We start from the raw sequence: 50851 nt of genomic DNA on the forward strand, positions 1-50851 counted from the left end.
CTCGATCCCATCGGCGCGGCGGAGTTCGACGAGCTGATCCGCACATTGCGCGAGACGCTGGGACTGACCGTCTACATGGTCACGCACGACCTCGACAGCCTTTATCAAGCATGCGACAGGATCGCGGTGCTCGGGCGCAAGAAGGTTCTCATCGAGGGGCCGCTCCAGATGATGCTCGACTCCGACGACCCCTGGGTGCGTTCCTATTTCCACGGCAAGCGGGCGCGCGCCATCGTGACGGACGACACCGCCGGGGCACCCTACGAGGAGAGCCACTAGATGGAAACGAGAGCCAACTACATTCTGGTCGGCATCTTCACCCTCGTGGTGCTCGCCGTGGGATTCGGGTTCGTCTACTGGTCGGCCACCTATTCGGAGAGCGGCAAGCAGGTGCCTCTGCTCGTGCGGATCGAAGGTTCCGTAACGGGGCTCGCGCAGGGCAGCCAGGTGCTGTTCAACGGCTTGCGCGTCGGTGACGTGCGCCAGCTTCGCATCGACGGCAACAATCCCAGAGTCGTCATCGCCACCACCATGGTCGACTCGTCCATCCCGATCACGCGCTCTACCCAGGCGACGATCGGCTTTCAGGGGCTGACCGGCATCGCCTTCATCGAGCTCAAGGGCGGCGACGTCTCCGAGCAGAACATCATCACCGAGGCGCGCCAACAGGGGGCGCTGCCGATCATCCGGGCCAATCCGTCCGACGTGACCGATATTCTGGCGACGGCTCGCGACATCGCCGAGCGCGCCGATAACATTCTCAGTCAGTTCGAGAAGATCGTGGACGACGCGGGTCCCTCTGTTCGAGTGACCCTCGCCAACGTCGCCGACACTTCCGAAAACGTGAAGAAGTTCACAGCGAGCCTCGCCAACAACGCCGATCAGGTGGACGAATTCCTGGCGAGCGTGGGCAACCTTGCTCAAACGGCGAACGGGGTGGCGGAAAAGCTTCCGCCCTTGATAGATTCGGCGCAGGGCGTTCTTTCCGCCGTGGACCCCGCCGCCGTCCATTCAACCGTCGCCGACGTCGCCGCCACCATGAAGACACTGCGCGAGCAGTCGAACAACATCGCCGGGGTCGTCCAGAACGCCTCCCGTGTCGCGGACACGCTGGGCCAGGTCGCCAATTCGATCGCCGGCAATCTCGACGGCGTCAACAAACTGCTGGCCGACCTCGGTCCGTTTGCCGACTCGGCGAAGAGCGTCGCGAGTCGCGCCGATACGGCGTTGGAATCGGCCAACCGCCTGCTCGCATCGGTCGATTCGGAGAAGATTTCAGGGACAGTCGACAGCATCTCCAAGGCCGCAACGGACATTTCGGACGTGACCGCCGGGGTGCGGGCGCGCAAGGACGATATCGACGCGGCGATCAGCGCCGCCATCAACACGACGCGCAATCTCGACCAGATTTCGGGAGCGGTTGCCGCCAAGCGAGAGGCAATAGACGCCTTCATCGATCGGCTCGGCCCCATCGCCGCCAATGTCGATCAGGCAAGCACGCGGCTCAACGACGCGCTGGAATCGGCCAACAGGGTCATCGCGGCCATCGACGAGAACAAGGTCGCGGCCACGGTGGACGACGTGTCCGGCATCGCCGCCAATCTCAACGCCAAGTCGGCGGAGATCGGCGAGATCGTCGATGGCGTCAACGTCGCCGTGCGCACCTTCGACACCACGCTTACCGGCTTCAACGGTACCCGGCTGCGGGTGGACGATCTCCTCGCGGCGGTCGACCCCGACACGGTGAACAAGGCGGTGGAGAATGTCTCCTCGGCGACCGAGAACGTCAAGAACGCCGCCGATTCCATCGCGGGAGTTGCCGACACCATCGGTAGCCATCGCGAGGATATCGACACGATCATCACCAATGTGAAGAGCATCAGCGCCAAGATCGACAATGCCTCGAACCGGCTGGACGGCCTGCTCGCCTCGCTCGACGGGCTGTTGTCCGGCGGGGAGGGCGAGGGCCTGAGCGGCGACGTGCGCTCGACCCTGGCGGCCATTCGCGAGACCGCGCTCTCCCTGAAGGCGCAGATCGCGCCGATCGCGGGCAATCTCCAGACCTTCACAGGCTCGGGGCTGCGAGAGGTGCAAGGCATGGCGCGCGAGGTGACGCGGTCCGTCGGGCGGATCGAGGACGCGATCACCGGGCTCTCACAGAATCCCAGCCGCATCCTCAATGGCGGCGATCAGGTGAAGCAGTATGACGGGCGCACCCGGCGATGACAAAAGGGGCGCTCGAACCAATGGCCAGGACCATGCGCGATAGCAGGCGGACGAATGGGGGAGACCGGGGCATGAGGATGGTCAGACCGACGGTGATCGTCGCGCTCTCTCTCGCACTCGGCGCATGCGCAGTGCTGTCGCCCGCGCCGACGCCGCCCGACACTTATGAAATTTCGTCGCCCAAGGCGGTGACCGCGACGGCGCGAGCCAGCCGCACCCAGATTCTCATCGCCGAGCCCACCGCCCTGCGGACGCTGGATGGCGACAAGATCGTGGTCAAGACGTCGCCCTATACGGTGGAATATCTGGCCGACAGCCAGTGGAGCGATCGGCTGACCCACATGGTGCAGCTGAGGACGATGCAGGCGTTCGAGAACAGCGGCCGGGTCGGCGCCGTCGGCGTGCCGGGGCAGGGGCTCGCCATCGATTATCAGGTGGTGATGGAGATTCGCCGCTTCGAGATCGCTGTCTACGAAGGCAATCGCGCCGTCGTCGAAATTTCTGTCAAGGCTTTGAACGATCGCAACGGCACGGTGCGCGGCACGCGCATTTTCACGGCCAGTCAGCCCGTCGCCGGAAGCAGCAATGCCGATCGCATCGCAGCGTTGGACAAGGCGTTCGACGAAGTGTCGTCGGAGATCGTCGCCTGGACCCTTCAGCGGATCTGATAGGCGGCCCCCGGCTCGTGCCGAAACGCCGAGGCAGCACGAAAATACATCCATGAAAAAGGGCGGGCAGATCCTCGATCTGCCCGCCCTTTTCATTTTCATTGGTCGCTTCTTGAGCCGCTGAACCGAGAGACTGAAGCCTTCTGGCGGTAACGGCTGCAGGACGGCTTCCCGTTCCGGCCGAACGCCGCACCAGGACCGCCCGAAAGCGGCCCCGGAGCGTATCGATCAGTCGAAGCGGCCCGAGGCATGGGCCAGCATGGTGTAGACCTTGCCGGTATCCGAGGTCAGGTAGCCGCGCGTCACCGAATTGTCGGGGTCCTGGCGAGCGACATCCGCCAGTAGCTGCTCGAAATCGGTGATGTAGCGATCCACAGCCGAGCGGAACTCAGTGTCCCGCTGATACTTGCGGCGGATCTCGTCGAACGTTTGCTGGCCCTTGATCGTGTAGAGACGGCGCGTGAAGACGTTGCGTTCGCCGGCACGATAGCGCTCCCAAAGCTCGAGCGACGCCTCATGGTCGATCGCGCGGGCGATATCGACGGAGAGCGAGTTGAGCGAGTCGACCACATGGGCCGGCGAGCGCTCCCCGCCCGTCTGTTCGCGGCGCGCGGTGGCATTTCCGCGCTCCGGCCGCACCGGCCCCTGCCGCAGAGATGCCTCGTCCTCGTCGTCGCGCGAGGCACGACGAAGCAGGTCCGACACCCATCCGCCGCCGCGCGGTCCCGAAGAGACCGACGGACGCGGCTCGCGAGCCGGGGGCGTGCTCGATATGTCGGCCGTGCCGCGCATGTCGCGGGCGAGATTGCCCTCGGCGATGAAGGAACCCGCCTGCCGTACGTCTTCAGCACGGGGCGCGCCTTCTTCCGCCTCTCTGCGCGGCGTCTGGCGATAGTCCTGCTCCTGCCGTGCGGCGCCGCGCGCGGCAACGCGAGACTCGGTACGCGCCGGCGTCTCCGTTCCAGTTCCGGCGCGACGGCCGCCAACATCGAAGGCTCGACCAGACTGCGAAACGATATCGCTGAGGTCGCGTAGGGCCTTGATCTGGTCGGCCACGGCGCGGCGCATGGATGCGGTGCTCTCGCGCACCTCTTCCGGCATTTCGAAGACGCCTTGGCGAATGTCGCCACGGGTGGCTTCCAGCTCGTGGCGGATCTCGGCAGAGGCGCGGCGAACATCCTCGGTCGCGTCGGAGAAGCGCGTCGTCGCCTCCTCGATCGCCGTCTGGATGGCATCGCGAAGCTCGGATGCCGCGGCGTTGGAACGGTCGGTCACGTCGCCCATCTGGCCTTCGATGGCCTGGGTGGCCGCATCGAGACGCTCGCGCGCTTCGGTCACCGCCGTTTCGACGGCGGTGCGGATGGCCTCGGCCACGGCGCTCGACCGCTCGCTGACGAGGGTCATCTGCCGCTCGACGGTTTCGCCGGCAGAACCGAAGCGGCTGTCGGATTCCTCGACAGCGGCCTGGACCGTGCTCCGGATCTGCTCGGCCATCTGGCCGGCCTGGCCGGAGAGCCGCGCCATCTGGCTTTCGACCGTTTCCGTGGTCGTGCCGAACTGGCTCGTGGCCTCCTCCACGGCTTCCTGCACGGCGCGGCGAATGGCGGCCGTCAGGGTCTCGGAGCGCTGGCGCGCAAGACCGAGCTGCTCGTCCAGGGAGGCGACAGCGCCCGCGAACTGGCCCGAGGCATCCTCGACGGAGGCCTGGACGCTGCGACGGATATCCTCGGCGATGGCGCGCGAACGCTCCGCCGTCGACTGCATCTGCTTGTCGGCGGCGTCGAGGGCCGCGCCCATCTCCGCCGAAACCTGGGAGGAGATCAGACGGGAACGCTGCTCGGTCCGATCGAAGAGGCCGTTCATGACCTCCTCGAAGGAACGCATCAAGCCGCCGATCTCTTCCGACCGTCCCACCAGCACCGTCGAGAGCTCTTCCAGGCTCGAGCGGCGATCCTCCAGCGTCGTATGCAGGTTCTGCTGGGCAGCGTCGATGAGCCCGACAGCCTGACCGAGCATCGAGCCCTGCTCCTCGAAGCGGTGGGCGATGGCCGACACCTTGTCGAAGGCAGAGGACGACAGGTCGTCGAGCTGCGCGATGTTGTCGGAGAGCCGCGTCGAGGAGGCCGAGATGGCGTCGACGGCGCGGTCGGTGCTGGCGTTGAACCGGCCGCTGGCCTCGCTGAGGACGGTATCGATGGCGCCGAGATTGCTCGACGTCTCTTCCACAAGGCTGCGCAGCGAGCCGCTGGTTTCAGTCAGTCGGCCCACGAGGGCGCCGATGTCCTTGGCCAGCTGGTCGCGCATGTCCGCCATGGCGCCGACCGCCGTCGCCGCCTTTTCGTCGAGAGCGAGAAGGATCTCGGACGACGAGCGGCTGAGGCTTTCCACCGCTTCGCCGGCGCGCGCGCCGAGGGCGGCCAGAAGCGCCGCGTTCTCGGTGTGCAGCCGCTCGGCGGCTTCCTTGGTGCTGCCCTCGATCATCTCGGCCAGGCGCGCGCCGTTCTCGCCGAAGCGGTCGATGACCGGACGGGCCTGCTCCTCGATGATGCGGGCGAGGGTCGTGCTGCGGTCCTCGAGCATGACGCCGAGGTCCTGCGTGCGGGCCGCGATGCCTTCCTCGGACTGGGAAATGCGCTGTGCCAGTTCGTCGGCGAAGGCGCTGGCGCTTTCCAGCAGCTCCCGGCGCGCCTGATCGGCGGCCGCGCGGATGGCGTTCGACACCGTGGACAGCTGAGACGCCATCTGGCTGCCCTGGGAGAGCATCGCCTCGCGGGCGGCCTCGGCATCGCTGAGAAGCGACGCGGCCGTGCCGGACACGTCCTCGCGCAGGCGGGACGCGACGTTGAACATCTCGCCACGCACCGCGTCCGCCGCGGTTTCCAGCTCGCTGCGGATCGTTGCCGTGGCCGAGTCGAGCTCGCCGCGCATCGAGACCGAGGACGAGCCGAGAAGCTGGCCGAGATGGCCCGACAGCTCGGAAAGATCGTCGGCGAAGCTCGCCGCGCGCTCCTCCAGCGAGGATGCGGCGCGCTCCGTCTCCGAGCGGATGGAGAAGGACGCTCCCGAAAGGCGCTTGGCGAAGGCATCGGTATTTTCGCGCAGAGCCTCGCGAGCCAGTTCGGTGCGCTCGCGCATGGTCGCCGCCGCGGCTTCCACCTGCTCTGCGATGAGGCCGGCATCGGCGATGAAGCGCTCGCGCGTCTCCGCGCCGGCATCGCGCAGGCGGTCGACTGCCGTCGCCAGCTCGGCGGCGATGGTGTTGACCTGATGCGCCAGCTCGTGCCGCGTCTCCGCCGCGTCCTCGCGCAGCTGCCCGGTGAGGCCGGAGAGGCTCTGCACCATGTCTTCCGCCACCGTGCGAAGCTGATCGCGCGAGGCGTCCGCTTCCGAACGCATGGCGATCGCCGCGCCGCTGATCTGGGTGGCGAAGGCCGTGCTTTCGCCGGCGAGAGTCTCGCGGGCATCTTCGGCGTCGCGGCGCATGCGCTCCGAAACGTCGCTGACGCTGAGGGCAAGGCTTTCCGCCTCTTCCGCCAGACGCGCACGCGTCTCCGCCGAGAGGGTCTTCACCATCTCTGCCGCGCCGGCGATGCCCGAGGCGAGCTGGGCACCCTCGTCGGAGAGCTCGACGCGAGCCAGTTCCGCCCTTTGGGTGAGCTCCTCGGCGACCTTTGCCAGCTGATCGGCAAGGCGGTCGGACTCGGCCGCGATCTTGGCGCGCGCTGCCTCGCCCGTTCCCTCGAAGATGCCTTCGATGCCGGACATGCTCGCGGCGAAGCGCTTGCTCTCCTCTTCCAGGCCCTGACGGGCACGTTCGGCCTCCTCGGCCATCGCTGCCGTGGCGGAGCCGATCGTCTGGCGCAGGGCATCGGCGATCATCGCCGTCCGGTTGTTGAGCGTGCGCTCGACATTGCCGAGGCCGCGATCAAGGGCGCTGCTGATCGCATCCGTCCGCTCGTCCAACGCCGTCGTCATGGTGGTGGTGCCGAGGCTCAGAGCCGCGACGAGCTCGTCCTTGCGGGTGTCCATCGCGGTGCCGACGCCGGAGACGCTGTCCTCAATGACGCGGCGAACATCGTCTGCCCGGTCGCCGAGGGTGGCCGCGACGCTGCGCGAAACCTCGTCGATCGTCGCCGCGAGATTGTCGCGGCGGTTCTCCAGGGCCTGGGACAGGCGGCGATCCGCGCCGTCGAGATTGTCCACAAGAGCCCTGATCTGTGCTTCGAGGCGCTCCAGAATGGCCGAGCCGCCCCGGTCGATGCGGTCCGCCAGAAGCACGCCGCGATCGTCCAGCCCGGCGAGCAGGCTGTTCTCGGAGCCGTCGAAGAGCTGGTGGATGGCCGCCAAACGCTCGTCCAGACCGTCGAGAAGAACGGCGCGAGCCTGTTCGACCGCCGTGCGCAGCGCTTCGGCACGTGCCTCCAGCGTCCCGGAGACGCGGGCCGTGGTGTCGCGCATGGCAGCGTCCAGGCTTTGCGACCGCTGATCGAGATCGGTGAGAAGAGCCGTGCTCGACCCCTCCACAACCTCGCGCATGTGCGACAGACGGTTCTCCAGCCCATCGCCGAGGATTTCCTGGGCGGACTGGACCGTGTCGGCGAGGGCGCCTGCCTGTTCTGCCAAAGCGCGCTGAAGGGCATCGGTGCGCTCCGACAGCGTGCGGGAAAGCGACTCGGTACGCGTGTCGAGACCCTCGAGCAGACGCGTGCGATTGTCGTCGAAGATCGCCTGGATGCCGGAGATGCGATCGCCGATGAGACCGCGTGCTGCCTCGACGGAAGCAACCACGGCTTCGGACTGAGACGAAAGCGTCCTCGTGACCTCTTCGGTCCGGGTGACCAGTTCGCCGACGAGCTCGCGGGCCCGCTGTTCGAACCCGGCGAGAAGCGCGCCGCGCGCCTGCTCCACGAGGCCCTCGATGGCCTCGACCTGAGCGGCGAGGGTGGCGGCCATGTTCTCACGCGATGCGTCGGCCGTCGTCTGCAGCGTGTTGGTCTGTTCCGAAAGGCCGGCAACGAGCGAGCCGACGGCCGTCTCGACCGTCGAAAGGATCGAGGCGGCGTTGTGGTCGACGATCTTGCCGAAGCTCGCCGCTCGCGTATCCAGAGCCCGCGCGAAGCCCTCGACGCGCTGGTCGAGGGTGCTGGCGATGGCTTGCGTGTTCCTGTCGGAAATCTCGGTGAACGCGGCCGCGCGCTCGTCCATGGCGGTGCGAACGCGGTTGTGGTGTTCCTCCAGCTCGCTGAAGAGGCCCGAACGGGTCTCCTCCAGGAGCGTCTGGAGCGAGGAAAGACGCTCGGACAGATTGGCGCTGAAGTCGCCCGTGTATCCGTCCAGCGCTTCCATGAGGCCGTTCGAGCCGTCGGCAAGGACGCTGCTCATCGTGCCGGTGCGCTCGTTGAGGAAGTCGGACAGGGTGGCGATGCGCTGGTCCAGGCGGTCGACCATCTCGGCCTGGGTCGCCTCGACGGTGTTTTGCAGAGCGACCGAACGCTCGTCGAGGAGCGTGGCCAGCGTCTGGCTGCGCTGGTCGAGTCCGGCGACGAGAGAGCCCTCGGCCCCCTGGAACATGTCCTGAATGGCGCGAACGCGATCATCGACCGCCGAGGTTAGCGCAGAGCCCCTCTCGTCGAGATTGCTGATCATGTTCTGATGGGTGAAGGCGAGGGCGGCCTCGAGCTCCTCCGAGCGACCGGAAAGTGTCTCGATCGCCGTCGAGAGCCTGCTGTCGAAGGCGCGCGCGAACTCGTCGACCGCCTGGGAGACGAGGCGCTCCACCTCCTCCATGCGGCCGCGCATGACGTCGTCGATCCGGCCGACGGCGCGGTTGAGCGAGCCGTCCAGGCGCTCCGTCTGTTCGCGAACGATGCCGAGGCGGTCGTCAAACGCCGTTTCGATGGTGGTCAGGCGCTGATCCAGCGCGCCGGTCAGGGCGCTCGACTGGCTGTCGAGAACCGTGCCAAGGGCGCCGATGCGCTGATCCAGCGCGGCGCGGACTTCCCTTGTCTTGGCATCAGCCGTAGCCGAAGTCTGGGCCAGTGCCTCGTCCAGTGCGACTGAGAAGCCGCTCTGGCCGGCGATGAAGGCGTCGCCGATCTCGCTGGCGCGCTCGGAAACCAGACGGCTGAACTCGCCGGCCCGGAGGTCCAGCGTCTCCGCAACGCGGCTGGCCGCCGAATCGATCGCGGCGGCCCGAATCTCGATGGCGCCCACCAGAGCGCCGCCGCGCTCCGAGAAGGCCGTTTCGACTGCCTCGAGCCGCTGATCGAAATCGGTGACGATCTGGCCGCTGGTGTCCGACAGCAGACGCGCCGCGCGGTTGACCCGCTCGTCGATGTTGGAGGTCAGTCCTTCCAGAATCCGTGTGCTCTCGGCGGCGGTTTCGCTCAGACGGCTGGTGAGCTGTTCGGAATTGGCCGTGATGTGTTCGAGGGTGTTGCGGCCGGTCTCATCAAACCGCGAGACGATCTCGCGGCTCCGCTCGTCATAGGTGATGGAAAGCCGGTTGGCATGCTCGTCGAGCACGCCGGCGAGCCTGTTCGAAGCTTCCTCGGCGCGCTCGAGCACCTGCCGGGAAATGCTTTCGACATCCTCGGTAAGGCGCTGGTGGGAGCCGACGATCGAGGAGCGCAGGCGCTCCGCGTGCGAGAGCATCGCCTCCCGTTCTCCGGCGAGATCCTGAACCAGAGTGTGGATGCGCGCCTCGTTGTCGGCATAGGCACGTTCCAGGGCAACGACTTCCGAGTGAACCATGGAGTCCAGTTCGGAGGTGCGGGCCAGGGCGCGCTCGATGCTTTCGCCGAGGGCGGAAACCTCGTGGCGTATAGCCTGACCCACCGTCATCACCCGCTCGGTGGCGACGGTCTCCGGCTCGGTCAGCCGCAGCGCGATCTCGGCCATGGCGCGGCTCATCAGCCGCAGCTCCTGAGTCCTGCGCACCATCGAGGCGAATGCAAAGAAGAGCAGAACCGGCAAGAACACTGCGAGCGCCACCAACGCCTGCGCCTGCAGGTCGGCTACGCCATTAACGTCACCGGGCAACGTGAAAAGCGAGGGGCCGACGAGCTGGCGGGCGGCGAGAAGCGTCAGACCGGTCCAGGCCAAGGAGACGAGGGCGGCAACGACCAGCGGGGTGCGTGACGCGCGCCGTGTGAGCAGCGCCTCCGCCATCACGGAAGCGCGGCGGGCCTCGTCGTTCGCCGGCGGCGCCATGTGCGCCCGGCCACCGGCTGGCGCTCGGTCTGCCTCGCTCCGTCGAGCCTGGCTCTCGCGGGCAGCTTCGGCCGCGCGCCGTTCCTCCGCCTCGCGGCGGTCACGTAAGATTCCGGCCGCACGCTCTCCGGCGTCGGCGGCGCGCGCGGCGGCGGCGGCCCCGTCATCGGCAATCGGCTCGTCGTCACTCAGCCTCAGGGCTGTCGCGGCTTCTTCGATCTTGCGGTCGAACGCGTCGAGCGAGAAGTCGATGTCGATCTCGCCGGTGGGCAGGGTGTCCGGCTCGACTCGACCGGCGGCTGTGCCGCTGGTCGTTCCGATCGGCGCCTGCTCATCGTCGCTGAAGAAGTCGGCCTTCAGGGCCTCCTCCAGTTCGTTGACTGCGTCGTCCGAAAGCGGTTCGGATGTCTTGGGTGTCGCCATCGCCGTCGTGCCTCAAACTCTCGGCCGGCAACCATTCCAGATAGGCTTTGGTTGCCGCCTCACTGCCGAAACGCACCGGTCCGCCGGCCGGGCGCCGGGCAAGTTGCTACTCCCGAGCGAAACTCTCAACGCTCCGTACAAGCACATTGCCGTTCGTCATAGCCTAGAGGGGTGCGTATGGGAAAGAAACCGTGAATCAGCACGATGTCTACAAGTTTAAACATAAGGTTAACGCCGGATGGCGTTTTCGCTCAGCAAGGCGAACCATCTTGTCGCGGTTCGGCACGCAAAAGCCATGGAGAGGCTTAAATTCGGCATGGCTGCGGGTTGCCGTCCACCGCTGGTTGACTTGCCGGGGCCCGCGCTCTTAACCAATCCGCCGTAGACCGTCATGATTTGTCGAGCAAGAACCCATGAGCACACTGATCTTCGTCGCTCCCGACGGCACGCAATTCAAGGTGGAGGCGGCGGCAGGCTCGACGGCCATGGAGAACGCGGTGCGCAACTCCGTGCCCGGCATCGAGGCTGAATGCGGCGGCGCTTGTGCCTGCGCCACCTGCCATGTCTATGTCGACGAGGCGTGGGCGGAGCGTCTTGGAACGCCAGCTCCCATGGAAGAGGATATGCTCGACTTTGCCTATGACGTCCGGCCTAATTCGCGGCTTTCCTGCCAGATTCGGCTGAGCGACGCCCTCGACGGTCTGGTGCTGCACCTGCCCGAGCGACAGGGATGACTGCATGACGTGATGGCGAGGCAGGGCCTTGATCAGCTCTCGTCGCCATCGGCGTCCGCGATGGCCTTGCGCAATGCGCGCTTCAGGCGCCAGCCGATCTCGCGCCCCTCGCGCAGGTCGAATTCCATCTGCGCCTTCTGGTGAGCGGCGAGATAGTCGTCCGTCACCGACTTTACCTTCGCCTCCATCGCCTCGCAGTTCGGCTCATGCCGAAGGTTGCGAATCGCCATCTCGGTGCGGTCCAGCCACTCCTTGGCGATCGCCGCGTGCTCGCGCTCGTGACGCAGGATGTCGCTGGATACCGTTTTCCAGATCAGCGTGGTCGCGGCATCAGCGGGCTTGCGTGGCTTCCACTTCGGCAGCGTCAGCTTGAGCGATAATCTGAGATTGGCGCGGTCGACGCTGCATCCGTCCGCCGTCGCGCGGTAGGTGACGCGGCCGTCGAACTTCACTTCCGTCGAGGCGGGGTGGTGGATTCCTGTGTCCTCCATCTTCGGACCGGCCGCCGCCAGCTCGCGGTCGAGCTCCTCAAGGGTGTTGCCGCGCACCATGAAGTATTTGGTGCTCTCCTTGACCTGGCCGGCTGTAGCCGAGCCCGAGAGCGACAGGGCCGCGGCAGCGAGCGTCAGAGATAGAATGAAGAAGGTTCTCAAGTCGCTCTCCCGCCGGTTAAGGAAAATAAGGCTAACTCATTGGTCGGGCAAAACAAGTGAATTCGCAGGCGCCTTCCCGTCGCAATGAAGGAAGGGTGAAGGTCAGACACTTGCGGGCAGCTTGCCCGACCATGGCGTCAACCCTTTCGCGTGGAAAGCGGTTGGCGCTCTTGCGGGCTCGCGTCCCCCGGTTAATCTGCCACGATGTTCAATCGGTTGCTTCCTGTGCTCGCCTGGTTCTCGTTCTTGGCGATCGTTTTCGTCACCGTCGCCCCAATCGGGCTGCGGCCGGCCGATCCGCTCTCCGTCGGCCTCGACCGTGCCCTGGCGTTCGCGGCGATGGCCGCTCTCTTCGTTTGCGCCTATCCACGTCATGCATGGATCGCCGCGTTCTTCGTGATCGCCTCGGCCGGCGGTATCGAATTGCTTCAGCTCCTTTCCCCGACCCGCCACGCCCATCTCGATGATGCGCTGGTCAAGGCGGTGGGCGCCTTTTGCGGCGTGCTGCTGGGCGGCGCCATCAATTTGGTGCGCGGTGTGAGGTGCCGGGCAGCCGATTCCTGACGGGGTTGTCGATCAAAGGGGCCGTTTCACCTTATTGAGCGAGACGCTGTCGATCAGAATCGACATGTCGCGCCAATGCTTTGGTTCGGAACGGTGATTTTCCAGACCTCATGCGATACTTCACCGTCGTGATAAGGATCGCTTGGCCGCGCGTCGGCTTTGCCGCCGGCCCGGTTGATCGATTTCGTTGGAGATCCGTCATGTCCCTTGATCCGTTCGCGGCCCGCTCCTGGCGGGTCGGCCACAACAGGACGCTCGAGCTTGGCCCGAGGAGCCATTTGATGGGCATCCTGAACGTGACGCCGGACAGCTTTTCCGACGGCGGGCGATATTCCTCGGTCGAGGCTGCCGTGGATGCGGCGCTGGCCATGGTGGAGGAGGGGGCGACGATCATCGATGTCGGCGGCGAATCCACCCGACCTGGCGCTTCGCCGGTCGACGAGGGCGAGGAGCAGCGGCGCGTCCTGCCGGTCGTCGAACGCTTGGCGCAACGATCCGATTGCCTGATCTCGGTGGATACCTACCGCGCCTCAACCGCGCGTCGCGCGCTCGAAGTGGGGGCGCATATCGTCAACGATGTGTGGGGTGCCCAACGGGAGCCGGATATCGCGGCGGTCGCGGCCGAGTTCGGTGCCGGCCTCTGCCTCATGCACACCAGCCGCGAGCGCGAGGTTCTCGACGACGTTATCGAGGACCAGCGCCTTTTCCTTGGCCGTTCCATCGAGATCGCCAGGCGCGCCGGGGTCGAGGACGCGGCGATTGTTCTCGATCCGGGGTTCGGCTTCGGCAAGGACGCGACAACCAATTTCCGCCTTCTCTCGCGGTCCGGCGAACTCGCCTCCCTTGGTTTCCCGCTTCTCGCCGGCACCTCGCGCAAGCGCTTCGTGCGGGCGGGGTTGAGGAACGAGCTGGCGGAACAGGACGTGGCCACGGCGGCGACCAGCGTCATTCTGCGCGAGAGGGGCGCGGCGATCTTCCGGGTTCACGATGTCGCGGCCAATCGCGCGGCACTCTCCATCTGCGATGCCATGCTGGCGGCGGGCAGGGGGCGGTGATGCAGCGCGTTCACATCGGTCTTGGCGGCAATCTCGGCGATCCGCGCGCCGCGATGGCCATGGCGCTGGCCATGCTCGACGGGAGAGGCGATACGACGCTGGTTGCGGTGTCGGCGCTCTATGAGACGCCACCCTGGGGAAAGACAGACCAGCCGCCGTTCCTCAATGCCTGCGCCTCTCTGGATACGGCGCTGGAGCCCGAGGCACTGCTCGATGCCTGCTTGGAAACGGAGCGGGCATTGAAGAGGGAACGGACGGAGCGTTGGGGACCGCGCACCCTCGATGTCGATCTTCTTGACTGGTCGGGCCGGGAGATCGCCACGGAGCGGCTGCATCTGCCTCATCCAAGGGCAAGCGAGCGGGCCTTCGTACTGGTACCGCTCGCCGACATCGCGCCAAAGCTCGTTCTGGCTGGCAGGACCGTCGAGGACTGGCTCGCCGCGACCGACACCGCCGGCATCAGGCGCATCGCGCCTGAAGGTTGGTGCAGCGGCGAGTCGCGGATGCCAGGTTAAGATGTAGCCGGATCAGTTCAGGGAGGATTGCTGAACCGACCCTTCGGAGCGCGTCAGGCTGAGGCCGATCACCGGCACGAGCTGATTGGCCACGTGGACCGAGATGGTGATGTTCATCTTGTCGTGACCGTCGAGCCGCGCGATCATGGCGCCGGAAAGCTGTTTGCGGTCGAGGCCGACCACGATCTTGTCGCCATCGACATTGCCCGAGATGATATCGAGCCCCTTGCCCTCGGCGCCGTCCAGGAATGAACCCTTGTAGCTCTTGCCGGTGCGGATGACCTTGGCGGACATGGGCTGTCCGAAAAGTCCGACGCGGCAGGTTCCCTCGAGTTCCATGCCGGCGGCGTTGGCCGGCGTCTTGCCGGCGAGGTCGCAGACGAACTTCGTGCCCTCGTATTTTCCGGCGACGATCTGGCCCGGACCCGTCCAACGGCCGGAGACGTTGCGGAAAAACGTCTCGTCCTGGTCTGCCTGCGCCGGGGCGGCGGCGAGAAGCGCGCCAAAGGCTAGGGCAACACCGGCAGCAAGGATGCGGGGCATGGGCGAACCTCAAGGTCGGCAACGAAGTGGGCCTGACGTTTATCGCCTGTAAGGGTTAATGCATCCTTGCTGCTGCGACCGCCTGCCGCGCTCAGCGCTCCTCCGGAACCCGATTTCCGCGTTCGGATTTTTTCTGCAAAGCCGCGAGATCGCTCATGAAATCGCCGATCCGGGGGCGCGGCGCGCGCAGAAACGGCATCGGCCGACAGAGGTCGACTGCGGCAATTCCGACACGCGCGGTCAGAAGGCCATTGACCACACCTTCGCCAAGTCGGGCCGAAAGCCGCGCCGCCAGCCCGTGGCCCACCAGCTGCTGAACAAGGCTGTCGCCGACGGCGATGGACCCCGTGACGGCGAGGTGGGCGAGAACGTCGCGCGTCAGGCGCACGAGCCCGATCGCGCCGGGACGCGCGCCATAAAGCTCCGACACCTGACGGATCAGCCGCAGCGTCTCGATGAAGACGAAGGAAACATCCACCAGGGCGCGCGGGCTGACGGCTGTGACGACGGAGACCCGCTTGGCCGACCCCAGCACGAGTGCGCGGGCCCGGATGTCGAGCGGCACCAGCAGTTCGCGCTCGGCAACGATGATCAGATCGCGCCCGTCCATGACATCGCCGCGCCAGGAGGAGAGGCGGGCGCGGCCTTCGGTCGTCTCCGGCCGATCGGACAGCAAAGAGACCAGGCCGTCGACCACGACCTCGGCGTCCGGCAGGAGATCTGCCTCGTAGGCGGCGCGGGCGGCGCGGCGTTCCCGGTCGACAGCCGAAAGGCGCATCAGGCCGACCGTCTCCCTGATGAGAACCCCCAGCGCCCCCACGACGAGAAGCACCGCAAGGGCGGCAGCCACCCAGCCGAGCCATTCCGCGCGGGCGAAGAGATCGCGGATCAGACTGTCTATGGCGAGACCGACTGCGAGCGAGAACAACGCGCCAAGCGCCCCGAGAAATATCTTGCCGAAGCCGATGCGCCGCTTGCGCGAGACGGCCGGCGGCGCATCGAGCGCCGAAAGCTCCTCGTCCGCCGCCTCCTCGGGATCGAGCGTCACGGCGGCGAGATCGGCGATGGCGCGCGGGCTGCGAGGAGGCGCAGGGATTTCCGAAGTCGCGCGCGGCACGAAATCCTGTTCTTCCGAGGAGGGGCCGATATGGAAGGCGCCGGGGCGGCGAGGCGGATGGGTCATGCGAGGTAATCCCCCAACAGGAACTCCAGAGCGCGGTCGAGGCGGATGTGGGGCAAGGAGAGGGTCAGCCCCTCCGCCGTGCGCTCCAGGCGAGGGGGGCGAAAGCGCACGAAGTTGACGGGCGCTTCGGCATCGACCGGGCGCTCGGCAAAGACCAAGCCCGGATCGGCAGGAAGATCGCCGGGGAACACGGCGGTTTCGATCCGCCCGTCGAACGTTTCTCCGGCGATCGTCTCGCCGGCCATGGGCACGCCGACGATGACCGGCAGCTTATCGCCATGGTCCTCGATCGTCGCTTCCCGTGTGGCGCGGACGGCGGCCATCGCCAGCACATGAACCTCGGCTCGGGAGAATCGCGCCCGCTGTATGGCGCTGTTGACCAGACGCTGGACGATCGCCTCCAGACGCGGGTGGCTCTCGCGGTGCAGATGATCCGCCTTGGTCGCTGCCACCAGGATACGGTCGATCCGACGCGTGAGCAGGGAGCCGAGCCAGCTGGCCCGTCCAGGGCGGAAGCAGGCGAGGATATCGGTGAGAGCCGTCTCCAGATCACGCACCGCCTCGGGACCGGCATTGATCGCCTGGAGAGCGTCGATGAGGAGAATCTGGCGGTCGAGCCGGGCGAAGTGCTCGCGGAAGAACGGCTTCACCACGACCGATTTGTAGGCCTCGTAGCGCCGCTCGAGAACGCCGGCGAGGGAGCTTCTGGAATAGGCTTTGCCGGGATCGAGAACGAGAGGGGCGAAGGTGAGGGCGGGAGAGCCCTCGAGATCGCCCGGCATGAGAAAGCGGCCGGGCGGCAAGGTCGATAGCGCCGTGCGGTCGCCCCGGCAGGCGGTGAGATAGGCGGCGAAGGCGGCATGGAGGGCCTGCGCGCGTTCCGGGTCCGCCGGCGCCGCCGGGTCGGTCGCGTCGAGAAGCGCCAGGAAGGGACCAGCCATGTCGCGGCGCGAAGGGGTGCGCGCCCGCTCGATCGCCTCGCGCGAGAAGGTCGCGAAATCCTTGTCGATGAGAGGCAGGTCCAGAAGCCATTCGCCCGGATAGTCGACGATGTCGATGGCGAGGCGCCCCCGGGAAAAGAAGCGCGACCAGCCCGACGCCGACTCGTAGTCGATGGTCAGCCGGAGCTCCGAGATCGCGCGGGTCGATGCCGGCCACTCGCGCCCTTCGAGCATGGTGCGGATATGATCTTCATACTGGAAGCGCGGAACGGCGGCGTCCGGCTGCTCCTGAAGGTAGCTCCCGGCGATGCGACCCTCGGCCTGGGCCGAGAAAAGCGGCAAGCGTCCATCGTGCAGCAGGTTGTGGACGAGCGCGCTGATGAAGACCGTTTTTCCGGCGCGGGAAAGGCCGGTGACACCAAGTCTGATCGTGGGACTGAAAAAGCCGCTGGTTCGATCGGTGATATTGTCGAGGGCGATCCGCGCCTCGTCGGCAAGAGAGGGCATGGCCGGCTGGGAGACTCCTCGAACTCAACGATCCGGCATGGGATATAGGTGCGGCCGGCTGTGCCCGAAAGAGCGGTGGAGACTTTGCCTAGAAAGCGCCCGAGTTCTTTTTCGGCCGGAAGAGCCGCGTCAGCCACCCACCTCCGGTGGCGATTTCGGCAAGTGGCACGTCGAATTCGATGACGGCGAGAGCCGCGGTCGGAAAGCCCTTCGCCAGCTTGGCCATGGCCTTTTCATCGCCACCGCTCGCAAGGGATCGGGCAAAGGCGTGGGTCATAGGGTTGTGGCCGACCACCAGCACCGCCTCGCTGCCATGGCTACGCACTGCCTGAAAATAAGCCTCCATCCCCTGAGAGTAGAGCGTCGCGATCTCGTGCTCGTCCGGCATGCCCTGCAGGGCCGGGCGAATCAGTTCCAGGGTCTGGCGCGTGCGCTTTGCTGGCGAACAGAGAATGCGATCGAATCGATACCCAGCCGCGGAAATCGCGCCCGCAAGTTCCGCGCAAGCCAGACGCCCCTGCTCGTCCAACGGCCGCTCGATGTCGGAAATGCCCGCGCCGGGCGAGGCGTGGGCATGGCGCAGCAGGAAGACTCGGGGCTTTTTCTGGTCGCTCATAGGCTTGATTTAGGCCCTATCGGCAGAGGATTTCGAAAACTGCCGCGATCGCGGCCCGTGGCGTCATCCTATATGCAAGTTTCGCACCATGTTAAACGCGCTTTAACGCGCAGCAACGCACTGTCATTTCCGCGTCACTCTGCCCGATTAATTGGCACCCGCGAAAGCTCAAGGATAACGCGGGCTTACTTGATGTCCTCCTGGAGGCGGCGCCCCGTCGAACGCGCTTGTTCCAGCTGAAATCCATCGCTATAAGCTCGACCTTGCCGGGTAATGGAGATTGCGACATGAGCAACATTCTTGAGAAGGAAGCGCTCTTCGCCGAGGACGACAGCTTCATGAACGAGCGGCAGCGCGAGTATTTCCGACGCAAACTCCTGGATTGGAAAAACGAGATTCTGCGCGAATCACGCGAGACGCTGGAAGCGCTCGCCAACGACAATTCCAATCTTGCAGACATTGCCGATCGCGCGTCGTCGGAGACGGACAGGGCGATCGAGCTCCGCGCCCGCGACCGCCAGCGCAAGCTGATCTCCAAGATTGATGCCGCGCTCGAACGCATCGAAGACGGGACCTACGGCTATTGCGAGGAGACGGGCGAACCCATCAGCCTCAAGCGGCTCGATGCGCGTCCCATCGCGACCCTTTCGCTGGAGGCCCAGGAGAGGCATGAGCGGCGGGAGAAGGTCTATCGCGACGAGCAGTAGGCCTCCTCAGTCAATTACTTTCATCACGCAATTCTCCACCGGGCGCCCATGGCGCCCGGTTTGCGTTTGATCTTGGTGTGTGGAGGAAACTCAGCGCCGCTCGGGAGGCTGATCGAGGGTGAAGTCCCCGAGAAGAGCCTCCATCTCCTCTTCCAGCGACATGCGGTGCGGCGCCGACGCCTCTTTCTTGGAAGGAGCGGATTCACGCGGAGCGGGATCGTCCAACGCCGGGGATTGCGCGCGCTCAGCCTCGATCTGCGGATGCGGCTCGATCGATGCGGGTCGCGGCCCGGTGGAGCTTGGGGACGTCTGTCGGGAACCGGCGGTGTCTTCTCCGAAGAGGTTCGCCAAGTCGGAGCGAAGAGTGCTGGCGAAGTCCACCCGCCGCGGCGCCTGTCCTCGGGGCGGCTCAACGGAAGGCACGGGCGCGGCCGTGGAGGAGGAAAGACGGGCTTGGCGTACTGCTTCAGAAGTCGCTTCCGCGGGCTCCTGCCGAGTGGCGCGAACGGCGGGGGCGGCTGGCGATGGTGCTTGCGGCCGGGCGGGAGGCGTTACTGCCGAAACCTGCGGAGCAGGGGAAGGCGCGGGGGCGGCCGGCTCGGTCCTGGTCTGCTTCTCCTGAACGTTCGTCACGAAGCTCCGGACCGAAAGCGGCCCACGGCCTCTGACGTCGGGCTGTGGCGCGCCTGCGCCTTCTACCGCCGGGAGGGAGATATCGCGCCCCGACACCTCGGGCGCCCACGCGGGCTCGACGCGGCCGCGCAGCATGCCGTAGGGCAGGTCGAGGTCCTCCGAAGGCGACGAAGCGGGCTTGGCCGGCTCGTCTGCCGAGGATGTTTGGCTGTCCGGCGAGACTTCCGAGGAGGTCTGGGACGAGCTGGAGGACGGCGCGGCTACCCGGGTGGCCGCGCGCTGCGGCCAGGTCGGTGTCGCGAGTGGTCTTGGCGGGGCGGCCGGTCGGGGTGGCGAAGCAGCCTCCTGGGCGTGCAGGGGCTCGGGAGCTGCGACGGCAGGAGCCTCCGGCGCCCAGTCGCGCCGCGCCTGATCGCCGCGCTGCTGCACGGGGGAAGGCCGTCTCCGTTCAGGCTCGACCGAAGGGCTCTGGCTCATCGGCTCGCGGGCGGCTTCCCGTTCTGGCGCGGCCTCTTCGGGCTGTTTGGGTGCTGCCTCCTCCGGCGAGGCGAACACGGGCCATTCCACGGCGACGGTAGGGGTTTCCGCCGGAAGGATCGTTGGCGTCGGGGCCTGTTCGGCCGGCTCTGGCTTTCTCGCGCGGCGGCCTTCGCCGGTGGCCGCCGGCTGACCTTTCAGCCGCGCAGGCCTCGGCACTCCCTGGGGCGCTGCGGATGTGGCGGCAATCGGTTCGAAGACCGAGCCATCTGACTGCTCATCGAAGGGCGATGGGGCGGAGGAGGTGCGTGCCGCGCGCACGGCTTTCCCGATCCCGCCTTCCACGACGATATCCGTCTGGCCCCCGACGAGAATGAGGTGCTCGACATCGTCGCGTCGGACCAGCACGAGCTTGCGCTTCGGGTCGACGCTGGTGACACCGACGACGGCAAGGCGCGGCAGATGGCCTTTGCGCCCCGGTCTGAGGCTGCCGGAAGAAACCTTGCGAGCAGCCCATAAGGACACGAGAACAAGCGCGATGACGATGACCGCGGCCATCAGCACCGAGACGAACGGCGCGAGACTTTCGGGAACCAGTCCTTGAACCCAGGCGCTCATCGTCTCAATTCCCTATTGTCGTTCCACAAGGCATGGAGCACACCGGCCATGGTTTCTGTTCGTCGGCACGCTTCCTGGATCGGACGGTGAGCCCGACTCGTTGAGCATTTGGGGCATTTGCCACGATCCGCAATCGGTGTAGCGAGGACTGAGAGCCGAATACAGGGGTGGGACATAGTTTCTCTGGCGCTGCGAAAGACCTTGGGTTTGGTTCACGGCAGATTGCCCCGCAAATGAGCCGGTGCAGACGCTTGCGCGGCGAGCCATCGCGCGTCGCGGTGGTGGCGAGCGCATGTCCGAGATCATGGCACCAATGTGCCGCGTTTGCTCAGACTTGGTGATGGACGGTCGGGGGCACTCGCTTTGCACCAGCTTTTTGGTCCAGAATGGCGGTCGGCGCGGCGGCCTCGAATCGGAGTTTCATGAACGTGGTGGCGGATGACATGAGCGACAGGCCTCTGGTGGACCGGAGCGCAAGTGCGAGCGGCATCCGCCGGCTTCTCATCCTCGGCGGATTCGTGCTCGTGCTTGGCGCGGGGCTGGCGCTCGCGGGCAACGCGTTCGGCGGGCTCGCGCTGCTGGCCGTGTTCGCGCTTCTCGCCATGGTGGGCCTGGTGGCGATCTTCGCCCTGGCTCTCGGCCTTGTCCAGCTTGGCAGCCGGTCGGCCGATGCCGGCATCTCGCGCGATTATCTTGATAGCCTCGCCATCGGCACGCTGATCGTGGACCGCCGCGGCCGCATCATCTACGCCAACCGCGCCTATGGCCAGACGACCGGCGCGACCGGCGCGGGCGACGTAAAGGGCATCGAGCGCCTGTTCGCCCGCGAGCCTGATGCATCGGAGCAGATCTATCGCCTCGCCAGCCTTGCCCGCGACGGCCGGGCAGGGCAGGAAGAATTCCGTCTTCCGCGCCCGCTCGCCGGAAGCGACGGCGATCCGCGCTGGTACCGCGTCTCCGTTCGTCCGCTCCTGCGCCGAGGCGGGGCCCTGGTCGCGTGGCAGATCGCCGACATCACGGCGGAGCGCGAGAAGGAAGAGACCTTCTTCAAGGATCTTCAGCACGCCATCGACTACCTCGATCACGCACCCGCCGGCTTTTTCTCCGACGATCGCCGCGGGCGTCTCGTCTACATCAATGCCACGCTCGCCGATTGGCTGAAGATCGACCTTGCCTCCTTCCTGCCGAAGACGCGTTCGCTGCGCGATTTCGTGGCCGAGGATTCGCTTCCGCTCCTCGGATCGGATCTTGAAACGAGCGAGGATGCCGGCCCCAAGGTGGTCGACCTCGACCTCATCACCGCGGACGGCCACCGTCTCCCGGTTCGCCTTCTGCGCTCCATGGGGCGGGCCGAGGACGGCGCGGCAGGGCTTAGCCGCACACTGGTGCTGAACCGAAGCGTCGATTCGGGCGGTGCCGATGCGTTGCAACTGGCCGAAGTCCGCTTCACTCGCTTCTTCAACTCCTCACCCATGGCGATTGCCGCCCTGGATGGGGCCGGCAAGGTGCTGCGCGCCAATGCCGCCTTCGCGAAGCTCTTCGGCCTCACCGACGGCGGCGACCTTCTGTCGAGCCTGCGCGAGGAATACCAGAGTGCGCTGCGCCAGGCCCTCGCCTCCGCCTCGCGCGGGGAGGCGGACATCACACCCATCGATGCGGAGCTCGCCGGCGACCAGACGCGCATGTTGAAGCTCTACATGAGTGCCGTTTCCGACGTCACCGGGGAAACGGGCGAGGTCTCCATCCTCTATGCCGTCGATATCACCGAGCAGCGGGCGCTGGAGGAGCAGTTCGCCAAGAGCCAGAAGATGCAGGCGATCGGCAATCTCGCCGGCGGCATCGCGCATGACTTCAACAACGTCCTCACCATCATCACCGCATCCGTCGACTTCCTGCTGCTGAACCACCGCACCGGCGATCCGTCCTTTCAGGACCTGCTGCTGATCAAGCAGAGCGCAAACCGCGCGGCGGCCCTGGTGCGCCAGCTTCTGGCCTATTCGCGCCGCCAGACCATGCGGCCGAAGATGCTGAATCTGACGGACGTTCTCGCCGACAACCACCTGCTGCTGCAGCGCATATCCGGCGACCTGGTGAAGCTCGAGCGTCACCATGCTCGCGATCTATGGCCGGTGATGGCCGATATCGGTCAGTTCGAGCAGGTGATCACCAATCTCGTGAAGAATGCGCACGACGCCATGCCGGAAGGCGGTACGATTACCATCTCGACGCGCAACGTTCCTGCCACGGAGGTGAAGTCCTTCGGCTATGCCGAGATGGAGGACGAAGATTTCGTCCTGGTCGAGGTGGCCGACTCCGGTACGGGCATGCCGGCCGACGTTGCCGAGCGCATCTTCGAGCCGTTCTTCACGACCAAGGAAATCGGCAAGGGCACCGGCCTCGGCCTGTCGATGGTCTACGGCATCATCAAGCAGTCGGGCGGCTTCATCTTCGTCGATTCGCGCATGGGCGAGGGCACGACCTTCCGCATTTTCCTTCCGCGCCACATTCCGAGCGCCATCGAGGCGCCGCGCGCCGAGGGGGCGGCTGCCAACGGCACGAAGGTCGATCTGTCGGGCACGGCCTCGATCCTGCTGGTCGAGGACGAGGACCAGGTGCGGGCCGGCAACGTGCGCGCCCTCAAGATGCGCGGCTACGACGTTCACGAGGCGGCTTCGGGTTCCGAAGCGCTGGAGGTGATGGAGGAACTCGGCGGCAAGATCGATCTCGTCGTGTCAGACGTGGTCATGCCAGAGATGGATGGGCCGACGCTGCTACGCGAACTGCGCAAAGCGCGCCCCGATCTCAAGTTCATCTTCGTGTCGGGCTATGCCGAGGACGCCTTCGCCAAGAATCTGCCGGAGGGCGAGAAGTTCGGCTTCCTCGCCAAGCCGTTCAGCCTCCGCGATCTCGCCATCGCGGTGAAAAGCGCGCTCGAAGAAGACGGCTGACCGCCGTTGCGCGATCAATACCTCACGGGCGTTCCGGCTGGCGCGTGCGACCGTGCGCTCGCGCCGCCTGTCTATGAACGGCCTACTGACCCGGAGCCGTCACCGGCACCGCAAGGCTGAGCGCGTCCAGCGCTTTTTTCCGGTCTTCAGGCGGCAGCGCCGAAACGCCCTCCCGCACGTCGTCCAGCACGGCGGCCAGATCGCTTCCGTGCCGACTGGTCGCAGCCAGAAACAGCGAGTTCAGGATGGCGACGCCGGGGCTCTCCCCATCGGTTCGGCTGGAGTTCAACATTTTCGTTCAATCGCTCTCACATCTTCGCTGTTTGCGATGCCCCGCAGAGTGCCTAGCCTTCCATCCACGCAAGTATTCAGGAGAGCGGCGATGGAGTCGAGACCTAAGGCCCACGGAATCAACGACCTACGTGTCGAGATCGTGACCACTCAGGAGCAAATGCTCCATACTTTGGCCGTGCGCGCCATCTGCTTCATGGAAGAGCACGGATACTCAGCCTACCAGACTTTCGACGGCAACGACTTCCAGGCCACGCACATCAACGTCTATGCCAATGGCGAGCCCGTCGGCTCCGCGCGGCTGCGCTGGTTTCGCGACTTCGCCAAGATGGAACGCACGTCGTTCCGCAAGGCGTGGCGGGGCGGCGAGATCCTGAGGCGTTGCTCTGACTTCGTGTTCGATCATGTCGCGCGCAAGGGCTACGATCGCCTGATCACCCATGCCCAGCCAGGCTATGCCCGTGTCTGGCGCCGCTATCTCGGGTTCGAGCTGGTGGATGGCAAGGAGCCGCTCCTCTTCGACGGCCATGGCGAGCCTTATGTCGAATTGGTGAAACATCTCGACGTGCCGTCCAACGCGATCACAACCGACGCCCCCATGTCCACGCTGTTCCGCATCGAAGGCCAGTGGGACGAACCCTCCCAGTTTGAGGCAAGATCATGAAGTCATTGGCCCTCATTGTCGAAGATGAGCCGGCTTCCGTCGATTGTCTTATGGAAAACATCCGTAACGTCGTTCTCATTCACGAAGAGATGATGAAGAAGCTCTTCGCGGATGGCGCGCCTCTGCCGCTGATGATGGGAGAGCTTTTGGAGGACGTCGGAAACACCTATCTTCGCTACGCCGACGAGATCAGCCAGCGCTATCGCGAAGAGACGGACTACACGTTGAAGAGCTGCCGGAAGCCCGCGTCGGCGTTCTCGCACTGACTACGCAGGACCATCTTCTCCCCAAACCACGGATTATCGCGCCCGAAGACCTCGGCCAGCCACTCGAACACGAGTCTGACAGGCTTTGACTGTAGCCGCTCGGTCATCGCGGCGATGCTCATCGGAATTCTGATGCGCACGTCGAGATCGAGCGGTACAGCCGCCGGTTCGATGGCATTGTAATTTGCCAGAAGCGCAATTCCGACGCCTGCCTTGGCCACTGCGCCATAGGTGAACATGTTGTCGCAGTAATGGGCGATGCGACCGTTGGCGATAAGGTCGAGCCAGGAATCCCACACGCCGGTTCGCGCAGCATAGAACTCGCTTTGAACGAAGGCGTGTTCATGCGCGTTTTGGCGCGTCGGCACGCCATAAAGATCAATGTAGCCGCGCGACGCGAACGGCAGGAAATGCAGAAATCCCGCCGTGCGCAACGTCACGTCGGACGGTGCGACGTGCGCGAACCCCACCATCATGTCCGTGGCGTTCTCCCGCAGCGAGATCAGGTTCTCAGGCGACTTGATGTGAACCTGGATGCGAGGGTGACGCGCGTTGAACTCCAGCAGCGCCGGCGCCAGAAAGATCGCGGCCAACCCGTCGGTGACGCTGACGCGCACGATGGCCGCTTCCTGTGACTGTTCGGACTGTAGGTCGTTGCGCAGCGAATAGAGGAACTGGTCGAGGCGCGCGCATGCCTCGGCGACCTCCTTGCCGCGCGCAGTGAGCTGAACGCCGCGTTGGGTACTGATGAAGAGTTGCGCGCCCATCATGTCCTGAAGGCGCTTTACACGTCGGCTCACCCTAGGTTGCGACATGTTTAGAATTTCGCTGGCCTTGTTAAATGACTTGGCCTTTGCCACCGCGAGGAAGATACGCAGCTCTTCCCAGAAAGCATTACTTAGGAGTGTGTCGTTTTCCAGGAAGGACCTGTTTAACGATCTTTGTGCAGCTTCAAAGGGAGTGATGGTGTCCGACATGCTTCCTGTTGTATCATCCGCATCGTGAAAGTGGTAAACGGTTTTGCAACCGGCCGTGGGCTGCGGCGATTCGCTCCGCGGTAATGTATGCGTCCTCAGGTTTATTCAGATGTCCATCGAACTGGAAATCGATCGTCATGTCGGCCGGCAGCTTCAGCAGGTTCGCCGCCGCAAGAAGGTCTCTCAGACTGAACTCGGTAATGCCATTGGCGTTACCTTCCAACAAGTACAAAAGTATGAGAAGGGTATCAACCGAATTTCTGCATCGAAATTGGTGTTGATTTCCAATTTTTTGCAAATTCCCATCGCTTACTTCTTCGAAAATTGTCCTGGTCTCGATGACGAGGAAAGCGCGAGGCCGGTTGTGGTCTTCCGTGAGCCGCAACAGATCGCCAATCTCGCGCCTGACGTGCGATCGGCGTTTCTGACGTTGGCCGAGGCGGTGCATCGCGCCCGTCGCTGATGAAGCACGGATGTCGATTCGCGCGCCAATCGGGGGCTTTTGCCGCTCGTGGCGCCGAAACAAGTTCGTGATCGCCTTCGGCACGGCTTGGGAAGGTTGAAGCAAAGTGCGGACGATTTTCTCGGCCTTTGTTGTAAGTCCAAGTTAAGCCAAAGCGTTGGCGGTGTCTGTCGATCCTGTCGGACTGTTCGGGGCGGACCCGCGTTCCTCTTGGGGTTCGTAGGCTCCGTCAGGCAGCCCGCAGGAACCGGTGACTTCGCCATTGTCGTGTGTGCGGGAAACGAGCTGAACCTCGGCCTGCCGCGCGTCTTTCATGTCTGGTGAGATGTTAGGTCCTCGAATGGTGAGCCAGAGCCATTCGGGGCGCTTTCGCTCGCGCTCTTTTTCGCGAGGGCGCGACGTCACCTTCGTGAGCATCGGTTAGCCGCCGTGGCGATCGCAACCATCGGATTGGGGGGGGCGGCATGAGCCGCCGCGAGGCTGCGGCGGCTCTGTGCGGCAAAGGGGATCAGCCGAGCTTCAGCAGGACCACGCCACCGAAAATGACGACGATGATCCCAAGAAAGAGAAGCCAGCTCATCCAAACCGAGCGGATATGAGTGTGTTCCTTGAAGTTCTGATCCATTGGAAAGGTCTTCCAAGCGGTGCCATGGCGGCCCATTTCTCTGGGGCGCTTCACGGCGAGCCAAACGCGCGGCATGGACGCGCCCCATCAGAAGGGGCGGCGCTCAGCAGCGGAAGTGGGATTGTGATGGTGGAAGAACGCGTCGTTGACGCTGCTATGCCCGTTGCGGCGGAGCGCGCGCCCAGCAATGGGCCACGGTTTCGTGGGGCAGCGCCACACGTCCCGCCCGTTCCACTGAACGGCTAATCGCAACCGGCTGCGGCAGGGCGATGGCCGGGCGAAATACTGCCTTGGAGCCCGCCGAGGGAGATGAGCCGGCTGGCCCGTCGCGGCGGTCCACGCGGCCGAGCACGAACTGCGCGCTCAAGGAGCGCAATTGATCGCCGGAGCGGGGATCGAAATTGTGGGTGAGGCTCGTTAGAGCCCAAACGGTCTCAGGCGTATCCGGCAGCGCTTGCCGGGAGGACGTCTGGACGAGCGCGACAGCGAGCGCGACAAGGGCGAAGGCCCAGGCCATTGGCGCGAGCTTCCGACGGATGTCAGCAGACGCGGCCATGCGGAGGCTCTTTCGCGTGCGAGGTTTCGGACTTCAGGAAAGCGACAATATCATCCCGCGGTTGGCGGCGACAGTGCGCCAACGGCTCATTCTGATAGGGCGAAGATCGATGTCAGGCAGGTGCCGTCGGTTCGAAAGGGTGGGCCCGAACCGCCGACGCGCCTTATGCGCCAAAGCCTGTCAGCAGCCGAGAATGCCCGCCTCCGGCCTCGACTGCGCTTGACCGTTGTCAACTTATTGGCGGCACGGCTGCCGGGGTGCGCTTGGCTGAAAGCGCGGAGGAAGATGGCAAAGCTTGCTCCCGTCGATGCAAAAGTGTGCGCCTGGACCACCGCTTGACACGCGGAGCCGCCCGCAGCATGGTTGCCGGATCATGACCGAGCTCTTCGTTTCCACTATCGTGCGGATCTGTCCCATCGCGGACCTTTAGCCACGGCTCGGTCGCGTCGCGTCCTAGCCGTGGGACGTCGACGCGCTTCCCCAATATGCGAAGCGCTGTCGTGGAAGCGACACTCACCTCCACTGAATGAAATTGGCCGCGACGATGCCAAAGATGCATCCGTGCTCGTCGGCCCGACAGAGAGGAACCAGCCATGGCTCCGGCTCCCGCTAGAAAGCGCCAACGCTCCCCCTCGATCACCATCGGCCAGTCGGATCACGACAGGCTGTCGCGGCTGGCTGACACCTATGTTTCGCCCAATCCCGAGGTCATCGATCGCCTTCTCGTGGAGCTCGATCGCGCGCGCGTCGTGAAGGATGAACGGGTCGCTGCCGACGTTGTTCGCATGGGCTCAACGCTGCGCTTCACCACCGACCTCGGAGAAGACCGGCGCGTGACGCTGGTCTTCCCTGGACAGGCGGACATCGCGGAGGGAAAGGTATCGATCCTGACGCCGATCGGTGCCGCCCTTATCGGCCTCTCGACCGGCCAGTCGATCGACTGGACCGCGCGCGACGGACGCGTTCACCGCCTCACCGTTCATGGGGTCGAGGCTCCCACCGCGATCTAGCGGTGCTGGGCGAGACGTCGTCGCTCAGTTTCGATGCTGATCGTGCCGAATTTGGAACCGCGCCAGTGGCCGGTTCCGAGGCGCAGCAACAGGCTATGGGCGATAGGGCGCGGCGGCGGCATCACCAGAAGTTTGAGAATTCACCCAGAGGTTCATGATGTCCAGAAGCATTCCTTCCGCCAAAGCGGAAGGATGGTCCGAGTTTGGCCAAGGACTGGTTTGGATGACGCTGAGCATGGCGTCATTCATCGGCATGTCGATCGGGTCGCGAGAACTCGCGGCCACTTTGTCGATCCGCCAGGTGCTGTTCTTCCGCGCCTTGATCGGTCTCTTGGTGATTCTGGCGCTCGGCCGGTCTCTATGGCCTGAAGTCAGGCAGATGAAACGGCTCCGGCTGCATGTCCTGCGCAACGTCGTCCACTTTACCGGTCAGTATTTCTGGACGATCGGCGTCGTGATGCTGCCTTTGGCCTCGGTGTTCGCACTCGAGTTCACCATGCCGATCTGGGTGGCGTTCTTCGCCTTGCTGTTCCTCAATGAGCGTCTGACCAAGCCCCGCATTCTCGCAACTATTGGCGGATTTCTTGGCGTTCTCGTGATCGTCCGCCCGGGCGTCGGCATGGTCGATCCTGCTGCGGGCTTGGTGCTGGTCGCGGCCGCCGCGTACGGGCTTTCGTTGATTTTTGTCAAGCAGCTGACAGGCTACTGCTCGCCGGGCGCTATCGTCGCATGGATGATCGTCATCCAGCTGCCGCTCGGCCTCGTCGCGGCCCTCACCGACTGGCGGGAGGTCCATGTTACGGACATCCCATGGATGCTCCTGGCCGGCGTCGGCGCGCTGAGCGCGCATTTCTGTCAGGCGCAGGCGCTGAAGCGGCTGGATGCTTCGGTCGTAATGCCGATCGACTTTCTGAGGGTGCCTCTTGCCGCAATCGTGGGATATCTTGCCTATAAGGAAGGGATCGACCTGTGGGTCATTCTCGGCGGCGCCGTCATTCTCTTCTCGAATTATCGGGCGGTGATGGCGGAGCGAAGGCAGGTCTGCTGATGCGCCAATGGCAAAAGCCCGCGCCGTCGGAACGTCTTCGTGCCAGCACGCCCCTTCAGGCGGCGGTGCTGTCGACGATCAGCACGGGCCGCCCGCGCGAGCATTGCTCGACCCTTGCCTCCACCCGGTAAACGTCGCGCAGCATCGCGGGCGTGATGACGTCGGCGGTCGGCCCGCCGGCCCGCATTCGGCCGTTCGCGATGACGATCGTCTGGTCGCAGTAGCGCAGCGCGTGGTTCAGGTCGTGCAGCGCAATCAGGACGGCCATGCCAGAGGTCGCCGCGCGCCTCTGCATAAAGGCCAGCACCTCGATCTGGCGATAGAGATCGAGCGCCGAGGTCGGCTCGTCCATGAGCAAAACCTCGGGCTTGCGCACCAGCGCCTGGGCGATGGCGACGAGCTGGCGCTGCCCGCCGGACAGCTCGCCGAGCTCGCGGAAGGAGAGGGACTGGATATCGAGCGCGCGAAGGATCTCGTCGATCCCGATCAGCTCCTCGTCTCTCACTCGCCAACCCGAGCCTTGCTTGGCGGCGAGGAGGATCGATTCGTAGACCGTCAGGACCGCGTTTCCGCCGGTGTCCTGCGGCATGTAGCGAATCGCGTCCTTGCCGCTGGTCGCGCCTGTCAGATGAACGGTGCCAGGGCCCGCCAACAGCCCGGCGATCCGCTTGAACAGCGTCGACTTGCCGGCAGCGTTCGGCCCGATCACGGCCGTCAGTGAGCCGCCCTGCAGGAAGTCCGTCGCGATGCCCGAGAGAATCGTGTGCTTGCCGTAGGACGCGCCGATATCTTCGAGTGCCACCGCTACCATGCGCGCCTCCGGCTGCCGAAGATCAGGACGAAGAAGAAGGGAACACCGACGAGGGCGGTGATGACGCCGATCGGCAGGATCGCCCCCGGCAGGATCGTCTTCGAAACGACCGACGTCACGGAAAGGAGCAGCGCGCCGCAGAGGATGGAGGCGGGCAGGAAGAATCTCTGATCCTCCCCGACCAGCATGCGTGCCATGTGCGGGCCGACCAGCCCGACGAAGCCGATGGTTCCCACGAAGGACACCGGGATCGCCGCGAGCAGGCTGATCGTCAGCATGGTCTGAAGCCGCAACCGCCGGACGTTGACGCCGAAGCTGGCCGCCTTGTCCTCGCCGAGGCGAAGCGCCGTCAGCGCCCAGGCCTGCCGCGCGAAGAGCGGCACGGTGAGGACGAGCACCGCCGCCGTGATCCACACCTTCGGCCAGGTCGCCTTGGTGAGACTGCCCATCGTCCAGAAAACGACCGCCGCGAGCGCCTGCTCGGAGGCAAGATATTCGAGAAGCGACAAAAGAGCGTTGAAGGTGAAGACGAGGGCGATGCCGAGAAGCACGATCGTCTCGACCGTGACGCCGCGCATGGTCGAGGCGAAATGGATGAACAGGGCCGCCGCCATCGCCATCACAAAGGCGTTGATCGGAACCATATAGCCAACGGCGAGAGGAACCAGCGCCGTGCCGGCGACGAGAGCCAGCGCCGCACCGAAGGAGGCGGCGGCGGAAATGCCGAGCGTGAAAGGGCTGGCCAGCGGATTGGCGAGGATCGTTTGCATCTGGGCACCCGCCACGGACAGCGAGGCGCCGACCGTCACTGCCATCAGGGCAATGGGCATGCGGATGTCCCACACGATCACCCGAAGCTGGTCGCTCACCTGATCCGAACGAAAGAGCGAATCGAGGACCTCGGAGATCGTATAGTTCGCGGGGCCGAGCGCCATGTCGACGCAGACGCTGGCGAAAAGGGCGGCGCAGAGGGCGGACAGGAGCGCGATGCGCCGAAAGGCCAGGGCGCGATAACGCTCCCGGCCCTCTCGCATTCCTGCGTGTGCGGCAGCGATGGTCATTCGCCGTCCGTCAGCGAAACGAAGTAGCCCGGCTTGTAGTCGAGGGGCAGAAAGCGGGCGTGCAGTTCCTTGAAGGTCGCCTCGGGGTCAAGATCGCGGAAGAGATCGGGGTGCAGCCACTTGGCCATCTCCTGGATCGCCACAAACTGGTAGGGATTGTTGTAGAACTGGTGCCAGATCGCGTGGACTTGGCCGTTCTTGACGGCCTTGATTCCGGTGAAGGCGGGACGCTTCGTCAACGCCTCGAGCTTCTTGCGGGCAAGCGCCACGTCGGCGCCGTAGCCAACGCCGACCCAGTCGCCGCCGGGAACATAGCCCTCCCAGTTGCCGCCGGTGATGATGACCTGATCGGGGTTGGAAGCGATGATCTGCTCGGGGTTCACGGTGCCGAAGGTGCCGGGGATGATGTCCTTGGCCATGTTGATGCCACCGGCGATCTCGACCATCTTGCCGAAGTTCTCGTCGCCGAAGGACATGCAGCAATCATCGGAATAGCCGCCGGCGCGCTCCATGAAGACCAGCGGGCGCTTTGGCTTCTCCCGGTCGAGCACGTCGGTCACGGCCGCGATGCTCTGCTTGCGGAACTTGATGAAGTCCTCGGCGACCTCTTCCTTGCCGAACAGCTTGCCGATCAGGCGCATGGAGGGCTCGGTGTTGACCATCGGCTTCTCGCGGAAGTCGACATAGACCAGCGGTATGCCGACCTTTTCCAGCGTTTGGATGTAGCCGGCCTCCTCGGTCGCCGTCTTGGCGTCCACGTTCATCAGGATGACGTCGGGCTTCAGCGAGACCGCCTGCTCGACGTCGAAGGTGCCGTCCTTCATGCCGCCGAAGGTCGGCAGCTTGGCGATCTCGGGGTATTTCTCGAGGTAGGCCGCGTAGGTCTCGGGATCGGCCTTGGCGAGATCGTCGCGCCAGCCGACGACGCGCTTAAAGGGAGCTTCGCGATCCAGCGCGGCGACAAAATAGATCTGCCGGCCCTCGCCGAGGATGACACGTTCCACCGGCGTTTCCACTTTCACCGTGCGGCCGGTCACATCCGTGACCGTGACGGTCTCCGCCAAGCCAGGACTGGCGACGAGAGTGATGGCGGTGGCGGCGATGGCGGCAAGAAGCCGAGTAACGCGCATGGTCCATTTCCCCATGATGTTTGACGCCGCGTTATTCGATTTTATGACTTGGCCGGTCAACAATTATCTTTTAGAGCAATTCGAGAGTGGGAAGCGGGAAACGGACGTGGACGGGATGACAGCTGGCAGCAACTACGGTCTGCGCGATGAAATCCGGGATTTCTGGTCTGATCGCGCGTCGAACTTCGACGAGTTTCCCGGACACGAAATCTTTACCGAGCAGGAGCGCCAAGCATGGCACGCGCTCTTCTCGCGCCATCTCGGCGAGGCTCAGGGCCGCAGCGCGTTGGATCTGGCGAGCGGCACAGGCGTCGTGTCGCATCTTCTCGACGATCTGGGCTTTCGCGTCACCGGGCTCGACTGGTCGGAAGCGATGCTGGAACGGGCGACCTCCAAGGCTGCCTCGCGCGGCCGGCGCATCACCTTTCGTCTGGGCGATGCCGAACGCATCATCGATGCCGACGAGAGCTATGATGTGGTGGTCACGCGCCACCTTGTTTGGACGCTGGTCGACCCGGCGGCGGCATTCACCGAATGGCTGCGAGTGCTGAAGCCCGGCGGAACGTTGCTGGTAATCGACGGTGACTTCGTCAGCCGCAGCCCGCTTGAGCGGCTGATCGCGAAGCTGGAACGCTTCACCTTCAATCGTGGCGCTCCTGCTGGTCCTGGTCTTTCAGGCGAGCTTGCCGAACGCCATCGCAGCATCCTCTCGCGCGTGCATTTCAAGGACGGCGCCCGCGCCAGCGATGTCGCGCGGATGCTCGCCGAGGCGGGCTTCGCCGACGTGGTGATCGACCAGCGGCTCGGCCCCATCCACCGGGCGCAGGCGCGCGTGATGCCGCTGGCGAAGGGGCTCGCCCGTCAGGTGCAGCATCGCTATGCGATTCGGGCGCTAAAGCCTGCCGGGTGAGGGGGGCACGCGTTGGAGGAGGCGGCGCGGCAATGGTCGCGCCGCAGCGCAATGCGATGAATTGGGATCGCAGTTTCGCTCAGATACTTTTGCTGAGAAGGCGGCGTTCCAGAAATCGTGCAGCGTTCCGGCGTCATGATCCAGCCCGGCGGGCGAGAATCGGTCGCCTCGCGCGTCTCACGGGCGGCACCCTTCGCCCCTTCCGCTCTAGGGGCATGAGTTCCTCAGGGGCGCGGTGGAGAAAGGTACGTCAACAGCCAAAAACGACGAAAGCCCCGCGTTGGCGAGGCTTTCGAGGAGGCGTGACGCCTGAATGTGGCTCCCCGGGCCGGATTCGAACCAGCGACCAACCGGTTAACAGCCGGTTGCTCTACCACTGAGCTACCGGGGAACGCCGTGTAGCGCGAGCGAGCCTATAGCAAAGGGAAATTCGTCTGCCAAGGCTTGATTGCCGGAAATTGGCACCTGTTTCGCGCAATCGTCACAACTCTGTCTTTGGCTCCTGAAAAGGCTGCGGTTTGAGGGTTGCGGGATGTTGCGAGGCGATGATCGCTCAATCGCCGCGAAGGCAGGAGGCGAGCGAGGAGGCGAGATGGCCGATCAGCTCGAAATAGAGGTCAGGGCCGGGGGGAAGGTCGGCCCCGATGGGATCGAGAATGCCCGTTCGCGCGCCCGTTCCCTCGGCGATTGTCGCAACCAGTGCCGGGGGGAATTGCGGCTCGGAGAAGATGCAGACGGCGCCGAGACTGCCCACCTTGTCGCGAATCTCCGCAATGCGCCTGGCCCCGGGAGGCGTTTCCGGGTTGACCGTGATGGACCCGGAGGCGCGGACGCCGAAACGGTTCTCGAAGCTCTGGTAAGCGTCGTGGAAGACGATGAAGGGTTTGCCCGCCAGCGGCGTCAGTTCCGCCTCCGTTTCGCTCGTCAGTGAATCGAGGCGCGCGGCAAGTGCCTCGGCGTTCTTTTCGTAGCTCGCGGCGTTTTGAGGATCGGCGGTCGCCAGCGTATCCGCTGCCGCTTCCGCCATCAATTTCGCGTTGACGGGATCGAGCCAAATGTGTGGATCGAAGCCTTCGTGGTCGTGGTCGTGGTCGTGGTCGTGGTCCTCATGCTCCTCGCCATCATCATGATGATGCGGCTCGAACATCCCGCCTTCGCGCAGGGGAAGCTTGACGAGGCCGGGCACGTCGGAGAGCGCGACGACGCTCGCCTTACCGCTCAGCGTCTCCAGCGGTTGCTCCAGAAAGGTCTCGAGCTGCGGCCCGGCCCAGAAGATCACGTTGGCCGATTCGATTGCCCTCGCATCCGACGGCTTCAGGGAATAGCCGTGCGGCGAGCCGGCGCCCTGGATGATGAGGTCGGGCTCGCCGACGCCCTGCATGACCGTTGCGACCAGCGAGTGAAGCGGCTTGATGGAAACAACCACGTGCGGCGCGGCCTCTGCGACACCCGCGGCCGCCAAGAGCCCCGACGCGGCCAAAAGTAGGGCTTTCACTCTCACTGCGCGACTCCTAGCGTGGGATTACCGCCGGCACTCTGTTGTGTTACTCTATAACATCTGTCATGGGAGGATCAAGTTTGGTCCGGCGTCATGATCGATCGACCGGGAGCTCTTGCCGAAGGCGGCAGGTTTGGGCAGGTGGCGATGGCAAGTTCGGAAATTCTTGTCGAACTGACCGGCGTCGGCGTCGAGCGCGACGGCCGGTGGCTGGTGCGCGGGATCGATCTCCAGCTTCGGCGCGGCGAGATCGTCACGCTGATCGGCCCCAACGGTTCGGGCAAGAGCACCACGGCCAAGACTGCCATCGGAATTATCGAGCCGAGCGTCGGGCGCGTTGTGCGCACCGCGGGCCTTCGCGTCGGCTATGTTCCGCAAAAGCTTGCCATCGACTGGACCATGCCTCTCAGCGTCGAGCGCCTGATGACACTGACGAGCCGCCATTCGCGGCAGGAGATCGAGGCGGCGCTTGCCTCCGTTGGTGTCTCCCATCTGGCGCAGGCGGAGGTGCAGCGGCTGTCGGGGGGCGAATTCCAGCGCGCGCTGCTCGCGCGGGCGCTGATCCGGCGGCCCGATCTCCTCGTCCTCGATGAGCCGGTGCAGGGCGTCGACGTGGCGGGCGAGGCGGCACTCTACGATCTCATCCGCTCGATCCGCGATCGCACCGGCTGCGGCATCCTGCTCATTTCCCACGATCTTCACGTGGTCATGGCGGCGACCGATACGGTCATTTGTCTCAATGGCCATGTCTGCTGCCGCGGAACACCGGAGAGCGTGGCGTCGAGCGAGCGCTACTGGCAGCTCTTCGGGCACCGCTCGTCGCCGGCTTTGGCGCTCTACCGCCACCACCACGACCATACCCATGGAGACGACGGCAGCGTGACGGCGCTGCCCGACGCTGCCTCGGACGCGCCCTGCGGCTGTGATGCCGTGCATCATCGTGAGCATGAGCACCGTGATGCGCATGGCGACCATGAGGAACGGGCGCGCGGCCATGCTTGACGACTTTTTCGTTCGAGCGCTGCTCGCCGGTATTGGCGTCGCCTTGACCGCCGGTCCGCTCGGCTGCTTCGTGGTCTGGCGCAAGATGGCCTATCTCGGCGATACGATGGCTCATTCCGCTCTGCTGGGCGTTGCGCTCGCTCTCCTCTTCAATATCCAGACAACCATTGGCGTTTTCGCCATCGCCCTGGTGATGTCCGCCATCCTGATCCTGCTCCAGCGGCGCGCGACGCTAGCCACCGACGCTCTCCTCGGCATCCTCGCCCATTCGAGTCTCGCGCTCGGCCTCGTGGTCGTCGCCTTCATGACGTGGGTCCGCGTTGACCTGATGGGCTATCTTTTTGGCGACATCCTCGCGGTCTCACGCCTCGACGTCGGCATTATCTATGGCGGCGGCCTTCTGGTCATCGCCGCGCTCGTTTGGCTGTGGCGCCCGCTGCTCGCCGCGACGGTCGATGCCGAGCTCGCCGCCGCCGAGGGGCTGAAGCCCGAGCGCGCCCGTATCGTCTTCATGTTGCTGATGGCGCTGGTCATCGCGATCGCCATGAAGATCGTCGGCATCGTGCTGATCACCGCCCTGCTGATCATCCCGGCCGCGACAGCTCGCCGTCTTGCCGCGACACCGGAGGCGATGGCGGGGATGGCGGCGTTGCTCGGGGCCTTCGCCGCGGCGGGTGGCCTTTTCGCCTCGCTGCAATTCGACACGCCGTCCGGCCCGTCGATCGTGGTCGCCGCTCTCGTCCTCTTTCTCGCGAGCCTGACCCCCGCCGCTTCGTTTGCCGCGCGATCTCTCCGTTCCATGAGGCCGTCATGACATCGTCTTCATCGCTGACGAAGAACCAGAAGCTCGTTCTCGACGCGCTCGAAAAGGAGAAAGGGCCGCTCAGCGCCTATTCCATCCTCGACCGGCTCCGGGACGACGGGCTGCGCGCGCCGCTGCAGGTCTATCGGGCGCTCGACAAGCTGCTCGATCTCCAGCTCGTTCATCGGCTGGAGAGCCTGAATGCGTTCGTCGCCTGCGCCCATCCCCACTGCCATGCCTCGCACATGATCGCTTTCGGCATCTGCGAGACCTGCGGGCAGGTGTGGGAATTTTCCGACGATGTGGTGCGCGACCGCTTGATGGGCTGGGCGGAGAGCCACGACTTCAAGCCGTCCAAGACCACCATCGAGATGAAGGGCGTCTGCGCCGACTGCCGCGCGGCCGGCTGAACCTCGCCGGATCAGAGCTTCAGCTTGTAGCCCAGGTGGCTGGCCTCGAAGCCGAGGCGCTCATAGAAGCGGTGGGCATCCGGGCGTTGTCTGTCGGTCGTGAGCTGGACGAGGGAGCAGCCTCGCCGCCGGCATTCCTCGATCGCCCAAACGAACATGCGGCCCCCCAGCCCCGAACCCCGCAGCTCCGCCGCGATCCGCACGCCCTCGATCTGCCCGCGCCATGATCCCATGCGCGAAAGGCCGGGAATGAAGGTCAGCTGAAGCGTGCCGACCACGCGCTCTCCGAGGCGGGCCACCGCCAGCAGCTGGTTCGGGTCGGCATCCATCGCCTGGAAGGCCTGAACATAGGCGTCGTTCAGGGGAAGCGACGGGTCCTCACGCGCCCGGCCGACCTCGTCATCGGCCAGAAGCGCGACAATTTCCGTGACATCGCTGGACTTCGCGCGCTGGAAAACGATTTCATCGACGGAAAATGACATGATCGGCGCCTTTGGGCTGACGATGGCGTTTGGTTCGTTCTATGGTGCGGCGACAAGGCCGATCCGAGAGGGGCGGCGGGAAGAAAGCACGCCGTTCGCCGGATGACAAACCGGCTGGCGGTGGCAGGCGGAGGGAAAAAGCATGAAGACGATGAAGGGACCGGGCCTTTTTCTGGCGCAGTTCGTGGGGGATGAGGCGCCATTCAATTCCCTGCCGGAGATCGCGCGATGGGCCGCGGGTCTCGGCTACAAGGGCATCCAGATTCCGACTTGGGCCGGCCAGCTCTTCGACCTCGAGAAGGCCGCTGCTTCCAGGGACTATTGCGACGAGGTCGCCGGCGTCTGCCGCGAGGCGGGCGTCGAGATCACCGATCTTTCGACCCATCTTCAGGGACAGCTCGTCGCCGTTCACCCAGCGTTCGATGAAGCGTTCGACGGTTTTGCCGTGCCCGAGGTAAGAGGCAATCCCAAGGCTCGGCAGGAATGGGCGACCCGTCAAGTGATGCTCGCCGCCAAGGCGAGCGCCAATCTCGGCCTCAAAACCCACGTCACCTTTCCCGGCGCTCTCGCGTGGCCCTACCTCTATCCCTGGCCGCAACGACCGGCGGGGCTGATCGAGACGGCGTTCGAGGAGCTGGCGCGCCGTTGGGTGCCTATCCTCGACGCCTTCGACGAGGTGGGCTGCGACGTCGGCTATGAAATTCATCCGGGCGAGGACATTTTCGACGGCGCGACCTACGAGATGTTCCTCGAAGCCACCGGGAACCACCCGCGCGCCAGGATCAACTACGACCCCTCGCATTTCGTGCTGCAACAGCTCGACTATGTCGAGTTCATCGACATCTATCACGAGCGCATCTGCGCCTTTCACGTGAAGGACGCGGAGTTCAACCCGACGGGGCGGCAGGGCGTCTATTCGGGCTATCAGCCTTGGATCAAAAGGGCCGGGCGCTTCCGCTCGCTGGGCGATGGGCAGGTCGACTTCGCCGCGATCTTCTCAAAGCTCGCCGAATATGACTACGATTCCTGGGCGGTGCTCGAATGGGAGTGCTGCCTCAAGCATCCGCACGACGGCGCTGCCGAGGGCGCGCCCTTCATCGCCGACCATATTATCCGGGTGACGGACAAGGCGTTCGACGATTTCGCCAGCGGCGGAACCGATGCGGCGGCAAACAAGCGGATGCTGGGCATCGGCTGACCGGAAAGAACGGACACACAAGCACGAGGGAGGGCGTGAATGGCCATCGGGGGAACAAGCGAACATCACGGCGGCAGCATCCGCCTGGGCATGGTGGGCGGCGGGGAAGGGGCCTTCATCGGTGCCGTTCATCGCATCGCGGCACGGCTTGACGGCGATTACGAGCTGGTCGCCGGTGCCTTTTCGTCCGATGCGGAACGCTCGAAGCGCTCGGGCGCCGCGCTCGGCCTTGCCGAGGATCGCTGCTACGGCACGTTCGAGGAGATGGCGCGGCGCGAGAAGCGGCTGAAGGACGGTGTCGAGGCGGTGGCGATCGTCACGCCGAACCACATGCACTTCCCCGTCGCCAAGGCGTTTCTCGATCGCGGCATCCACGTCATCTGCGACAAGCCGCTCACCACCAATCTGAGGGACGCCAAGCGGCTGAAGGCCATCGCGGAGAAGTCCGGGGCGATCTTCGCGCTGACGCACAACTATTCCGCCTATCCGATGATCCGCGAGGCGCGGGCGCGCGTCGCCGCCGGCGAGCTCGGTGATCTGCGCCTCGTCCAGGTCGAATACGCGCAGGACTGGTTGGCGGAGGATGTCCACTCCAAGCAGGCCGATTGGCGTGTCGACCCCGCCAAGGCCGGGGCGGGCGGCTGTATCGGGGATATCGGCACTCACGCCTATCAGCTCGCGCGTTTCGTCACCGGTCTGGAGGTGGAAAGCCTTGCCGCAGACCTCACCAGCTTCGTGCCGGGGCGTCAGGTCGATGACAACGTCCAGGTGATGCTGCGCTTCGCGGGCGGGGCCAAGGGGGCGCTGTGGGCCAGCCAGGTGGCTGTCGGCAACGAGAACGCCCTGCGGCTTCGCGTCTATGGCACCAAGGCGGGCATCGAGTGGGAACAGGAGAACCCGAACGCCCTGTGGTTCATGCCGTTCGGCGAGCCGCGCCTGCTTCTGACGCGAGGCGGCGCGGGAACCGGCGAAGCAGCGGCCCGGGTGACGCGTGTCCCCGCCGGCCACCCCGAGGGCTATCTCGAGGGCTTCGCAACGATCTACCAGGAGGTTGCGCGCGCCATCCGCGCCGCGCGCGACGGTGAGCCGCTGGCGCCCGATATCATGTTCCCCGGCGTCGACGATGGCGTCGATGGCATCGCCTTCATTGAGGCGGCGGTGAAATCGAGCAAGCGAAATGGCGCCTGGACCGGGCTTTGACGGCGGCGGGCGCCGGAGCCATCGGGGAAGCGGCTGACAGATTGTCGCACCCCGGGGCTCTTCTGCCGACTTGAAGTTTTGCATTGCCGGGGACAAGCCCGTCGGGACGGGCTTGTCGTTCCTCTGCCACGAGCCGCAGGTAGAGAGCGATCGCCGGTCGGCATTCTGGCCTTGCGGCAAGACGGTGCAACGGTTGCCCTGTCCTGGTATGATTTCTACCCCATTTCCCGTGTTCGGAGGCGTCGACAGCCTCGTCCCGGAGTTTCTGAAGAGGGCATCTGATGGATAGCATCCAGAGCGAGCTTCGCCGCCCCGTTCCGCTTTCACTGGCGGTGGCCGCGGTTGTCGGATGGATTGTCGTGATCATCATGGCGTTCACGAACTCCTCGACCAAGGCGGAATACGAGGCGAGGATTTCCTCTCTGCAGCGTTCGCGGGCGGAGATGCAAGCCGAACTCGATCAGTTTCATGCCGCCTCGGCCGATCTCGGCGCGTTGCGCGCGCAGATCCAGGAGGCCCAGGCGACGCTGAACGATCTTCGCCCGCAGCGGGAGACGGCGATCGCCGACCTGAAGAACGTCCAGGCGCAGCTGGCGGCGAGGCGAAAGGACCTCGACGCGGTCCAGAAGCAGTTCGCCGCCGCGCAGCCTGAGCTCGAGCGGCTGACCGCCGATCTCACGCGCGCCCAGGCCGAATTCGATTCGACCCGCAAGAATGTCGACGCCAGCCAGAAGGAACTCGCGGACGTTTCCGCTCGCCTCACCGACGCGCGTCAGCAGGAGGCACAGACGCGCTCTGCGGTGGCGGAGCTTTCGAAGGATGCGGAAAACCTGACCGCTCAGGTCGCGGAGGCGCAGAAGAAGCAGAGCGAGGCCGAGGCCGCCAAGGCCAAGATCGACGATCAGACCGCGACGGCGCAGCGGCAGCTTCAGGCGATCCAGCAGAACCAGACGGAGGCGCGCCGCCAGATGGCCGCGCTCGACCAGCAGCGCCAGCAGGTGGAAAAGGCGCTCGCCGACCTTAAGGCCCAGCAGCAGGATCTGACGAACAGCCAGCAGGCGGCCCAGGCCAAGCTGGCGGACATGACGAAGCAGGTGGACACCCTGACACAGCGCTCCAGCGATTTGACCAACCAGCTCAACACCGCCGAGGCGAACCTTAAGGCCGCACAGCAGGCCGAGAAGGAAACCAACGAGCGTCTCGCCGCCATCCGCCCACAAGTGACCAGCCTGACGAGCCAGCAGACCGACCTCCAGGCCGCGATTTCGCAGCTCGAAGATCAGCGCTCGCAGCTGACCAGCGACATCGCGGCGGCGGAGACCCACAGAACGGAGCTTCAGACAGGCATCGCCAAGCTTGCCGATACGCTGGCCACCCGAACCGACGAACTGGCTACGGTGGAAAAGCGGCTGGCCGATGCGACGCAGAAGGCCGCGGCGGAAAGCCAGGCGCAGTCCGCGCCCCCCGCCGCGGCGCCCGCGAGTGCGGCCGCGCCTCAGCCTGCGGCGACATCTGCGGCCGAGTCCGGTGGGCAAGGCACGAGCCAGAATGGCGGAGCGAACCAGCCGGGTGCGGGCGAGCCGTCCGCGAAGCCGGCCGATGCGGCGCCCACGGACGATGCGAAGGGGCAGCCGGCGCAGATCGTCATGCAACCCGGTACCTACCGCGCCGACACCACGCAGCTTGTCGTCCGTGATGACGGCAGCTTCGCCCTGACCGATTCCGCCCAGGGCACCGCCACGGCGACCGGAACGTGGCTGGTCAAGGACGGAACTTTGACGTTGACGGACGTCAAGGGCAGCATGGACGCAGAAACCTTCCCGATGACGTGCAAGGTGGACGGCGGCGAGAACGGGGCGTTTCGTCTGTTGGCCGCAGAAGGGCAGCAATGCTCCATGCTGGCGGGCAAGACGTTCTCTGTCGCACAATGATCCTTGCAGGGCGGAGGCTGGGGCGGGCGCCTTTGCATCGCCCTCCGGAATAGCCAACACTGCCTGAACAACCAAAGGGGCGGCGATGACGCGGAATTTTCAAAGTCTCTATCGGCATGGTTTCGCGCGCGTTGCCGCCTGCACGTTTCCCGCCGCGCTGGCCGATCCGGAAGCCAATCTTGCCTCGGTACTGGCCGCAGTGGGGCGTGCCGATGCGGCCGGCGTGGCGCTGGCCATATTCCCCGAGCTGTGCCTCAGCAGCTACGCCATCGACGACCTGCTCCTTCAGGACGTTCTCTTGGACAGTGTCGAAGCCGCCATCGAGCGGCTGGTCGGCGCGTCGCGCGATCTTTCGCCGGCGATTGTCGTCGGCGCTCCGCTCCGGCACCGTGGCCGGCTCTACAACTGCGCGCTGACCATCCATCGTGGCCGCATTCTCGGTGTCACGCCGAAAACCTATCTACCGAACTATCGGGAATTCTACGAAAAGCGGCATTTTGCTTCCGGCGAGGGCACCGAGGGCGATTCCATCGCGCTTGCCGGGCAGGCCGTGCCGTTCGGCCGCGATCTCATCTTCGCGGCGACCGATGTTCCCGGCTTCGTCCTCCACACGGAGATCTGTGAGGACTTCTGGGTGCCGCAGCCGCCGAGCGGCGAGGCGGCTCTTGCCGGCGCGACGATCCTCGCCAACCTTTCGGCCAGCAACATCACCATCGGCAAGGCGGCGACGCGGGGCCTGCTTTGCCAGTCGCAATCGGCGCGCTGCATCGCCGCCTATATCTACACCGCTGGCGGCGCTGGTGAATCGACCACCGACCTTGCCTGGGACGGCCAAGCCTCGATCTATGAGAACGGCTTGCTGCTCTCCGAGACGGAGCGTTTTCCCACCGAGGAGCGGCAGGCGATCGCCGACGTCGATCTCGATCTACTGCGGCAGGAGCGCGCCCGCACCGGCAGTCTCGACGACAACCGCCGCGTTCACCGCGCGCGCGTCGAAGCCTTCCGCCGGATAGAATTCGAGCTTCAGCCAAGGGACGAGGATCTGGGGCTGGTGCGGCCTCTGGCGCGCTTCCCGTTCGTGCCGGCCGATCCGCAGCGCCTCGATCAGGACTGCTACGAGGCCTACAACATCCAGGTGGCCGGCCTGGCTCAACGGCTCAAGGCCACGGGCATCGAGAAGCTCGTCATCGGCGTGTCCGGTGGTCTCGACTCCACACAGGCGCTGATTGTCTCGGCCAAGGTCATGGATCGTCTCGGTCTGCCGCGCCAGAACATTCTCGCCTACACCCTGCCGGGCTTCGCCACGAGCTCGGGAACCAAGGGCAATGCCCACGCCCTGATGAAGGCCCTCGGCGTTTCCGCTCACGAGCTCGACATCCGCCCCGCCGCCCGCCAGATGCTGGCCGATATGGACCATCCCTTCGCCAAGGGAGAGGCGGTGCATGACGTGACGTTCGAGAACGTCCAGGCAGGGCTGCGCACCGACTATCTCTTCCGTCTGGCAAACCACCATAACGGTCTCGTCGTCGGCACCGGCGACCTTTCCGAGATCGCTCTCGGCTGGTCGACCTATGGCGTCGGCGATCACATGTCGCATTACAACGTCAATGCCGGCGTTCCGAAGACGCTGATCCAGTATCTCATCCGCTGGGTCATCAAGACGGGGCAGTTCGAGGCCGACGTTGGCGCGACCCTGCAGGCCATCCTGGAGACTGAGATTTCGCCGGAGCTGGTTCCGGTCGCCGAGGGCGAGAAGCCGCAGAGCACGCAGGAGAGGATCGGCCCCTACGAGCTCCAGGATTTCACGCTGTTTTATGTGCTGCGCTACGGCTTCCGGCCTTCCAAGATCGCCTTTCTCGCCCATCGCGCGTGGAGCGACAGCACCAAGGGCGAATGGCCGGAAGGTTTTCCGGAGGAGAGCAGGAACGCCTACGACCTCGCGACAATCCGCAAATGGATGAAGGTCTTCCTGTTTCGCTTCTTCGCCATCAGCCAGTTCAAGCGGTCGGCCATGCCGAACGGACCGAAGGTTTCCGCCGGCGGCTCTCTTTCGCCGCGTGGCGACTGGCGGGCGCCGTCCGATGGCAATGCCCGCGCCTGGATCGCGGAGCTCGAGCGCGAGGTGCCGGCGGAGTGATCCCGCCGGCGGCCGCCGGGTGATCCGGAGCGGTTATTTCCATTCGTCGAGGATCATGGGCGAGTCGACCAGCTCCACCTGATGGCTGAAGCGGCTCGCATAGACCGTGATCAGGGCGTCGTGCGTTTCGTCCGCCGAGCTGCAGACCGCGTCCTTGACCAGGACGACGCGGAAGCCATGGTCGATGGCGCTGAACACCGTCGCCAGGACGCACACGTCCGTTTCCGCGCCCGTGACGACCAGTGTGTCGATGCTTCGCTCCCGCAGCACGGAGAGCAGTGGTGAATCGTGAAACGCGGAATAGGCCGGCTTGTCGATGATCGTGGCCGGCGGCACGAATTCTGTAAGAGCCGGCACAAGATCGAGCAAACGCGGCTCCGCCTCGTTCTGCGTGAACTCGTGCCAGCGCTCGAAATACCGCCGCCACGCCCCGCTGGCCTCGCTTGGGTCCCTCGGCGTCATGAAGCGGGTGAAGATCGTCGCCTCGGGATGGCGCTGGACGATTTCCGTCACCACCGGAAGCACTCTCTTCATCCACGGGGTCTGCCACTCCGTCTCGTCGGCGAAGACATTCTGCATGTCGACGCAGAGGTGCGCGACGTGGTTGGAGAGGGGGCCATGCCTGAGGCCGATATTCGATTGGTCTGTCATGACTGCCGAGACACTGTTGAAACGTCCGGCCAAAATGCGGGGATGCGAAAAGCGTTCATTCGCTTTCGTTAGGCGTCGACAGGCCGCTTTCTCAGATTGGTTGCGGAACGGCTTCACGGAGCGACGTTTGCTGGTGCGGCGGATCGTCGCGCCGTGGCGGCTCGCGCCTTGATCCGGACCTTCCGCAACCCTGACCGATGGCGATTTTTCCTTCTCATCCAGAGGTTTCAAACGTTTAGGTTGAGGCTTGCGAAAGCTCTGGCGCCATTGTTAGGTGTCACTTAATTTCACTTAAAAAACAATGACTTCACGCCGCCTCCGTGGGATAAGGGAAACACCAAACAAGGAGGGCGGAATGACGGAAGGGATGGAAGGTTCGGTTCGCGAGGCGGTTGAGCGGGCGCATTCCAATGGCTGCATCGTGATCGTTCCGGAGCTGGCGAGCCGGATTGCCTGTCTGCATGGCGGCAACAGCGACGGCGTGGTCGATCAGGTGGTTCGCAAGATCATGGAAGAGGCCACTCGCGCCGGCGTCGCCATGGAATTTCCACGCGCGGCACGCGCCGCTTGAAGCGAGGTGGAGGCCCGCGCCTTCTTCGTTCGGCGCGGGCACCGGGTTGGAGAGGGCTCCGATCGCAGGCAGCCCTCGGGCGCAGGGTGCTTCACTTTCGATCCTGTTTATCAGTTCGGGCGCCCTCGTCGGCGGAAGCACGGACTCCTCGCGGGCGGAACCTCTCAGCACGAGCAAGAGCGTCTCTGTTCCGCGAAGGGTCCCGTGGAGTATGATCCTCCTGTCTATCCCAAACGTCCATTCACGATGGGCTTTCCAGGAGAGGTCCGGCCGATGCCACAAGACGACTCACCCACGACATCGAAGGACGGCCGCTCACAGCGCGCTATCGAGTTGGGCGTGTACAGGCGGGATTACCTGATCGACCCCTTGGACCCGGCGACTTGGCCGGAGTCGGGCAAGGAATTTTGGGAAAAGAGGCGGCAAGAATACCTAGAGAGGAAATCGCGGGAATCGGGCACGTCTGCCTAGGGCGCGCTTTGCCTTCGATCCTTCCACTGGTTCGGGCGTTTTATCGGCGGACCCACGGACCGTTCTGGGGCGGAACCTCTCAGCTATGAGCAAGAGCGTTGCTGTTCGCGAAAGGTCCTGTGGAGTATGATTCTCCTGTCTATCCCGAATGTCCGTTCACGATGGACTATCCAGGAGAGGTTCCGGCTGATGCCACAGGACGACCCACCCACGACATCGGAGGACGGCCGCTCACAGCGCGCTATCGAGTTGGGCGTGTCCAGGCGGGACATCCTGATTACGCGGCCACCGGAGATGACATTGCAAGAGTTGTCGGAGAAGCTACGCTTAAAGCCCTTGGTGTTTCCTCCGAGAGAAAGCTCGGGCACCGGACGGCCGTAGCGACGCAGACCACTTTGTCAGGTTCGAGCGCAGCTTCGCTACGCTTGTCGCCAATCTTTCGACCTTGCCGCCAATTCCCTTCGGCACAACGTTCCTATTGCCACTCGATCCTTTAAGGCCGGCGGCCGGCCGGGCCGCGATGGCACTGCGGTGCCCGAGGATTGTCCCGGCAGAAGGCGGCAAGGCGCGCGCGATCGATGTCGCGGCGGTCTTCCGAGCGGTCCCAGCCATGGCGTGGATCGCGTCCGCGTTCGCCATAACGTCTGTCATTATCTCGCCAATCGCGATGGTCGCTCCGACGATCATTCCATCTGCGGTCGCGATCGTCCCTGTGGTCGGGCCGAGGGGCGCGATCAACGATGACCGGACCCGGCGAGCGATAGCCGCCGTAGCGCGGTCCGCTGTCGACGCAGCCGGACAGAGTTGCGGTGGCGATCCCTATCGTTATCGCGACAATGACTGTTCTTGTTGACATCGGCTCACTCTCGGTTTGGGGGCCGCAGATGGTGCGCAAGTCGACCAGAACAAGATTGCAGCTGCGATAAAGCTCTGGGAAACCCGCTACGATCTCGCGAGATGCTGAATGATGTCATTGAAAAGAATGGTGGGCGCGACAGGGATTGAACCTGTGACCCCTTCGGTGTGAACGAAGTGCTCTCCCGCTGAGCTACGCGCCCGACCGTGGCGGAGCAGCGCGCCGCCGGATGGGTGTCGCGATATAAGGCGGAAGACACCCAAGCGTCAACACCAGTTTCGTCCTGTTCTTCGTCCTCGCTCTCGGGCTCGTCATATGGGCGCCGACACCCCCACCGGTTCGACAGCGCCGCGCTTTGGGGGTAGTAGACGCGACTGAACTTTCGCCGGTAGGGGAGACCTGGGATGAGCGCTGAACTGAAGGAGCGTGCCGCGCGCGCGGCGTTGGAGGTGGTCGAGAGCGGGATGCGCCTGGGGATCGGCACCGGCTCGACGGCGGAACCCTTCATTCGGGCTTTGGCCGACAAGGTCCTGGCCGGGATGCGCGTCATCGGAGTTCCGACCTCCCAGCGGTCCGCCAAACTCTGCGCCGAGCTTGGCATCCCCTTGTCAACGCTGGAAGAAACGCCCGAACTCGACCTGACGGTTGACGGCGCGGACGAGATCGATCCGCAACTGCGGCTGATCAAGGGAGGCGGTGGGTCGCTCCTGCGCGAGAAGATCGTGGCGGCAGCGTCGGCGCGCATGGTCGTGATCGCCGACATCTCCAAGAAGGTTGAAACCCTCGGGGCGTTCCCCCTGCCCATCGAGGTCGATCAGTTCGGGCTCGGGGCGACGCGCCGGGCGGTTGAAAAGGCGGCTTCCGGTCTTGGCCTGTCCGGTGAGATCGTGCTTCGGCAAAGGTCCGACAAAGTGTTCGTCACCGATGGCGGGCATTATATTCTCGATGCATCTTTTGGCCGCATTCCCGATCCAGAGGGGCTGTCATGCGCGCTTCACGAGATTCCGGGCGTGGTTGAACACGGGCTTTTTATCGGCTTGGCAAGGCAGGCATTCATCGCGTCTTCGGACGGCGTCGAGGCCATTGTCTCGCCGCGTTGAGCGTGTCGCGCCTCTTGCAGACGAGCCGGCTGATCCGTTAGGAGCCAGCGAACGGCGAAGATGAATGAATGGAGATCAATCTGATGTTGTTCAGAAATACGATGCGCCAGGGGGCCGTCGCTCTCGCCATCGCCGGCTTGGTGTGGGCCAGCCCGCTCCGGGCGGAGGACTACAGCGCGTCGCACCTGGCCGCGGCCCGGCAGGCGATCGAGGCGATCCAGGCCACCGACGGCTTCGACAACATCCTTTTGAACGCGGCGACGCAGATCAAGGCCGAGCTGATCACCAACAATCCGAATCTGCAGACGCAGATCTCCGATATGGTGGACGACAGCGCGCTGAAGATCGCGGGACGGCGAGCCGATCTCGAAAACGAGGTCGCCCGGGTCTATGCCAAGCTATTCACCGAGCAGGAGCTGGGCGAGATTGCCACGTTCTATTCGTCCGACACGGGCAAGAAGCTGCTGAAGCAGGGGCCGATGGCGGCGCGCGAGACCATGCAGGCGGCCGATGTCTGGGCAAAGGGCATCATCCGCGATCTGCGCAAGGCGGCGCAGGACGGCATGAAGAAGCTCGCGCCGCAAGGCGCCGGTGGAGCGGCGCCGGCCAAGTAGGGCCGGCCCTATCCAGCGTAATGCTTGGCGTGCTTCCCGCGCGCGGTTTCTTTTGCAGCCATGGAAGGGGCGCGGTTTGTCCAAGCACGGGTTCGATTACGATCTTCTCGTCATCGGCGGCGGGTCGGGCGGCGTCCGGGCGGCGCGGCGCACCGCCGCCCTCGGCCATAAGGTCGCGATTGCCGAGGAATATCGTTTCGGCGGCACATGCGTCATCCGAGGGTGCGTGCCGAAGAAGCTCCTGGTCTACGCCTCGCAGTTCCGCGAAGAGTTCGAGGATGCGCGCGGCTACGGCTGGACTGTCGGCGAGCGGCGCTTCGACTGGGGTGAGCTCATCGCCGCCAAGGACCGCGAGATCGATCGTCTCGAGAACGTCTATCGGTCGAACCTGGAAAAGGCCGGCGTCGTCCTCCTCAAGTCCCGCGCGGTGCTGGAAAGCACGCACGAAGTTCGGCTGACCGCAACCGACAAGGTGGTCACGGCCGAGAAGATACTCGTGGCCACGGGCAGCCGCGCCAATCCGCATCCTGGGCTTCCCGGTGCCCAGCACTGCATCACTTCGGACGAGGCGTTCCACCTCCAGCGTCTGCCGAAGGCTGTGGCGATCCTCGGTGGCGGGTACATCGCCGTGGAGTTTGCCAACATCTTTCTCGGCCTCGGCGTCGAGACCACGCTGATCTATCGAGGCAAGGAAATCCTTCAGGGGTTCGACGACGACCTGCGCCACGAGCTTCATCAGGCCATGGTGAAGAAGGGCGTCAAGGTGCGCTGCGAGGAGACGATCCGCGAGGTGGTGCAGAAGCCGGACGGACGCTTCGAGGCCCACCTCGTCGGGGGCGACATCGTTGACGCGGACGAGGTCATGCTGGCCATCGGGCGCAAGGCGAACACCGAGAATCTCGGCTGCTCCAGGGCCGGCATCGAGCTGGATGGCCGGGGCGCCATCACCGTCGATGAGTATTCGAGGACGTCGGTCGACAACATTTGGGCGATCGGCGACGTGACGCACCGGATGCAGCTGACGCCGGTGGCGATCCACGAGGCGATGTGTTTCGTCGATACGGTGTTCAAGGGCAGGCCGACCAAGCCCGACTATGACAGCGTTCCGACAGCGGTGTTCTCCCAACCCGAGATCGGCACGGTGGGGCTGACGGAGGCGCAGGCCGCCAAGGAATACCGTGATCTCGAAGTCTACCGGACAGCCTTCCGGCCGATGAAGCACACGCTTTCGGGACGCGACGAGCGGATGCTGATCAAGCTCATCGTCGATGGCGAGAGCCGACGGGTCGTCGGGGCCCATGTCTTCGGCAAGGATGCCGGTGAGATGAGTCAGCTTCTGGGGATCGCGGTCAAGGGGCGACTGACCAAGGATCAGTTCGACGCGACCATGGCGGTCCACCCGACCGCCGCCGAGGAGATCGTCACCATGTACGATCCGTCGTACCGGATACACGACGGCGAGCGCCTCGACGCCTGACGGCTGGCCATTCTCTCTGTGATTGGAAGCCGATCGGCCGGACGTTTTTCCGGCCGCTTACGAGCATTTGCCGTCTATTACGCCATTTCGACAACTGGAATGCCGAGGCGCTTGGCGAAAGCGCGCAGCACTGGGCGGTGCTCGCCGTAGACCACGGCGGTGTGGTGCTCGAGGCCCTCGGATATGATGGTTTCGAGATAGCTGGCGGCGGAGGCGTCGAGTCTGGCGACACCGGCGGTGCCGGAGAAGGCGAGGGGCCGCCGGATCATCTCGCCGCCCGCCAGCATGAGTCGCAGCTTGCCGCCGCTGCGGCTGAGGCGCGCCACGGTGATGCGCCCCGGCTTCAGCGGAAATTCCGAAAGAAGCGGCATCTTGCGGTTGGAGTGGACCGTCGCCCGCGTCTCGGCCTCGGGATCGGCCATGTCGATGGGCGCCTGGCCGCAGTGCCAGAACACCACCGTGTCGTCCTTGGTGTCGATGTCGACGAGATCGGAGTTGAACACCGCGCCATCGTCGCTCGCCCATTGAAGCAGCAGCGATGTGATGACGCCGTAGACGTCGGCCTCGCAGCCCGCCGGGATGCGATCCTCGTTGAGCAGGGCGAGGGCGCCACAGGCCGCGCAACCATAGTCGATGAAGAAATCGGGCCAGCAACGCACGGCGATGCCGGCATAGCCCTTGTCCTTGGCGCGCTGCGAGAGGCAGCCGTGGATCTTCAGCGTCTTCCGGGTGGCGACCTCGTCCATCTCGGCGAGATTGCCGAACTCGTGGCTGCGCCGCGCCCAGCCATTGTCGGCGAGGTCCTCGGGCGCGGCCTTGACCTCCTCGATGAAGGCCTTGACCGGCTGCTGATCGACGGTGATGCCGAAGCGGGAGGCAAGCTCGCCAGCATCGAAATCGCACGGATCGAAGCCGTCGGGGTGTTCGCCGACGACGAGAAGCTTGGTGCTCTTGAAACGGCGGACGAGGGCCGCAGCCTTGGCGGCGGTCGCAATCTTTCCGGCCGCGCTCGCGTCGTCGGGCTCGCCATGGACATAGTCGATGGATTTGCCGCGCCGGCTGAGGGCATGGGCGGCGAGATTGACGCCGCAGAAGGAGTTGAGCCGAAGCCGGCCGCCGGTGCGCGGCTCGGGGAAGGACCACATCATGACGGGCGCATCGACCGCCTCGGTCAGGCCGAGGGTCATGGTCGCGTCGGCAAACGTGACCTGGAGGATGAGAAGGAGGTCGAGGGGCTCGGCGGTCAGCGCGGGTACGGCAGCGGCGGCCGCATCGGCGTCGAAGAGGATCTTCGGCTCGCCGATGAAGTCGGCATCCACGAGCTTCAGCGTTTCCAGCGCCTTCTGGAGCTTCTCCTCGGCATAGGCGACATCGAAATTGACCCGGCCGACGACGGCAAGGCCGATCTTGGGTTTG

General features: G+C 64.9%; 43 protein-coding genes and 2 tRNA genes (1 of these 45 cut by a window edge). 26 read left to right on the forward strand and 19 right to left on the reverse strand.

The genetic code is table 11. The features are described from left to right. The 3 genes from B5D38_RS06025 to B5D38_RS06035 all read left to right on the forward strand — a co-directional run. Positions 1–279, forward strand: partial view of an ABC transporter ATP-binding protein gene (locus tag B5D38_RS06025; protein WP_078707471.1) — the end only. Its footprint begins 561 nt before the window's first position; the window shows 279 of its 840 coding nt (coding positions 562–840); its start codon lies off the left edge, out of view; the stop codon is at positions 277–279. Beyond that, positions 280–2226 (forward strand): MlaD family protein, encoded by a 1947-nt coding sequence (locus B5D38_RS06030; protein ID WP_078707473.1) that lies wholly within the window; start codon positions 280–282, stop codon positions 2224–2226. A gap of 71 nt (positions 2227–2297) precedes the next feature. Then, positions 2298–2894, forward strand: a complete 597-nt coding sequence (locus B5D38_RS06035) for an ABC-type transport auxiliary lipoprotein family protein (RefSeq protein ID WP_078707474.1) — start codon at positions 2298–2300, stop codon at positions 2892–2894. A 228-nt stretch (positions 2895–3122) separates the two neighbouring features. Here the strand turns inward: B5D38_RS06035 and B5D38_RS06040 are convergent, their stop codons facing one another. Then, positions 3123–10529 carry an apolipoprotein A-IV repeat region-like domain-containing protein gene (locus B5D38_RS06040; protein WP_078707475.1) on the reverse strand — a complete coding sequence of 2469 codons (7407 nt, stop codon included), beginning with the start codon at positions 10527–10529 and terminating at the stop codon, positions 3123–3125. Between the two features lie 413 nt (positions 10530–10942). Here B5D38_RS06040 and B5D38_RS06045 point away from each other — a divergent pair, with 413 nt between their 5' ends. Continuing rightward, positions 10943–11263 carry a 2Fe-2S iron-sulfur cluster-binding protein gene (locus tag B5D38_RS06045; protein ID WP_078707476.1) on the forward strand — a complete coding sequence of 107 codons (321 nt, stop codon included), beginning with the start codon at positions 10943–10945 and terminating at the stop codon, positions 11261–11263. 32 nt (positions 11264–11295) lie between these two features. Here the strand turns inward: B5D38_RS06045 and B5D38_RS06050 are convergent, their stop codons facing one another. After that, positions 11296–11916, reverse strand: a complete 621-nt coding sequence (locus B5D38_RS06050; RefSeq protein ID WP_078707477.1) for a DUF922 domain-containing protein — start codon at positions 11914–11916, stop codon at positions 11296–11298. Between the two features lie 246 nt (positions 11917–12162). Here B5D38_RS06050 and B5D38_RS06055 point away from each other — a divergent pair, with 246 nt between their 5' ends. The 3 genes from B5D38_RS06055 (at position 12163) to folK (ending at position 14050) form a co-directional block, all read left to right on the forward strand. Further along, positions 12163–12480, forward strand: a complete 318-nt coding sequence (locus tag B5D38_RS06055) for a VanZ family protein (protein ID WP_245318848.1) — start codon at positions 12163–12165, stop codon at positions 12478–12480. A 200-nt stretch (positions 12481–12680) separates the two neighbouring features. Beyond that, positions 12681–13535 carry a dihydropteroate synthase gene (gene folP / locus B5D38_RS06060; RefSeq protein ID WP_078707481.1) on the forward strand — a complete coding sequence of 285 codons (855 nt, stop codon included), beginning with the start codon at positions 12681–12683 and terminating at the stop codon, positions 13533–13535. Then, positions 13535–14050, forward strand: a complete 516-nt coding sequence (gene folK, locus B5D38_RS06065; protein WP_078707482.1) for a 2-amino-4-hydroxy-6-hydroxymethyldihydropteridine diphosphokinase — start codon at positions 13535–13537, stop codon at positions 14048–14050. Before folP ends, folK begins: the two co-directional genes overlap by 1 nt. Positions 14051–14062: 12 nt before the next feature. Here the strand turns inward: folK and B5D38_RS06070 are convergent, their stop codons facing one another. From B5D38_RS06070 to B5D38_RS06085, 4 genes are all read right to left on the reverse strand, one after another. Next, positions 14063–14593 carry a hypothetical protein gene (locus B5D38_RS06070; RefSeq protein ID WP_078707483.1) on the reverse strand — a complete coding sequence of 177 codons (531 nt, stop codon included), beginning with the start codon at positions 14591–14593 and terminating at the stop codon, positions 14063–14065. Between the two features lie 91 nt (positions 14594–14684). Next, positions 14685–15776 carry a YcjF family protein gene (locus tag B5D38_RS06075; RefSeq protein ID WP_078707484.1) on the reverse strand — a complete coding sequence of 364 codons (1092 nt, stop codon included), beginning with the start codon at positions 15774–15776 and terminating at the stop codon, positions 14685–14687. Next, on the reverse strand, positions 15773–17224 hold the full coding sequence (locus B5D38_RS06080) for a YcjX family GTP-binding protein (protein WP_078707485.1): 1452 nt from the start codon (positions 17222–17224) through the stop codon (positions 15773–15775). The genes B5D38_RS06075 and B5D38_RS06080 overlap by 4 nt, the downstream gene beginning before the upstream one ends. An 88-nt stretch (positions 17225–17312) precedes the next feature. After that, positions 17313–17840 carry a SixA phosphatase family protein gene (locus B5D38_RS06085; RefSeq protein WP_078707486.1) on the reverse strand — a complete coding sequence of 176 codons (528 nt, stop codon included), beginning with the start codon at positions 17838–17840 and terminating at the stop codon, positions 17313–17315. A gap of 287 nt (positions 17841–18127) precedes the next feature. On the opposite strand from B5D38_RS06085, the gene dksA reads away from it, so the two are divergent. Next, the gene (gene dksA, locus B5D38_RS06090) at positions 18128–18547 is read left to right on the forward strand and encodes an RNA polymerase-binding protein DksA (RefSeq protein ID WP_078707487.1); all 420 of its coding nucleotides are present in this window, start codon (positions 18128–18130) and stop codon (positions 18545–18547) included. Positions 18548–18637: 90 nt separating this feature from the next. On the opposite strand, the gene B5D38_RS06095 is transcribed toward dksA, so the two are convergent. Beyond that, on the reverse strand, positions 18638–20275 hold the full coding sequence (locus B5D38_RS06095) for a FliO/MopB family protein (protein WP_116002590.1): 1638 nt from the start codon (positions 20273–20275) through the stop codon (positions 18638–18640). A gap of 443 nt (positions 20276–20718) precedes the next feature. Here B5D38_RS06095 and cckA point away from each other — a divergent pair, with 443 nt between their 5' ends. Next, positions 20719–23223 carry a cell cycle histidine kinase CckA gene (gene cckA / locus B5D38_RS06100; RefSeq protein WP_078707556.1) on the forward strand — a complete coding sequence of 835 codons (2505 nt, stop codon included), beginning with the start codon at positions 20719–20721 and terminating at the stop codon, positions 23221–23223. A gap of 82 nt (positions 23224–23305) precedes the next feature. Here the strand turns inward: cckA and B5D38_RS06105 are convergent, their stop codons facing one another. After that, entirely contained in the window at positions 23306–23515 is a 210-nt protein-coding gene (locus tag B5D38_RS06105) for a hypothetical protein (protein ID WP_078707488.1), read from the reverse strand. A 90-nt stretch (positions 23516–23605) separates the two neighbouring features. Between B5D38_RS06105 and B5D38_RS06110 the strand changes: the two genes are divergently transcribed. Together B5D38_RS06110 and B5D38_RS06115 are read left to right on the forward strand one after the other, a co-directional pair. After that, positions 23606–24178: a GNAT family N-acetyltransferase gene (locus tag B5D38_RS06110; RefSeq protein WP_131829872.1), complete on the forward strand. Its 573-nt coding sequence runs from the start codon at positions 23606–23608 to the stop codon at positions 24176–24178. Beyond that, positions 24175–24444: a hypothetical protein gene (locus B5D38_RS06115; protein ID WP_078707490.1), complete on the forward strand. Its 270-nt coding sequence runs from the start codon at positions 24175–24177 to the stop codon at positions 24442–24444. The genes B5D38_RS06110 and B5D38_RS06115 overlap by 4 nt, the downstream gene beginning before the upstream one ends. Here the strand turns inward: B5D38_RS06115 and B5D38_RS06120 are convergent. Continuing rightward, positions 24396–25421, reverse strand: coding sequence for a LysR family transcriptional regulator (locus tag B5D38_RS06120; protein WP_078707491.1), 1026 nt, complete (start codon positions 25419–25421; stop codon positions 24396–24398). The genes B5D38_RS06115 and B5D38_RS06120 overlap by 49 nt on opposite strands. Positions 25422–25530: 109 nt before the next feature. On the opposite strand from B5D38_RS06120, the gene B5D38_RS06125 reads away from it, so the two are divergent. Beyond that, on the forward strand, positions 25531–25884 hold the full coding sequence (locus B5D38_RS06125; RefSeq protein WP_131829873.1) for a helix-turn-helix domain-containing protein: 354 nt from the start codon (positions 25531–25533) through the stop codon (positions 25882–25884). A 779-nt stretch (positions 25885–26663) separates the two neighbouring features. Here B5D38_RS06125 and B5D38_RS06135 read toward each other — a convergent pair. Further along, the gene (locus B5D38_RS06135) at positions 26664–27065 is read right to left on the reverse strand and encodes a hypothetical protein (protein ID WP_078707494.1); all 402 of its coding nucleotides are present in this window, start codon (positions 27063–27065) and stop codon (positions 26664–26666) included. A gap of 593 nt (positions 27066–27658) precedes the next feature. Between B5D38_RS06135 and rnk the strand changes: the two genes are divergently transcribed. Then, positions 27659–28075 carry a nucleoside diphosphate kinase regulator gene (rnk, locus tag B5D38_RS06140; protein ID WP_078707495.1) on the forward strand — a complete coding sequence of 139 codons (417 nt, stop codon included), beginning with the start codon at positions 27659–27661 and terminating at the stop codon, positions 28073–28075. A 223-nt stretch (positions 28076–28298) separates the two neighbouring features. Next, positions 28299–29123, forward strand: coding sequence for a DMT family transporter (locus tag B5D38_RS06145; protein WP_078707496.1), 825 nt, complete (start codon positions 28299–28301; stop codon positions 29121–29123). A gap of 55 nt (positions 29124–29178) precedes the next feature. Here the strand turns inward: B5D38_RS06145 and B5D38_RS06150 are convergent, their stop codons facing one another. The 3 genes from B5D38_RS06150 to B5D38_RS06160 are packed head-to-tail and all read right to left on the reverse strand — an operon-like array spanning position 29179 to position 32125. Next, positions 29179–29934 (reverse strand): ABC transporter ATP-binding protein, encoded by a 756-nt coding sequence (locus tag B5D38_RS06150; protein WP_078707497.1) that lies wholly within the window; start codon positions 29932–29934, stop codon positions 29179–29181. Beyond that, entirely contained in the window at positions 29928–30995 is a 1068-nt protein-coding gene (locus tag B5D38_RS06155) for a FecCD family ABC transporter permease (RefSeq protein WP_078707498.1), read from the reverse strand. Before B5D38_RS06155 ends, B5D38_RS06150 begins: the two co-directional genes overlap by 7 nt. Then, the gene (locus B5D38_RS06160; RefSeq protein WP_078707499.1) at positions 30992–32125 is read right to left on the reverse strand and encodes an ABC transporter substrate-binding protein; all 1134 of its coding nucleotides are present in this window, start codon (positions 32123–32125) and stop codon (positions 30992–30994) included. Before B5D38_RS06160 ends, B5D38_RS06155 begins: the two co-directional genes overlap by 4 nt. 115 nt (positions 32126–32240) lie before the next feature. Between B5D38_RS06160 and B5D38_RS06165 the strand changes: the two genes are divergently transcribed. After that, positions 32241–33035: a class I SAM-dependent methyltransferase gene (locus B5D38_RS06165; protein ID WP_078707557.1), complete on the forward strand. Its 795-nt coding sequence runs from the start codon at positions 32241–32243 to the stop codon at positions 33033–33035. Between the two features lie 316 nt (positions 33036–33351). On the opposite strand, the gene B5D38_RS06170 is transcribed toward B5D38_RS06165, so the two are convergent. Next, a tRNA-Asn gene (locus tag B5D38_RS06170) sits at positions 33352–33426 on the reverse strand. 162 nt (positions 33427–33588) lie between these two features. Continuing rightward, entirely contained in the window at positions 33589–34536 is a 948-nt protein-coding gene (locus tag B5D38_RS06175; RefSeq protein ID WP_078707500.1) for a zinc ABC transporter substrate-binding protein, read from the reverse strand. 144 nt (positions 34537–34680) lie between these two features. Here B5D38_RS06175 and B5D38_RS06180 point away from each other — a divergent pair, with 144 nt between their 5' ends. From B5D38_RS06180 to B5D38_RS06190, 3 genes are read left to right on the forward strand one after another with little or no spacing between them, the layout of a single operon-like run. Continuing rightward, the gene (locus B5D38_RS06180; protein WP_078707559.1) at positions 34681–35535 is read left to right on the forward strand and encodes an ATP-binding cassette domain-containing protein; all 855 of its coding nucleotides are present in this window, start codon (positions 34681–34683) and stop codon (positions 35533–35535) included. Further along, positions 35528–36349, forward strand: coding sequence for a zinc ABC transporter permease subunit ZnuB (gene znuB, locus B5D38_RS06185; RefSeq protein WP_116002597.1), 822 nt, complete (start codon positions 35528–35530; stop codon positions 36347–36349). Before B5D38_RS06180 ends, znuB begins: the two co-directional genes overlap by 8 nt. Continuing rightward, the gene (locus B5D38_RS06190; RefSeq protein WP_078707501.1) at positions 36346–36747 is read left to right on the forward strand and encodes a Fur family transcriptional regulator; all 402 of its coding nucleotides are present in this window, start codon (positions 36346–36348) and stop codon (positions 36745–36747) included. The genes znuB and B5D38_RS06190 overlap by 4 nt, the downstream gene beginning before the upstream one ends. 11 nt (positions 36748–36758) lie before the next feature. On the opposite strand, the gene B5D38_RS06195 is transcribed toward B5D38_RS06190, so the two are convergent. Then, positions 36759–37229, reverse strand: coding sequence for a GNAT family N-acetyltransferase (locus B5D38_RS06195; protein ID WP_078707502.1), 471 nt, complete (start codon positions 37227–37229; stop codon positions 36759–36761). A gap of 142 nt (positions 37230–37371) precedes the next feature. On the opposite strand from B5D38_RS06195, the gene B5D38_RS06200 reads away from it, so the two are divergent. From B5D38_RS06200 to B5D38_RS06215, 4 genes are all read left to right on the forward strand, one after another. Beyond that, on the forward strand, positions 37372–38427 hold the full coding sequence (locus tag B5D38_RS06200; protein ID WP_078707503.1) for a sugar phosphate isomerase/epimerase family protein: 1056 nt from the start codon (positions 37372–37374) through the stop codon (positions 38425–38427). Between the two features lie 39 nt (positions 38428–38466). Continuing rightward, a complete protein-coding gene (locus B5D38_RS06205) occupies positions 38467–39627 on the forward strand; it encodes a Gfo/Idh/MocA family protein (RefSeq protein WP_078707504.1) in 1161 nt (386 codons plus the stop codon). Positions 39628–39908: 281 nt separating this feature from the next. Next, the gene (locus B5D38_RS06210) at positions 39909–41558 is read left to right on the forward strand and encodes a coiled-coil domain-containing protein (protein ID WP_078707505.1); all 1650 of its coding nucleotides are present in this window, start codon (positions 39909–39911) and stop codon (positions 41556–41558) included. 85 nt (positions 41559–41643) lie between these two features. Continuing rightward, complete coding sequence (locus B5D38_RS06215) at positions 41644–43695, forward strand: NAD(+) synthase (RefSeq protein ID WP_078707506.1); 2052 nt, start codon at positions 41644–41646, stop codon at positions 43693–43695. A gap of 33 nt (positions 43696–43728) precedes the next feature. Here the strand turns inward: B5D38_RS06215 and B5D38_RS06220 are convergent, their stop codons facing one another. Beyond that, complete coding sequence (locus B5D38_RS06220; protein WP_078707560.1) at positions 43729–44346, reverse strand: cysteine hydrolase family protein; 618 nt, start codon at positions 44344–44346, stop codon at positions 43729–43731. Positions 44347–44701: 355 nt separating this feature from the next. Here B5D38_RS06220 and B5D38_RS06225 point away from each other — a divergent pair, with 355 nt between their 5' ends. After that, positions 44702–44917 carry a hypothetical protein gene (locus B5D38_RS06225; protein ID WP_078707507.1) on the forward strand — a complete coding sequence of 72 codons (216 nt, stop codon included), beginning with the start codon at positions 44702–44704 and terminating at the stop codon, positions 44915–44917. Between the two features lie 1454 nt (positions 44918–46371). On the opposite strand, the gene B5D38_RS06240 is transcribed toward B5D38_RS06225, so the two are convergent. Then, positions 46372–46446: transfer RNA gene (locus B5D38_RS06240), tRNA-Val, on the reverse strand. A gap of 202 nt (positions 46447–46648) precedes the next feature. Between B5D38_RS06240 and rpiA the strand changes: the two genes are divergently transcribed. The 3 genes from rpiA (at position 46649) to gor (ending at position 49435) form a co-directional block, all read left to right on the forward strand. Beyond that, positions 46649–47344 carry a ribose-5-phosphate isomerase RpiA gene (gene rpiA / locus B5D38_RS06245; protein ID WP_078707510.1) on the forward strand — a complete coding sequence of 232 codons (696 nt, stop codon included), beginning with the start codon at positions 46649–46651 and terminating at the stop codon, positions 47342–47344. An 83-nt stretch (positions 47345–47427) separates the two neighbouring features. Then, positions 47428–47958, forward strand: a complete 531-nt coding sequence (locus B5D38_RS06250; protein ID WP_078707561.1) for a DUF2059 domain-containing protein — start codon at positions 47428–47430, stop codon at positions 47956–47958. A gap of 76 nt (positions 47959–48034) precedes the next feature. Then, positions 48035–49435 carry a glutathione-disulfide reductase gene (gor, locus tag B5D38_RS06255; RefSeq protein ID WP_078707511.1) on the forward strand — a complete coding sequence of 467 codons (1401 nt, stop codon included), beginning with the start codon at positions 48035–48037 and terminating at the stop codon, positions 49433–49435. Between the two features lie 77 nt (positions 49436–49512). On the opposite strand, the gene B5D38_RS06260 is transcribed toward gor, so the two are convergent. Further along, positions 49513–50851 (reverse strand): fucose isomerase (locus B5D38_RS06260; protein WP_078707512.1); only part of this gene is annotated, 1339 nt, incomplete at its 5' end.

It is taken from the genome of Consotaella salsifontis, assembly GCF_900167365.1.
GTDB classification, from domain to species: domain Bacteria; phylum Pseudomonadota; class Alphaproteobacteria; order Rhizobiales; family Rhizobiaceae; genus Consotaella; species Consotaella salsifontis.

Excerpts from the sequence above, each read along its gene's own strand:
- B5D38_RS06030 (WP_078707473.1), top strand. The coding sequence starts at position 280 with ATGGAAACGAGAGCCAACTACATTCTGGTCGGCATCTTCACCCTCGTG.
- B5D38_RS06035 (WP_078707474.1), top strand. The coding sequence starts at position 2,298 with ATGAGGATGGTCAGACCGACGGTGATCGTCGCGCTCTCTCTCGCACTC.
- B5D38_RS06040 (WP_078707475.1), bottom strand. The coding sequence starts at position 10,529 with ATGGCGACACCCAAGACATCCGAACCGCTTTCGGACGACGCAGTCAAC.
- B5D38_RS06045 (WP_078707476.1), top strand. The coding sequence starts at position 10,943 with ATGAGCACACTGATCTTCGTCGCTCCCGACGGCACGCAATTCAAGGTG.
- folP (WP_078707481.1), top strand. The coding sequence starts at position 12,681 with ATGTCCCTTGATCCGTTCGCGGCCCGCTCCTGGCGGGTCGGCCACAAC.
- folK (WP_078707482.1), top strand. The coding sequence starts at position 13,535 with ATGCAGCGCGTTCACATCGGTCTTGGCGGCAATCTCGGCGATCCGCGC.
- B5D38_RS06070 (WP_078707483.1), bottom strand. The coding sequence starts at position 14,593 with ATGCCCCGCATCCTTGCTGCCGGTGTTGCCCTAGCCTTTGGCGCGCTT.
- B5D38_RS06075 (WP_078707484.1), bottom strand. The coding sequence starts at position 15,776 with ATGACCCATCCGCCTCGCCGCCCCGGCGCCTTCCATATCGGCCCCTCC.
- B5D38_RS06080 (WP_078707485.1), bottom strand. The coding sequence starts at position 17,224 with ATGCCCTCTCTTGCCGACGAGGCGCGGATCGCCCTCGACAATATCACC.
- B5D38_RS06085 (WP_078707486.1), bottom strand. The coding sequence starts at position 17,840 with ATGAGCGACCAGAAAAAGCCCCGAGTCTTCCTGCTGCGCCATGCCCAC.
- dksA (WP_078707487.1), top strand. The coding sequence starts at position 18,128 with ATGAGCAACATTCTTGAGAAGGAAGCGCTCTTCGCCGAGGACGACAGC.
- B5D38_RS06095 (WP_116002590.1), bottom strand. The coding sequence starts at position 20,275 with ATGAGCGCCTGGGTTCAAGGACTGGTTCCCGAAAGTCTCGCGCCGTTC.
- cckA (WP_078707556.1), top strand. The coding sequence starts at position 20,719 with ATGAGCGACAGGCCTCTGGTGGACCGGAGCGCAAGTGCGAGCGGCATC.
- B5D38_RS06105 (WP_078707488.1), bottom strand. The coding sequence starts at position 23,515 with ATGTTGAACTCCAGCCGAACCGATGGGGAGAGCCCCGGCGTCGCCATC.
- B5D38_RS06110 (WP_131829872.1), top strand. The coding sequence starts at position 23,606 with ATGGAGTCGAGACCTAAGGCCCACGGAATCAACGACCTACGTGTCGAG.
- B5D38_RS06115 (WP_078707490.1), top strand. The coding sequence starts at position 24,175 with ATGAAGTCATTGGCCCTCATTGTCGAAGATGAGCCGGCTTCCGTCGAT.
- B5D38_RS06120 (WP_078707491.1), bottom strand. The coding sequence starts at position 25,421 with ATGTCGGACACCATCACTCCCTTTGAAGCTGCACAAAGATCGTTAAAC.
- B5D38_RS06125 (WP_131829873.1), top strand. The coding sequence starts at position 25,531 with ATGTCCATCGAACTGGAAATCGATCGTCATGTCGGCCGGCAGCTTCAG.
- B5D38_RS06135 (WP_078707494.1), bottom strand. The coding sequence starts at position 27,065 with ATGGCCGCGTCTGCTGACATCCGTCGGAAGCTCGCGCCAATGGCCTGG.
- rnk (WP_078707495.1), top strand. The coding sequence starts at position 27,659 with ATGGCTCCGGCTCCCGCTAGAAAGCGCCAACGCTCCCCCTCGATCACC.
- B5D38_RS06145 (WP_078707496.1), top strand. The coding sequence starts at position 28,299 with ATGACGCTGAGCATGGCGTCATTCATCGGCATGTCGATCGGGTCGCGA.
- B5D38_RS06150 (WP_078707497.1), bottom strand. The coding sequence starts at position 29,934 with ATGGTAGCGGTGGCACTCGAAGATATCGGCGCGTCCTACGGCAAGCAC.
- B5D38_RS06155 (WP_078707498.1), bottom strand. The coding sequence starts at position 30,995 with ATGACCATCGCTGCCGCACACGCAGGAATGCGAGAGGGCCGGGAGCGT.
- B5D38_RS06160 (WP_078707499.1), bottom strand. The coding sequence starts at position 32,125 with ATGCGCGTTACTCGGCTTCTTGCCGCCATCGCCGCCACCGCCATCACT.
- B5D38_RS06165 (WP_078707557.1), top strand. The coding sequence starts at position 32,241 with ATGACAGCTGGCAGCAACTACGGTCTGCGCGATGAAATCCGGGATTTC.
- B5D38_RS06180 (WP_078707559.1), top strand. The coding sequence starts at position 34,681 with ATGGCAAGTTCGGAAATTCTTGTCGAACTGACCGGCGTCGGCGTCGAG.
- znuB (WP_116002597.1), top strand. The coding sequence starts at position 35,528 with ATGCTTGACGACTTTTTCGTTCGAGCGCTGCTCGCCGGTATTGGCGTC.
- B5D38_RS06190 (WP_078707501.1), top strand. The coding sequence starts at position 36,346 with ATGACATCGTCTTCATCGCTGACGAAGAACCAGAAGCTCGTTCTCGAC.
- B5D38_RS06195 (WP_078707502.1), bottom strand. The coding sequence starts at position 37,229 with ATGTCATTTTCCGTCGATGAAATCGTTTTCCAGCGCGCGAAGTCCAGC.
- B5D38_RS06200 (WP_078707503.1), top strand. The coding sequence starts at position 37,372 with ATGAAGACGATGAAGGGACCGGGCCTTTTTCTGGCGCAGTTCGTGGGG.
- B5D38_RS06205 (WP_078707504.1), top strand. The coding sequence starts at position 38,467 with ATGGCCATCGGGGGAACAAGCGAACATCACGGCGGCAGCATCCGCCTG.
- B5D38_RS06210 (WP_078707505.1), top strand. The coding sequence starts at position 39,909 with ATGGATAGCATCCAGAGCGAGCTTCGCCGCCCCGTTCCGCTTTCACTG.
- B5D38_RS06215 (WP_078707506.1), top strand. The coding sequence starts at position 41,644 with ATGACGCGGAATTTTCAAAGTCTCTATCGGCATGGTTTCGCGCGCGTT.
- B5D38_RS06220 (WP_078707560.1), bottom strand. The coding sequence starts at position 44,346 with ATGACAGACCAATCGAATATCGGCCTCAGGCATGGCCCCCTCTCCAAC.
- B5D38_RS06225 (WP_078707507.1), top strand. The coding sequence starts at position 44,702 with ATGACGGAAGGGATGGAAGGTTCGGTTCGCGAGGCGGTTGAGCGGGCG.
- rpiA (WP_078707510.1), top strand. The coding sequence starts at position 46,649 with ATGAGCGCTGAACTGAAGGAGCGTGCCGCGCGCGCGGCGTTGGAGGTG.
- B5D38_RS06250 (WP_078707561.1), top strand. The coding sequence starts at position 47,428 with ATGTTGTTCAGAAATACGATGCGCCAGGGGGCCGTCGCTCTCGCCATC.